At 36.8% G+C, this 57671-nt stretch carries 50 protein-coding genes, 1 riboswitch and 3 other annotated features (2 of these 54 running past the window's edge); of the genes, 6 read left to right on the top strand and 44 right to left on the bottom strand.

Annotated features, from left to right (window positions below; all coding sequences use genetic code 11):
- Positions 1 to 107 carry the 5' end (the start) of a succinate dehydrogenase cytochrome b558 subunit gene (locus AN964_RS07530; RefSeq protein ID WP_055739086.1) on the bottom strand. The gene continues 523 nt to the left of window position 1, outside the view, so 107 of the gene's 630 nt are visible here — the first part of the coding sequence; it begins with the start codon at positions 105 to 107; its stop codon lies off the left edge, out of view.
- A gap of 497 nt (positions 108 to 604) precedes the next feature.
- On the opposite strand from AN964_RS07530, the gene AN964_RS07525 reads away from it, so the two are divergent.
- Entirely contained in the window at positions 605 to 1069 is a 465-nt protein-coding gene (locus tag AN964_RS07525; RefSeq protein ID WP_437177098.1) for a YslB family protein, read from the top strand.
- A gap of 59 nt (positions 1070 to 1128) precedes the next feature.
- Here the strand turns inward: AN964_RS07525 and AN964_RS07520 are convergent, their stop codons facing one another.
- The 13 genes from AN964_RS07520 to AN964_RS07460 all read right to left on the bottom strand — a co-directional run bounded on the left by AN964_RS07520 (position 1129) and on the right by AN964_RS07460 (position 19206).
- Positions 1129 to 2358, bottom strand: coding sequence for an aspartate kinase (locus tag AN964_RS07520; protein ID WP_055741172.1), 1230 nt, complete (start codon positions 2356 to 2358; stop codon positions 1129 to 1131).
- 129 nt (positions 2359 to 2487) lie between these two features.
- Positions 2488 to 2668: riboswitch (Lysine riboswitch) on the bottom strand.
- A 65-nt stretch (positions 2669 to 2733) separates the two neighbouring features.
- On the bottom strand, positions 2734 to 4506 hold the full coding sequence (uvrC, locus tag AN964_RS07515) for an excinuclease ABC subunit UvrC (protein WP_055739085.1): 1773 nt from the start codon (positions 4504 to 4506) through the stop codon (positions 2734 to 2736).
- A gap of 167 nt (positions 4507 to 4673) precedes the next feature.
- Entirely contained in the window at positions 4674 to 4988 is a 315-nt protein-coding gene (gene trxA / locus AN964_RS07510; protein WP_055739084.1) for a thioredoxin, read from the bottom strand.
- Between the two features lie 120 nt (positions 4989 to 5108).
- On the bottom strand, positions 5109 to 7310 hold the full coding sequence (locus tag AN964_RS07505) for a heavy metal translocating P-type ATPase (RefSeq protein WP_055739083.1): 2202 nt from the start codon (positions 7308 to 7310) through the stop codon (positions 5109 to 5111).
- Between the two features lie 394 nt (positions 7311 to 7704).
- Positions 7705 to 8685 (bottom strand): electron transfer flavoprotein subunit alpha/FixB family protein, encoded by a 981-nt coding sequence (locus tag AN964_RS07500; protein ID WP_055739082.1) that lies wholly within the window; start codon positions 8683 to 8685, stop codon positions 7705 to 7707.
- A gap of 229 nt (positions 8686 to 8914) precedes the next feature.
- The gene (locus AN964_RS07495) at positions 8915 to 9688 is read right to left on the bottom strand and encodes an electron transfer flavoprotein subunit beta/FixA family protein (RefSeq protein WP_055739081.1); all 774 of its coding nucleotides are present in this window, start codon (positions 9686 to 9688) and stop codon (positions 8915 to 8917) included.
- A gap of 158 nt (positions 9689 to 9846) precedes the next feature.
- Entirely contained in the window at positions 9847 to 10620 is a 774-nt protein-coding gene (locus AN964_RS07490; RefSeq protein ID WP_055739080.1) for an enoyl-CoA hydratase, read from the bottom strand.
- A 154-nt stretch (positions 10621 to 10774) separates the two neighbouring features.
- Positions 10775 to 11356 (bottom strand): fatty acid metabolism transcriptional regulator FadR, encoded by a 582-nt coding sequence (gene fadR, locus AN964_RS07485; RefSeq protein WP_055739079.1) that lies wholly within the window; start codon positions 11354 to 11356, stop codon positions 10775 to 10777.
- 221 nt (positions 11357 to 11577) lie between these two features.
- Positions 11578 to 13281, bottom strand: a complete 1704-nt coding sequence (locus AN964_RS07480) for a long-chain-fatty-acid--CoA ligase (protein ID WP_055739078.1) — start codon at positions 13279 to 13281, stop codon at positions 11578 to 11580.
- 566 nt (positions 13282 to 13847) lie between these two features.
- Entirely contained in the window at positions 13848 to 14255 is a 408-nt protein-coding gene (locus AN964_RS07475) for a DUF350 domain-containing protein (RefSeq protein ID WP_055739077.1), read from the bottom strand.
- A 218-nt stretch (positions 14256 to 14473) separates the two neighbouring features.
- Entirely contained in the window at positions 14474 to 16828 is a 2355-nt protein-coding gene (locus tag AN964_RS07470) for an endonuclease MutS2 (RefSeq protein WP_055739076.1), read from the bottom strand.
- A gap of 17 nt (positions 16829 to 16845) precedes the next feature.
- On the bottom strand, positions 16846 to 18567 hold the full coding sequence (gene polX / locus AN964_RS07465; RefSeq protein ID WP_055739075.1) for a DNA polymerase/3'-5' exonuclease PolX: 1722 nt from the start codon (positions 18565 to 18567) through the stop codon (positions 16846 to 16848).
- Between the two features lie 99 nt (positions 18568 to 18666).
- Positions 18667 to 19206, bottom strand: a complete 540-nt coding sequence (locus tag AN964_RS07460; protein ID WP_055739074.1) for a CvpA family protein — start codon at positions 19204 to 19206, stop codon at positions 18667 to 18669.
- Between the two features lie 180 nt (positions 19207 to 19386).
- On the opposite strand from AN964_RS07460, the gene rnhC reads away from it, so the two are divergent.
- Positions 19387 to 20313: a ribonuclease HIII gene (rnhC, locus tag AN964_RS07455; RefSeq protein ID WP_055739073.1), complete on the top strand. Its 927-nt coding sequence runs from the start codon at positions 19387 to 19389 to the stop codon at positions 20311 to 20313.
- A gap of 461 nt (positions 20314 to 20774) precedes the next feature.
- Here the strand turns inward: rnhC and fdhD are convergent, their stop codons facing one another.
- Entirely contained in the window at positions 20775 to 21578 is an 804-nt protein-coding gene (gene fdhD, locus AN964_RS07450; RefSeq protein ID WP_055739072.1) for a formate dehydrogenase accessory sulfurtransferase FdhD, read from the bottom strand.
- A 191-nt stretch (positions 21579 to 21769) separates the two neighbouring features.
- On the opposite strand from fdhD, the gene AN964_RS07445 reads away from it, so the two are divergent.
- Positions 21770 to 22414, top strand: a complete 645-nt coding sequence (locus tag AN964_RS07445; RefSeq protein ID WP_055739071.1) for a Bax inhibitor-1/YccA family protein — start codon at positions 21770 to 21772, stop codon at positions 22412 to 22414.
- A 42-nt stretch (positions 22415 to 22456) separates the two neighbouring features.
- Here the strand turns inward: AN964_RS07445 and pheT are convergent, their stop codons facing one another.
- The 3 genes from pheT to AN964_RS07430 form a co-directional block, all read right to left on the bottom strand.
- On the bottom strand, positions 22457 to 24871 hold the full coding sequence (gene pheT, locus AN964_RS07440) for a phenylalanine--tRNA ligase subunit beta (RefSeq protein WP_055739070.1): 2415 nt from the start codon (positions 24869 to 24871) through the stop codon (positions 22457 to 22459).
- 17 nt (positions 24872 to 24888) lie between these two features.
- Positions 24889 to 25926, bottom strand: a complete 1038-nt coding sequence (pheS, locus tag AN964_RS07435; protein ID WP_055739069.1) for a phenylalanine--tRNA ligase subunit alpha — start codon at positions 25924 to 25926, stop codon at positions 24889 to 24891.
- A gap of 43 nt (positions 25927 to 25969) precedes the next feature.
- Positions 25970 to 26203, bottom strand: a binding site (T-box leader).
- A 91-nt stretch (positions 26204 to 26294) separates the two neighbouring features.
- Positions 26295 to 27050, bottom strand: coding sequence for a TrmH family RNA methyltransferase (locus tag AN964_RS07430; RefSeq protein ID WP_055739068.1), 756 nt, complete (start codon positions 27048 to 27050; stop codon positions 26295 to 26297).
- Positions 27051 to 27162: 112 nt separating this feature from the next.
- On the opposite strand from AN964_RS07430, the gene sspI reads away from it, so the two are divergent.
- On the top strand, positions 27163 to 27372 hold the full coding sequence (sspI, locus tag AN964_RS07425) for a small acid-soluble spore protein SspI (protein ID WP_055739067.1): 210 nt from the start codon (positions 27163 to 27165) through the stop codon (positions 27370 to 27372).
- 243 nt (positions 27373 to 27615) lie between these two features.
- On the opposite strand, the gene AN964_RS07420 is transcribed toward sspI, so the two are convergent.
- Positions 27616 to 28701: a M42 family metallopeptidase gene (locus tag AN964_RS07420; protein ID WP_055739066.1), complete on the bottom strand. Its 1086-nt coding sequence runs from the start codon at positions 28699 to 28701 to the stop codon at positions 27616 to 27618.
- Positions 28702 to 29099: 398 nt separating this feature from the next.
- On the opposite strand from AN964_RS07420, the gene AN964_RS07415 reads away from it, so the two are divergent.
- Complete coding sequence (locus AN964_RS07415; protein ID WP_055739065.1) at positions 29100 to 29282, top strand: hypothetical protein; 183 nt, start codon at positions 29100 to 29102, stop codon at positions 29280 to 29282.
- A gap of 42 nt (positions 29283 to 29324) precedes the next feature.
- On the opposite strand, the gene AN964_RS07410 is transcribed toward AN964_RS07415, so the two are convergent.
- The 21 genes from AN964_RS07410 to citZ form a co-directional block, all read right to left on the bottom strand.
- The gene (locus AN964_RS07410; protein ID WP_055739064.1) at positions 29325 to 29897 is read right to left on the bottom strand and encodes a TVP38/TMEM64 family protein; all 573 of its coding nucleotides are present in this window, start codon (positions 29895 to 29897) and stop codon (positions 29325 to 29327) included.
- 78 nt (positions 29898 to 29975) lie between these two features.
- Positions 29976 to 30245 carry a DUF1294 domain-containing protein gene (locus AN964_RS07405; protein WP_235950780.1) on the bottom strand — a complete coding sequence of 90 codons (270 nt, stop codon included), beginning with the start codon at positions 30243 to 30245 and terminating at the stop codon, positions 29976 to 29978.
- A gap of 66 nt (positions 30246 to 30311) precedes the next feature.
- Positions 30312 to 30671: a 50S ribosomal protein L20 gene (rplT, locus tag AN964_RS07400; protein ID WP_055739062.1), complete on the bottom strand. Its 360-nt coding sequence runs from the start codon at positions 30669 to 30671 to the stop codon at positions 30312 to 30314.
- Positions 30672 to 30702: 31 nt separating this feature from the next.
- Positions 30703 to 30900 (bottom strand): 50S ribosomal protein L35, encoded by a 198-nt coding sequence (gene rpmI, locus AN964_RS07395; RefSeq protein ID WP_055739061.1) that lies wholly within the window; start codon positions 30898 to 30900, stop codon positions 30703 to 30705.
- Between the two features lie 21 nt (positions 30901 to 30921).
- Positions 30922 to 31425: a translation initiation factor IF-3 gene (gene infC, locus AN964_RS07390; RefSeq protein WP_126647797.1), complete on the bottom strand. Its 504-nt coding sequence runs from the start codon at positions 31423 to 31425 to the stop codon at positions 30922 to 30924.
- 175 nt (positions 31426 to 31600) lie between these two features.
- Positions 31601 to 31738, bottom strand: a sequence feature (ribosomal protein L20 leader region).
- 136 nt (positions 31739 to 31874) lie between these two features.
- The gene (thrS, locus tag AN964_RS07385; protein ID WP_055739059.1) at positions 31875 to 33803 is read right to left on the bottom strand and encodes a threonine--tRNA ligase; all 1929 of its coding nucleotides are present in this window, start codon (positions 33801 to 33803) and stop codon (positions 31875 to 31877) included.
- Between the two features lie 50 nt (positions 33804 to 33853).
- Positions 33854 to 34091, bottom strand: a binding site (T-box leader).
- Between the two features lie 74 nt (positions 34092 to 34165).
- A complete protein-coding gene (locus AN964_RS07380) occupies positions 34166 to 35023 on the bottom strand; it encodes a putative sporulation protein YtxC (RefSeq protein WP_055739058.1) in 858 nt (285 codons plus the stop codon).
- A 109-nt stretch (positions 35024 to 35132) separates the two neighbouring features.
- Positions 35133 to 36068 carry a primosomal protein DnaI gene (dnaI, locus tag AN964_RS07375; RefSeq protein ID WP_055739057.1) on the bottom strand — a complete coding sequence of 312 codons (936 nt, stop codon included), beginning with the start codon at positions 36066 to 36068 and terminating at the stop codon, positions 35133 to 35135.
- Between the two features lie 12 nt (positions 36069 to 36080).
- Entirely contained in the window at positions 36081 to 37478 is a 1398-nt protein-coding gene (locus tag AN964_RS07370; protein WP_055739056.1) for a replication initiation and membrane attachment family protein, read from the bottom strand.
- An 89-nt stretch (positions 37479 to 37567) separates the two neighbouring features.
- Positions 37568 to 38026 carry a transcriptional regulator NrdR gene (gene nrdR, locus AN964_RS07365; protein ID WP_055739055.1) on the bottom strand — a complete coding sequence of 153 codons (459 nt, stop codon included), beginning with the start codon at positions 38024 to 38026 and terminating at the stop codon, positions 37568 to 37570.
- A gap of 123 nt (positions 38027 to 38149) precedes the next feature.
- On the bottom strand, positions 38150 to 38530 hold the full coding sequence (gene speD / locus AN964_RS07360; protein WP_055739054.1) for an adenosylmethionine decarboxylase: 381 nt from the start codon (positions 38528 to 38530) through the stop codon (positions 38150 to 38152).
- A gap of 323 nt (positions 38531 to 38853) precedes the next feature.
- Positions 38854 to 39885, bottom strand: a complete 1032-nt coding sequence (locus AN964_RS07355) for a glyceraldehyde-3-phosphate dehydrogenase (protein WP_055739053.1) — start codon at positions 39883 to 39885, stop codon at positions 38854 to 38856.
- 300 nt (positions 39886 to 40185) lie between these two features.
- The gene (gene ltrA, locus AN964_RS07350; protein WP_055737770.1) at positions 40186 to 41445 is read right to left on the bottom strand and encodes a group II intron reverse transcriptase/maturase; all 1260 of its coding nucleotides are present in this window, start codon (positions 41443 to 41445) and stop codon (positions 40186 to 40188) included.
- Between the two features lie 595 nt (positions 41446 to 42040).
- Positions 42041 to 42643, bottom strand: coding sequence for a dephospho-CoA kinase (gene coaE, locus AN964_RS07345; RefSeq protein WP_055741171.1), 603 nt, complete (start codon positions 42641 to 42643; stop codon positions 42041 to 42043).
- A gap of 14 nt (positions 42644 to 42657) precedes the next feature.
- Entirely contained in the window at positions 42658 to 43290 is a 633-nt protein-coding gene (gene ytaF, locus AN964_RS07340) for a sporulation membrane protein YtaF (protein ID WP_055739052.1), read from the bottom strand.
- Positions 43291 to 43403: 113 nt separating this feature from the next.
- Positions 43404 to 44240, bottom strand: coding sequence for a DNA-formamidopyrimidine glycosylase (gene mutM, locus AN964_RS07335; RefSeq protein ID WP_055739051.1), 837 nt, complete (start codon positions 44238 to 44240; stop codon positions 43404 to 43406).
- A gap of 28 nt (positions 44241 to 44268) precedes the next feature.
- Positions 44269 to 46902 carry a DNA polymerase I gene (gene polA, locus AN964_RS07330; RefSeq protein WP_055739050.1) on the bottom strand — a complete coding sequence of 878 codons (2634 nt, stop codon included), beginning with the start codon at positions 46900 to 46902 and terminating at the stop codon, positions 44269 to 44271.
- 136 nt (positions 46903 to 47038) lie between these two features.
- Positions 47039 to 47515: a MaoC/PaaZ C-terminal domain-containing protein gene (locus tag AN964_RS07325; RefSeq protein ID WP_055739049.1), complete on the bottom strand. Its 477-nt coding sequence runs from the start codon at positions 47513 to 47515 to the stop codon at positions 47039 to 47041.
- A gap of 161 nt (positions 47516 to 47676) precedes the next feature.
- Positions 47677 to 48615 (bottom strand): malate dehydrogenase, encoded by a 939-nt coding sequence (gene mdh, locus AN964_RS07320; protein WP_055739048.1) that lies wholly within the window; start codon positions 48613 to 48615, stop codon positions 47677 to 47679.
- Between the two features lie 122 nt (positions 48616 to 48737).
- Positions 48738 to 50009 carry an NADP-dependent isocitrate dehydrogenase gene (icd, locus tag AN964_RS07315; RefSeq protein WP_055739047.1) on the bottom strand — a complete coding sequence of 424 codons (1272 nt, stop codon included), beginning with the start codon at positions 50007 to 50009 and terminating at the stop codon, positions 48738 to 48740.
- Between the two features lie 223 nt (positions 50010 to 50232).
- Positions 50233 to 51348 (bottom strand): citrate synthase, encoded by a 1116-nt coding sequence (gene citZ / locus AN964_RS07310; protein ID WP_055739046.1) that lies wholly within the window; start codon positions 51346 to 51348, stop codon positions 50233 to 50235.
- Between the two features lie 763 nt (positions 51349 to 52111).
- On the opposite strand from citZ, the gene ytvI reads away from it, so the two are divergent.
- On the top strand, positions 52112 to 53242 hold the full coding sequence (gene ytvI, locus AN964_RS07305) for a sporulation integral membrane protein YtvI (RefSeq protein ID WP_055739045.1): 1131 nt from the start codon (positions 52112 to 52114) through the stop codon (positions 53240 to 53242).
- 36 nt (positions 53243 to 53278) lie between these two features.
- Here the strand turns inward: ytvI and pyk are convergent, their stop codons facing one another.
- From pyk to accD, 4 genes are all read right to left on the bottom strand, one after another.
- A complete protein-coding gene (pyk, locus tag AN964_RS07300; protein WP_055739044.1) occupies positions 53279 to 55039 on the bottom strand; it encodes a pyruvate kinase in 1761 nt (586 codons plus the stop codon).
- Positions 55040 to 55056: 17 nt separating this feature from the next.
- Complete coding sequence (gene pfkA / locus AN964_RS07295) at positions 55057 to 56016, bottom strand: 6-phosphofructokinase (protein ID WP_055739043.1); 960 nt, start codon at positions 56014 to 56016, stop codon at positions 55057 to 55059.
- 426 nt (positions 56017 to 56442) lie between these two features.
- On the bottom strand, positions 56443 to 57420 hold the full coding sequence (gene accA / locus AN964_RS07290) for an acetyl-CoA carboxylase carboxyl transferase subunit alpha (RefSeq protein ID WP_055739042.1): 978 nt from the start codon (positions 57418 to 57420) through the stop codon (positions 56443 to 56445).
- On the bottom strand, positions 57414 to 57671 hold the end of the coding sequence (gene accD, locus AN964_RS07285; protein ID WP_055739041.1) for an acetyl-CoA carboxylase, carboxyltransferase subunit beta. Its footprint extends 612 nt past the window's final position; the window shows 258 of its 870 coding nt (coding positions 613-870); its start codon lies beyond the right edge, outside the window; its stop codon occupies positions 57414 to 57416. Before accD ends, accA begins: the two co-directional genes overlap by 7 nt.

Below are 57671 nucleotides of genomic sequence, written 5' to 3'. Positions count from 1 at the left end.
GTTGCAAAATGGTTCACTACTAAGTGGACAACCAAGAAGGCACCAATTGGAATGACACCAAGCAATGAATGTAATCTGCGGTTTAAAAATTCACGATTTCCGGCCACAATTTACCCCCCTTAGATTAGAGCGTGCATAGCAAAACATGCTAATTAAAATATAGCATTTTTATTTTTCCTTACTATGCATCAAATTTTATGCTTTTATGTGACATACCCATTTTACTCCCCCTTAGATTAAGCGTCAAGGAAACGTATACAGAAAATAGTCGAAAGATGTCCATAATGTTTGACCTTTTTGCACATATAATTTTATGAATGTTTCATTAAATCTGAATAACAAAATGCAATATTTGGTTACGATTTTGTAAAATTTTTTTATCAAACTGACCTCTATTTTTGTATATAATATCCTTATGGTAAAACGTTTTTGCATTAATTGTTGCTTTCGTCATTATTTATAAATCGTAACATGGCTTGGTGTCGGGGCGTCTTTTCTTATAGATTTTTCCATTTTTTAACTTAATTACGGTTGTAACCAAGACCTTTCGTATACAAAAGCAACAAAGTTTAAGAAAAGAGCCTTATAGAAAGAGGGGAATAACTTGAGAGCGTCATTACAAATTGAAGAAGATAGCATGGAGAATACCGAACAGCTTACAATCCCTGCCTTTGGCTATGAACTAATCAGAGAAGTGTTAATACCTGAATTACTTGGAAAGGAAACACCTGAAATCTTATATTGGGCAGGAAAGCATCTTGCAAGAAAGTTTCCTTTAGTATCAATGGATGAAGTTATTTCTTTTTTCGAAGAAGCAGGTTGGGGTTATTTACAAATCCTGAAACAAGATAAGCATGGCATGGAATTAGAAATCACAAGCCCGCTTATTACAAGACAATTGAAATTAAAAACAGACGGATGTTATAAACTTGAAGCCGGGTTTTTAGCGGAACAAATTCAAACACAAAAAAAAGTAAGAACAGAAGCCTATGAAGAGGTCATGAAAAAAACGCAGGTCATTCGTATAATTCTTCGTTGGGATATAAAGGATACTATTATGAATGGGTAATTTCGAATTCAAAAAAAAAAAAGCCTGATATAGGCTTTTTTTTCTGGGCAATTTTTTTATTATACTTGTTGCTCCACCACATCTAATCCAAATGCTGTATGAAGAAGTTGAGCTGCTTTTACCATATAAGATTCTTCCAAAACAGTAGAAACTTTAATTTCAGATGTACTCACCATTCTTATTTGAATTTCATTCTTTGTTAAACAATCAAACATTTTTGCTGCAACACCTGGATTTGAAATCATCCCCGAGCCCACAATCGAAACCTTTGCAAGTCCGGATTCATATTCAAAATGATCAAAGCATAGTTCGTCTTGTTTCGACTCTAATAATTGAATAGTATCCCGTAAATCTTCGTGCTTGATTGTGAAAGACAGATATGGATTTTCTCCATCTGTTTGGTTTTGAATAATAATATCTACATTAATATTTTTGTTTGCGAGTGTCGTAAAAATACCAGATAGATTTGTTAATTTATCTTTCAAACCGAAAACTGTTATTCTTGTGATTTCATCTTCAAAAGCAACTCCGCGTACAATTAAGCTTTTTTCCACCTGAACTTCCTCCTCAATAAACGTTCCATCTTCATTAACCATGCTTGAACACACTTCCAATGGCACATTGTAATTTTTAGCAAACTCTACTGCCCTGGAATGTAGCACACCTGCTCCCAAATTGGAGAGTTCCAACATTTCATCGTACGAAATAGCACCAAGCTTTCTTGCAGTAGGAATATAACGAGGGTCAGAAGTAAAAACACCCGTCACATCGGTGTAAATCATACATTTATCAGCATGAAGTGCAGCTGCTAATGCTACCGCAGTTGTATCAGATCCACCCCTGCCAAGTGTGGTAATTTCGTTATTTTCACTAACCCCTTGAAAACCTGCTACAACAATGATGCGATTTGCAATCAGGTGGTGCCTAATATTTGTTTGATCAATGTTTAATATCCTTGCGTTACTATGTACATTTTCCGTTAGTATTCCAGCCTGCCATCCGGTCAATGAAACAGCTTCAAACCCCGCTTCCGCTAACGCTATAGATAATAATGAAATGGTCACTTGCTCTCCAGTTGATAAAAGCATATCCATTTCACGCTTGCTTGGGTAAGGAGAGAGTTCCTTAGCAAGTGAAACAAGCTGATCCGTTGTTTTTCCCATTGCTGATACAACGACAACCACATCATTTCCTTTCTTTTTTTCCGCTATAACTCTTTTTGCCGTATTTTTAATTCTTTCAATCGTTCCGACAGATGTTCCGCCAAATTTTTGTACAACTAGCCCCAATCTTTTCGCCCGCTTTCCAATTATTATCTGTGCCATTCTAATTGCTTTCTTCGCAGAACTAAAAAAGAGCAATGAGAAAGATATCTCATTGCTCTAGTGAATACGTAAAAAATAATACGACAATCACAACCGCGAGATAGCTCTCCAAGATGCTCACACATCTTGACAATCCTGCATTTATTCAATGCAGAACCAGCAGAAACTGAAATGAGCCAATTTCCACTTCGGCAAAACTTCCTTTCATAGCTTTTCATTGAAACTCATTCTTCTCCAAGCTCTTACTAATAAGTTTTGCTCCTCTATCACTTTTATTATGAAGGTGATAAATGATTTAATTTTTTAAAATTATATCACAACCATTATTTTTTGACTATACTAACTTTCTAGTCTTTCTTTCAAAATTTCCGCTACATTATGTGGAATTCCAAGTTCAATAAATTCTTCCAAAGGAGCTTCCTTCATTTTCTTAATAGACCCAAAATGGCGAAGCAGCAATTTTTTTCGTTTTTCCCCGATTCCAGGGATATCATCCAGTGATGATTGAAAAGCAGATTTCCCTCTTAGCTGACGGTGGAAGGTAATAGCAAATCTATGGACTTCATCCTGAATTCTTTGCAGCAAGTAAAATTCTTGGCTGTTTCTTCCTAATGGCACGATTTCCAGCGGGTTTCCGTACAACAGCTGTGAGGTTCGATGCTTTTCATCCTTTGCTAAGCCAGCAACAGGTATATCAAGACCCAGTTCATTTTCTAAAATATCCTTTGCTGCATCTATTTGTCCTTTTCCTCCATCAATAATAATTAAATCAGCTAAAGGCAGGCCTTCCTTTAAAACTCTGGTATATCTTCTTCTAATTACTTCACGCATAGACTCATAATCATCAGGTCCTTTAACGGTTTTAATTTTATACTTTCGATACTCTTTCTTTTCCGGTCTGCCATCAATAAAGACAATCATTGCTGATACAGGATCTGTCCCTTGTATATTGGAATTATCAAATGCCTCGATGCGATGAGGTGTATAAATACCCATTTCTCTCCCTAATGACTCGACTGCCTTAATGGTTCTATCTTCATCTTTTTCTATCAAGGCAAATTTCTCTTTTAAGGCAATAGCCGCATTTTTTTCTGCTAATTTTACTAAATCTTTTTTCGGCCCAATTTTTGGCTGTATCGTTTTCACCTCTAGCAATTGCTCTGCAAGCTCTTTATCCACTTCTTTAGGAATTAAAATTTCCTTCGGTTTAAAATGATTCGGAAGTAGATAAAACTGTCCGATAAATGTTAAAAATTCTTCTTCTGGCTCATCATAGGTTGGAAACAGCGAAACATCCCTTTCAATTAGTTTCCCTTGCCTGATAAAAAAGACCTGAACACACATCCAGCCTTTATCTACTGAATAACCAAATACATCTCTATCTGTAAAATCGGTCATCGTTATTTTTTGTTTTTCCATGGTTGTTTCTATATGGGTAATTTGATCACGATACTCTTTCGCTCTTTCAAATTCTAGATTTTCGGCGGCCTGCTCCATTTTTTTCGTTAATTCCACTTTTATTTCCCGATATCCGCCGTTTAGAAATCTACTAATATCATCGACCATTTTTTGATAGGTTTCTTCCTTCACTTCATTTACACATGGTGCCAGACACTGCCCCAAATGGTAATATAAGCAAACACGGTCCGGAAGTGTGGTGCATTTTCGTAATGGATAAATTCTGTCCAATAATTTTTTCGTTTCATTGGCTGCCTGTACATTTGGATATGGGCCAAAATATTTTCCCTTATCCTTTTTTACTTTCCTGGTAGTAATTAAACGGGGATGTCGTTCATTGGTTAATTTAATGTATGGATAACTTTTATCATCTTTTAACATGACATTATATTTTGGATCATGTTTTTTGATAAGATTTATTTCAAGTAATAATGCTTCTATATTCGAAGAGGTAACAATATATTCAAAATCCTCAATTTCATTTACTAGTCTTTGCGTTTTTCCATCGTGCGATCCCGTAAAGTAAGATCTTACCCGATTTTTTAGGATTTTAGCTTTTCCGACATAAATAATGGTTCCTTGTCGATCTTTCATTAAATAGCAGCCTGGCTGATCAGGAAGGAGGGAAAGTTTATTTTTAATCATTTCATTCATTTCTTTCACCTTTCAAAAAATCCGAGTCACAAGACTCGGATTTCCTTTTAAATAATAAGAAAGTATATGTTTTTTTAACATATAACATAATTCTTAAATTTAGTCATTGTCTAGCTACAGCGCCTATCAGCTAGCGGATACGGCAAGACACTTTCGCTTTTCTTTCATCAAGCATGTTTATTGATAAACTCAACTAATGCTTCTTTCGGTTGATAACCGATTACTTTATCTACTTCTTGTCCGTCCTTCATAAGAATGAGAGTCGGAATGCTCATTACACCATATTTACTTGCAGTTTCTTGATTTTCATCAACATCTAATTTGGCGATTTTTACTTTATCACCAAGTTCTGCATCCACTTCTTCCAATACAGGTGCAATCATTTTACAAGGTCCGCACCAAGTTGCCCAAAAATCTACTAATACTAAACCTTCGCTGGTTTCAGCAGCAAAGTTTGCATCTGTTACATGTGAAATTGCCATAATCACTTGCCTCCTAATTTTAACGTTAATGAAAGTATATCATCCTAATGATAATCATGCTAATGAAAAGTTTCAATTAATAAATTTCCCTTGATTCACACCCTTATTCACATGCAGAACTTAAATATTTTTCAAGCGTAAGGAGTTTAATACAACAGAGACAGAGCTAAAGGCCATAGCTGCGCTTGCAAACCAAGGAGGTAATATCCCCATCATGGCTAGTGGAATACAAATTAAATTGTACATAAATGCCCATGCAAAATTTTGCTTAATATTGATCATGGTTTTTTTACTGATGCTAATAGCATCCGCTACCCTATTTAAATCACCGTTCATGATTGTAATATCGCCCGCTTCAATAGCAATATCGGTGCCGGTCCCTAACCCCACCCCAACATTCGCAACGGACAATGCCGGTGCATCATTAATTCCATCACCGACCATAATAATTCGATTTCCTGCCTTTTGATAATCTTTTATCCAATTTGCCTTACCTTGTGGAGAAACTTCTGATTTATAATGCTTAATACCGGTAATATTTGCAATACTCTTTGTCGTTATCGGATTGTCACCGGATAACATAACAATCTTTAAGCCCATCCCTTTTAAACGGGTAATTGCCTTCTTTGCTGTTTTTTTGATTTCATCTCTAACAGCTATAATCCCATGAATACGATTATCTATGGAAACCAGCATGACTGTTTTCCCTTCTCCCTCCATTTTTTTGAGGTGCTTATATACTGGATTAAGCTGCGTCTTTTGATGCTTTTCAAAATAATGGACACTGGCAACCTTTATTTTTCTATCCATTACAATTCCTTTTACACCATATCCAATCATTACTTCTGAGCTTGCAGCTGTAGGAATATCGTTGATCTTTTTTTCTATTGCATCTGCTATAGAATTACCTATTGGATGATTTACTCCCTTTTCGACAGAGCCGACAAGCTGCAGAAATAAATTTTGCTCCATATCTCTAACCAGGATATCTGTTACTTGCAGCTTTCCCTTCGTAATCGTACCCGTCTTATCCAGAACGACAATATTATTTTTACCTAGGAGTTCAATCATTTTTCCTTCTTTAAAAAGAATTCCAAGCTTGGCAGCACGTCCACTTCCGACCATAATAGACAATGGCGTTGCTAAACCCAACGCACAGGGACAGGAAATAATTAAAACTGCAATCATTTTCTCCATTGCTTCACTCATTACTCCGGGAGCTAAAATAAAATACCAAAGAAGAAATGTCACCATGCCCAGAATAAGGACAACAGGGACAAAAAAAGCTGTAAACCGGTCTGCAATATTTTGTATAGGAGGTTTGGAAAGCTGTGCTTCTTCTACAATGTCAATGATTTTTGATAACAGGGTCTCGGAATGTTTTTTTGTAGCTTTCAATGTGATTACATTTGATAAATTAATGGTTCCTGCATAAACAATTTTTCCTTTTTTCTTCTCAATCGGAATACTTTCTCCAGTTAACATGGATTCATTTACGGTTGTTAAACCACTCATAACTTGTCCATCAATAGGGATTTTTTCACCGGCCTTTACTATTACAACATCACCTGGATTAATATCCCCAATAGATTTTTTTATCTCTTTGCCGTTTAAAATAATAGTTGCTGAATTTGCTTTTAACTTATTTAATGAATGAATGGCATCCATTGTTTTTCTCTTTGTCTTTACCTCGATTAATTTACCAATCAAGACAAATGTAATAATCAAAACACTTGTTTCATAATGAAGATGGATAGGAGGAAGATCATGATCCATCTTAAATGAAAGAACTGTAAGATAATGGCTATAAAAATAGGCGGATGTTGTACTTATCACAACTAGTACATCCATTGTTGCTCCACGATTTTTAATGGCATTCCAAGCACCCTCGTAGAAAGGAAAGGCAATGATAAACTGAACAGGGGTTGCAAGCATTAGCTGAAACCATGGACTAAAAAACATTTGGGGCAATTCAATATTTATCCAGTTAGATTGAACAAACATTGTTAATACTAACGGTAAGGAAAATATAATCGATACAATTACCTTCCAAGTCAAGGAAGTAATTTCTTTATTATTCTCCTTATTAACATGTTTGTCTTTTTGATTTATTAGGGTTGGAATATATCCTAATTTTTTTATCCTTTCTAGGATGGTTTCATTTGAAATATAAGCCGAATCATATACAACCCTCCCTTTTTCTGTTGCTAAGTTAATATTTACATCAAAAATTCCTTCCAATTTCAAAACTGACTTTTCAATTCTTCCAGAACAAGCGCTACAATACATTCCATCGATATTTAGATGGATAGTTTCTATCATTTTTATCACCAGCTTCTACCTGATCATTATTACTACTAAGTTTATTAGAAACTTTTTTCAGCTAGAACTGGTGTGTTTAAAAGAACAAATGCGAAAAGCGCCTTGCCCGTCTGCGTATGGATTTCGTAGTCGCTCACCTCGAGGTAAAGGAAACACAGTGAGATAGTTCACGAACAAGTGAACTTACATTTTCAACGAGTAAAATTTGAAATGTAATTTTACCTGATGTTGACTTATCGTAGGGAGGAGACGGAGAAATCCACTAGCCGATATCTGCTTGCGCTAGACGTAGACAACTTTTCAAATAGTTATCCACAAGGTTCAATTTTATAAATTCCTAAGCAACAAAAAAAGTGTAGGATATATCCCTACACTTCGGTCTCCTATATTTAAATTATGATTGAGCAACTTTTAACTTTTTAAATTCTTCTGTAAGCATTGGAACGACTTCGAACAAATCGCCAACAATTCCGTAATCTGCCACTTTAAAGATATTTGCCTCAGGATCTTTATTAATAGCAACGATTACCTTTGAATTACTCATTCCAGCTAAATGCTGAATTGCACCTGAAATTCCGCAAGCAATATATAGATCTGGAGTAACTACTTTACCTGTTTGGCCTATTTGTAAGGAATAATCACAATAATCGGCATCACAAGCACCACGGGAAGCACCTACAGCACCACCAAGTACATCCGCAAGCTCTTTAAGCGGCTGAAAGCCCTCCGCACTTTTCACACCGCGTCCACCGGCGATGACTACTTTTGCTTCAGAAAGATCCACACCTTCGCTTGCTTTGCGAACTACTTCTTTAATGATGGTACGAAGATCCTTAATTTCGGCAGAAACAGAGCTTACATCCCCTGTTTTTCCTTCATCCTTTTGTAATGGACTAATATTATTTGGACGAATGGTAGCAAAAATGATTCCGTCTGTTACAATTTTCTTTTCGAAAGCCTTACCAGAGTAAATTGGGCGTGTAAATACTAGATTACCTCCTACTACCTCAACACTAGTAGCATCGGAGATTAAGCCAGTGTTAAGCTTACTCGCGATTTTTGGTGATAAATCTTTTCCAAGTGCAGTATGCCCAAATACAATGCCTTCCGGATTTTCATTATTTACGACCGTCAAAAATGCTTGCGAGTATCCGTCAGAGGAGTACTGCTTTAATTTTTCATCCTCTACCACCACTACTCGGTCCGCACCATATTGAATTAATTCATTAGCCAAGCTTGATACCGCTTCACCAACTAGTACACCGACAACCTCTCCGCCTTCAGCAACTGTCTTTCCAGCTGCAATGGCTTCAAATGAAACATTACGAAGTGATCCGTCACGAACCTCACCTAATACTAGAACTTTTCTTGCCATTAGAAAAAACCTCCCTGTATGTTCAGTACGGCTCTTTTCTTAATCGTTATGCTTTTTGTATTTAAAAATATTCAAAACTTCCTAATTCAGCATTAGAACAGGTATCCAAAGAAAAGATGCCCCAAATCTAATACATGTTAGGATTTTTAAAGAATACGAGAAACATCAACTTATTAGAAAAGAATCCTTAGTAATATATCGTCCAATTTTTCTAGTAAATGTATCTAAATCAAACTACTTTAGCTTCCTTATGAAGCAAGTTAACTAGCTCTTTCACTTGAGCATCTAAATCGCCTTCTAAGATTTTTCCAGCTTCCTTTTTAGGCGGTAAATAGACTTCAATTGTTTTTGTTTTCGCTTCCACGTCATCTTCTTCTAAATCTAAATCATCAATTTCAAGCTCTTCCAAAGGCTTTTTCTTTGCTTTCATAATTCCAGGCAAAGATGGGTAACGTGGCTCATTTAGGCCTTGTTGAGCCGTAACCAACAATGGTAATGATGTTTCAATGACTTCAGAGTCGCCTTCTACATCACGAACAACCGTTACTTTGTCACCATCGATCGTCAATTTTGTAATTGTGGTTACATATGGAATATTTAATAGGTCAGCAACCCGTGGGCCAACTTGACCTGAACTATTATCAATCGCTACATTTCCGCCAATAATCAAATCTGCTTCTTTATCCTTTAAAAACTCAGCTAAAATCTTAGCAGTCGTAAATTGGTCAGCGTAGTCTATATCATCCTCTATATTAATAAGGACAGCTTTGTCAGCACCCATTGCCAATGCAGTACGCAACTGTTTTTCCGCTTCTTCATTTCCTACAGTAACAACGGTCACTTCGCCGCCATGTGCATCGCGAACTTGAATTGCTTCCTCCACTGCATATTCATCATATGGGTTAATAATAAATTCAGCACCATCTTCATTAATTTGTCCACCCGAAAGAGTAATTTTTTCCTCTGTATCGAATGTTCTTTTTAAGAGTACAAAAATATTCATCCTAAACCCTCCTAGATTTAATAAGCTGCTTTCATATAATAAGATTTTCCTTTTCAAAATTATCCTATTTTAAGAAAAGAGCTTTCATAAACATTTTGTTAGTTTTAAAGATTGGGATAATTTCTTATATAATTTGGCATCTAAAGGGCCACTAAACGCTATTCTCCGGTAAAGTTTGGTTCCCGCTTTTCAATAAATGCGGCAATTCCTTCTTGCCCGTCCTTTGATTTAAAAACACGCCCAAATAGTTCTGATTCGCGTGCGACACCATTGTAGAAATTTTCTGTTTTTCCATAGTTTAATAGTTCAATAGCGGCACCAACCGATACCGGACTCTTCTTCGCAATTTTCAATGCTAGTTCTTTTGCCTTTGGCATTAAGTCCTCATCGGAATATGCATGATTGGCAAGTCCCCATTTCACTGCCTCTGCTCCGCTGATGGGTTCACTTGTAAATAACATCTCCATTGCTTTTGCCATGCCTACATACCGCGGCAACCTCTGTGTACCTGCAAATCCGGGAACTAGTCCTAATTGTAGTTCAGGTAATCCTAGCTTTGCCGATTCGGTTACAAGTCTGATATGGCAGGCCATCGCGAGTTCTAATCCACCGCCGAGTGCAGCACCATGAATGGCAGCAATAATTGGTTTTGGAAATCTTTCCATTCTTTCAAACAAGTCTTGCCCCTTTTTACCAAGCTTACCGAAGTCTTCTTCTGTTTTAATAGTGGTAAACTCTTTTATATCAGCCCCTGCTGAGAAAAAGCGCCCTTCACCATGCAGTAAGACGACTCGTATTTCTTTATTTGACTCAATCTCATCCAACACTTGTGAAAGCTCTTCCAAAAGTCCAGACGCAAGAGCGTTTGCTGGTGGTCTATGGATGGTTACATAAGCTAGATGATTCTCACTGGTTAATGTTAAAAATTCCAAACGCTTTCTCCTCCCTCTTTGTTGACCTTCGTGATTAACAAGGGGAAAGAAATCCCCCTACTAAAAGTAAGCCATATTTGTTTCATTCTGTCCACCAAATCTATTAAAGGTTTTTCTATTTTCGTACAATTTTATCACAGGCTTTTGCCCTTCCTTAGATGGAAACAGCTTTAATTAATAATTGATGAACAGACGGCGCTAATGCTACCAAGTCGAATTTCTCTTCATTCATTATCCATGTCGTAACAATTTCATCAACAGTGCCAAAAATCATTTGTCTCGAAACCCTAATATCCAAGTTCGGATCGAATTCACCCGTTTCCATTCCAAAGTGGAGAATTTCATCGACTAATTGAAAATATCCTTTTAAAACATCATTAATCTTTAGACGCAATTCTTTATTTGATTGGCGTAATTCTAACTGGGTAACGACAGCCATATTATGGTCTTCGGATAATATGTTAAAATGACTTTCGACCATTACTAACAGTTTCTCAGCTGCGGTCTCTTTCCCTGTTATTCCTTTTCTTATCTTTTCAATAAAGGACCCCATCTTTTCCTGAAACAATGATATTAATATATCTTCTTTATTTTTGAAATAAAGATAAATGGTCCCATCCGCAACACCAGCTTGCTTTGCAATTTTCGATACTTGGGCTTGGTGGTACCCATTTTCCGCTATTACAATGACAGCAGCATCTATTATTTGTTTGTATTTAGGTTTATTACTTTTCAAAACGTATGGTTTCCTCCATTCTAGGTGAGGGGTTAGATGTTGGATGGAAAAAACTAAGTATACCCAGTCATTTCCATTCAACTTAGGTATAATGAATATATATTCTTTTCAAAAATGAATGACTATTCATTCATAATCTTATCTTAATTTGAATTCATTTTAATGTCAAGAATATTCCACACAAAAACGAAGAGCCTTTTAATGGGCTCTGAAATTTTATTCTACCCTATTTCTTCTTGATCTTGCTGCTTTTTTCTTTCCTCGTCAATTAAAGTTCTTCGTAAAATTTTCCCAACTGCAGTTTTCGGCAATTCTTTTCTGAATTCATAAATTCTCGGAATCTTATAAGCTGCTAAATGTTTTCTTGTAAAAGCATTCAGATCAGATTCTGTTACATTTGCATTTTCTTTCAAAACAATATATGCCTTAACTGTTTCACCACGATAAGGATCAGGTATCCCGGCAACTACTGCTTCTTGAATATCAGGATGCTCATATAGCACTTCTTCCACTTCACGGGGATATATATTATAACCTCCAGCAATGATCATATCCTTTTTCCGGTCCACTACATAAAAATACCCTTCTTCATCCATATAGCCTAAATCACCCGTAAATAACCAGCCGTTCTTTAATACTTGTTCCGTTTCTTCCGGTCGGTTCCAATATCCTTTCATGACCTGTGGTCCTTTTACCGCAATTTCACCAATTTCTCCAGGAGGCAATATTTCACCTGTCTCTAATGAGAATATAGCAGAATCCGTATCAGGCCATGGGACGCCGATACTACCCTTCACTCTTTTTTTATCCCAAACAAAATTAGCATGTGTGACGGGTGAAGATTCTGTCAAACCGTAACCCTCAACAAGCTTCCCCCCTGTGACTTCTTCAAACCGCTCCTGAACATCTATCGGTAAAGGGGCAGAGCCACTTATACATGAATCAATCGAGGATAAATCATATTTTTTTATATCCGGATGATTTAATAATCCTATATAAATAGTTGGTGCACCAGGGAATAGTGTTGGACGTTGTTTTTGTATCGTTTTTAAAGTGGTTTCCGCATCGAATTTCGGCAAAAGCACCATTTTATATCCTTGCATAATGGATAAAATAAGAACTGCAGTCATACCATATACATGGAAAAATGGGAGCAATCCTAAAACAACTTCTTCGCCTTTCTTCGCTTTATAAATCCATGCATCACACATGGTCGCATTAGCTACTAAATTTTTATGTGTCAGCATCACGCCTTTTGGGAACCCGGTTGTTCCACCAGTATACTGGAGTAATGCGAGATCATTTTCAAAATCAAATTCAGGGTCAGCTTGCGGATCTTCTGCGGGTGTTTCAGCTATTATTCTTTTGAGCAAATGTTGATGTCCACTATGTTCAATTTTTACAACCATTCCTGTTTGTTTCTTCTGTATGAATGGATATACGATATTTTTTGGAAATGGCAAATAATCTTTGACAGCGGTTACAATAATGTCGTTTATACTAGTCTTTCCCATTATTTTTGTAACTCTTGGAAAAAGGATATCCAACGTAATAATCGCTTTTGCTTCTGAATCCTCCATTTGATATGCAAGCTCTCTTTCAGTATATAGAGGATTAGTTTGAACAACAACACCTCCTGCATAAAGCACACCAAAGTAGCTGATGACTGATTGTGGACCATTTGGCAGCATAATTGCCACCTTATCACCTTTTTTAATTCCTAACGTTCGCAAATAGCTAGCTAATTTTACAGATGATTCATATACCTCTTTGTATGTCAGTTCCTTCCCCATAAAATGTATGGCAATTTTGTCTGAATAAATTTCTGCTGCTTTTGTTAAATAAGCATGCACTGGTTTTTCTTCTAGTTGTAATGTCTTAGGGATTTCTTCAGGATAATGAGACAACCAAGGTTTATTTTCCATTTAACCCCTCCTAAAGGCAAACTAGACGTCAAAAAATTTAAACTACTCTTATTATTATAGTCTATTGCGGTAGGAGATACAATTTGAAAATCGAAAAAGTGAATGAATATTCATTCTTATTTATTTGTGGGGTATGCCGCCTTATGTGTACAGGTTCACTCTAAATAAAACCTGTACGCATAAGGCCAAAGATGTAAAAATACTAAAAAATCATTATTTCAGCCAAAGATTGATAATGTTGCTTTTTGAACCTTTTTGCTCTTTATGGCATATTAGATGAGTTATTACTGGCAATCGTCTTTTGAATCTTTATAAAGACCAGTGGGACTTGGTCTCTTCATCTAGTTGTCTTTTAAATCGTATAAAGGACATTCCCACTTTCGGAAAAAGACTCATAAGTTCACATTTTAAATTTCATAGTAATCCAGAACAAATAAATAACGATAAAAAAAGGATTGCCATCGGCAACCCTTACTTAATAATTAAATAAATAATTCCAAAAAGGATAAAACACCCACATAAAACGAATAGAATTTTTGCTAATTTCTCCATTATAAAAACTCCTCTTACGAAATACTGGCTCCAATCACAAAGGAGAGTCCAATCGATATCACCATGGATATGAATCCGACTGCACGATTGTCATTTTCAATTTCCACGTCAATTTTGAATTTAGGCGTCAAAAATTCATAAATAAAATATCCGATTAATAATAAAACAAATCCGTATACTCCCCATCCAACCATCATAAATAATGAATCATGATCGAGAATCGAATACCTGAAAATATTTGCGATACCAAAAATTTTTCCGCCTGTAGCCATTGCCACTGCAATGTTTCCTTTTTTGATTTCTTCCCAATTTTTATATTTCGTTACGATTTCAAAGATGGTCAAAAATACAATCATACATAAAATAACAACACTATAATAACCAGCCGTTTGAACAAAATGATTTTCCCAAAAATGATTCATGTAAACTAAATGCTCCTTCATATCAAGATTTAGAGGAGGAATGAACAAGGAGAGACAAGCAAGTCTTTGACTTGCTCCTTTATTGTCCAGCTTCAGCGCCTATAGGCTAGCGGATTTCTGTATCTTTTCCCAGGCGGTAAGGACATCAACACGGTGTCTGTTGGTTTCTCCTGCGACTACGAAATCCGTATGCTAGAGCTGCAGCATTTTGGCTTTTCTTATTTAAATTCTACAACTGTAATCCCGCTGCCGCCTTCCCCTGCCTCACCTAATCTTATACGTTTTACAGAGCGATGTTGTTTCAAATATTCTTGTACGCCTGATCTGAGTGCACCAGTACCTTTTCCATGAATGATAGAAACCCTCGGGTAGCCAGCTAAAAGTGCATCATCTATATACTTTTCTACTCTTAATAATGCATTTTCAAATCTTTCACCGCGGAGATCCAGCTCAAGACCAACATGATAATCTTTTCCCTTCACTGTTGCGAGTGGCTTCGGATTCACTTTCTTTTCAGATTGAACAAATTCCATATCCGATTCTTTTACTTTCATCTTCATAATTCCCATTTGAACTTGCCATTCATCATTCCCTATTTTTTCAAGGAGCTGCCCCTTCTGGTTAAAGCTTAGAACTTTTACCTCGTCTCCTGGGACTAATGTACGCTTATTCTTTGCAGGCTTTGCAATCGCTGATTTCTCAATAGACGGAACAGCTTGTTCCAACTTCTTACGGGCTTCTATTAGTTCATGTTCTTTTATGTCAGCATGATGATTTAAACGCATTTTACGTAAATCACGAATAACATCCTCTGCTTCTTCTTTGGCTTTTTCTACAATCTTCGCTGCTTTTAATTCAGCCTTTTCAAATAATGTATCTCGATTTTCATAAAACTCAATCATTTCTTTCTGTAAATCCTTATGAAGCTTTTCCGATTGCTTTAAGAAATCCTGCGCTTCTGCAAGTTCACGTTCTGCTTCTCTTTTGCTTTTTTCCAAGGCAGCGATCATATTTTCCACTTCATTGCTATCAGCACCAATATGGGCACGAGCAGATTTAATGATATTTTCCGTTAATCCAAGGCGTTTAGAGATTTCAAATGCGTTGCTTCGTCCGGGAACGCCAATTAATAATTTATACGTTGGGCTTAATGTTTCCACATCAAACTCGACACTGGCGTTAATGACACCTTCACGATTGTAGCCATATGCTTTTAATTCTGGGTAATGGGTAGTAGCTACAACTTTTGCTCCCCTTTGGTACACTTCATCCAAAATGGAGATGGCTAATGCCGCCCCCTCCTGCGGGTCCGTTCCTGCACCAAGTTCATCAAATAACACAAGTGATTCATGATCGACATATTTTAAAATATCAACAATATTCACCATATGGGAGGAAAACGTACTTAAGCTTTGTTCTATCGATTGTTCGTCCCCAATATCGGCAAAAACCTCTTGAAAAACGGCAACTTCAGAACCATCGAGTGCAGGTATCTGCAATCCTGACTGTGCCATTAAAGTACAAATACCAATCGTTTTTAAAGTAATGGTTTTACCACCTGTATTTGGACCTGTAATGACCATTGTGGAGTAATCTTTCCCTAAAGTAATGTCATTAGCGACAGCCTCATCAATTGGGAGTAATGGATGTCTCGCTTTATACAAGTGGATTACACCGTTATTGTTTACTTTCGGTTTTGTCGCTTTAATTGTTTTTCCGTACCGTGCTTTTGCAAAAATAAAATCAAGATCCCCTAAAATATCCACGATGAGAGTTAAGTCATTAGCTGCTTCTGCCACTTCAGCTGATAACTCCATTAAGATCCGTTCAATTTCCTGACTCTCCTTCATATGAATTTCTCTTAGTTGATTATTTAATTCCACAACGGATTGGGGTTCAATAAATAATGTTTGTCCAGATGATGACTGATCATGAACAATCCCGCCATAATTCGCTCGGTATTCTTGTTTAACCGGGATTACATAGCGATCATTACGAATCGTAACAATGGCATCAGATAACATTTTTGCTGCATTTCTGGATCGAATTAAACTTTCAAGCTTTTCACGAATTCTGCTTTCATTTGAGCGCAGCTGCTGGCGTATATGCCTTAATGTTTCACTTGCTGAATCTAAAATATCTCCATTTTCATCAATTGCTTGTTTAATTCTATGTTCGAGGGGTGTCAAAATTTCAATTTGAGCCGCTTTTTCCCCCAAAATAGGAATGTCTACTTCATTTTCTAACAGACCCTCGATAAATCGTTTCATATTACGCGATGCATAAATAGTACTAGCCGTCTGCATTAATTCAATAGGATTCAAAACGCCGCCAATGACTGCCCTTTTTACATGCGCTCGAATGTCATATATTCCACTTAACGGTGCATGCCCTCTTAAGCGCAATGCATTAGCGGCCTCATCTGTTTCTGCCTGTAATTGTAAAACTTCTTCATAGGAAGAGGATGGTTTTAAAGCTTGAATCCTCTCAGCCCCCAATGTAGAGGAAGCATGTTCCCCAAGTAATTCCTTGATTTTATTGAATTCTAATGTCTTTAATATTTTTTCTTGCATTCATTCAGCCTCCTGTCTTAGCTGTGATCGCGATTTAGAAATGCGATGAGCTCTTCCGGCTCTAATGTGTTTAATACTGTATTTTTTTCTATCCAGCCTTTTCGAGCAGTTCCAACACCTATATCCATATAATTTAAATTTTCTATATAATGTGCATCTGTATTAATGACTATTTTTACACCCTGTTCTTGTGCTTTTCTAACATACACGGGCATTAAGTCAAGCCTGTTAGGGTTTGCATTTAACTCCAGGACTGTATTCGTTTCCTTTGCCAGTTCAATTAATAAATCAATATCTACATCATATCCTAATCGCCTGCCAATTTTACGGCCTGTAGGATGAGCAATAATATCAACATGCGGATTCATTAAAGCAGTTTTCAAGCGTTCCATAATTTTTGTTTTGGACTGGGTGAAACTTGAATGAATCGAAGCAATGACGATATCCATCTCCGCTAAAATTTCATCATCAAAATCAAGTGTTCCATCCGGCAAAATATCCATTTCAATCCCTGATAAAATTAAAATATCATCATATTTTTCATTTAAACGCCTAATTTCTTCTTTCTGCTCACGAAGTCTTTCAACCGTAAGACCATTTGCTACTTTTAAATATTGTGAATGGTCTGTTATTGCCATATATTTATAACCTTTTTTACGGCAAGCTTCAATCATTTCCTCAATGGAAGCTGTACCATCGGACCAAGTTGTATGCATATGAAGATCGCCTTTAATATCCTGTAACGTAACCAGCTCGATATTGGAATGAAACTCCGTAACTTCTTTTCCATCTTCGCGGATTTCAGGAGGGATAAAAGGAAGTCCAAAGTGATGGAAAAATTCCTCCTCTGAATCAAACGTTAACATCTCCCCTGTTTCCTGATTCTCCACACCATATTCACTTATTTTTTCTCCACGTTCCTTTGCAAGCTGACGCATTTTCACATTATGATTTTTTGAACCTGTAAAGTGATGCAATGCAGTGGCAAACTGTTCAGGTGTCACAAGACGAAAGTCAATGTTGATATCATACGTATCCGAAATGGTAATCGATACTTTTGTATCTCCGCTTGCAATTGCTTCTGATGCTTCATTTAATCGAAGCAGCTGTTCTTTTACTAGCTTTGGATCTTTTGTAGCAATTACATAATCTAAATCTTTTAATGTTTCCTGTAACCTTCTGAGACTGCCAGCTTTCGAATATCTTTCAATCCCAATCATGTCCTGAAGGGCAGCCTCAATCATATCAATATATTTCAGCATAAAAGCAAGAGGGAAACGATCTGGCTTTGAACCAATGGAACTTATTGCTTCCAATATTTTTTCTTCTGTTTTTTTGCCAAACCCTTTTAAAGCTTGAACTTCCCCAGATTCACATGCATCTCTTAACGATTCCACATCTGTAACACCTAATTCTTGATACAGACGAGCTATTTTTTTCCCGCCAAGCCCTTGCAATTGTAATAGTGGAATAAGCCCTTTGGGAACTTCTTCTTGAAGCTCCTTTAACACGGTGGAGGTACCAGTTGAGATAAATTCCTCTATTACAGAGGCTGTGCCTTTCCCTATTCCGTTTAGAGCAGTAAAATCTTCAATTTCCGTTAAAACCCTCGGTTCAGCTGTTAAAGAAGCCGCCGCTTTCCGAAAAGCGGATATTTTAAAGGAATTTTCTCCTTTTAATTCTAAATAAATAGCGATTTGTTCAAGCAGTCGAATGACATCCTTTTTATCTACATTCATGAATTAACACCATCCCCATTCTAAATACCGGTTACCTATCTATACTATATACTAGCAAATAGCAGTATAAAAAGAAAAAACTCCTCTTAAAGAGAAGTTTTAGCCCACATAATCGAACCACCATTGTTTAACTTGATTGGACAAAATAGGTGTGTTTTTAATGATTCCTTCGGCTAAAAATGATTTGTCAATCCAATGCTGGATCATTTCAATTGGAACTAATGCCCCGATGTATAATACAATAAAGACAAATAAGTAAACTTCAATAAAGCCTAGAATACCGCCTGCCCAGACATTTAATTGCCTAATGACCGGAAATTTAGCTACAAAGTCGAGCATGGAACCAATAATATGTAAAATAATTTTTACGGCAAAAAAGATAATGGCAAAGGCAATCACTTTATAATAAGCTTGTTCAAGATTCATTCCGTCAAAAATCATTTTAAAGGAAGCATTCTCATTCAAGGTAGGATACGGGATCCAAAGCTTTAATTTGTCTGCAAAATCAGCATAGTACATATACGCAACGATAAAGGCAAAGATAAAGCCTGTCACGTGAATTAATTGGAGGATAAAGCCTCTTCTTAATCCGTTAAAAAAACCAATCACAAAGATTAATAGGATTACAATATCAACCATGTCAGTTTCATTCCTTTAGTGTATTCAAATTCAGATAAACTTTCGTTTTAATTGATTATGGCAAAAGGATTTTGCCGTATACTAAAATACTAAATAATATCATAACATGAACCAAGTAAATTTGGGAAGAATTGTCCACCTGTGTCGATAAGGGAAGAATTATTTATATGGAGGAACAAAATGTCTAATATCATTATTCAAGCGGCACCATCATTATTAGAGAAAATGAAAGTACATTATCAGCCATCACTTATGGATAAAATTCCACAAGGCGGAATTTTCGTAGCAAAAACGAATAACTGCACTATTACCGCATACCGTTCAGGAAAGGTCATGTTTCAAGGAAAAAATAATGAGGAGGAGGCAGCTAAGTGGGGAAATGTTGAACCCGCGAAACCATCTATTGCTTCAAAGGCAAAAACATCTGGCGCTGACCTTCCAGCAAATATCGCAAACATGTCTTTTATCGGCTCCGATGAGGTTGGAACAGGGGATTACTTTGGCCCGATTACCGTTGTAAGTGCATATGTAAGAAAAGAGCAAATTCCATTACTGAAAGAGCTTGGGGTTAAGGATTCAAAGGATTTAACGGACCCGCAAATAATGAAAATTGCAAAGGATCTACTTACAGTCATTCCTTATAGTTTATTAAAGCTGCAAAATGAAAAGTATAATCGATTGCAGGCATCAGGAATGTCTCAGGGGAAAATGAAGGCGATTTTACATAACCAGGCATTGATTCATTTATTAAAAAAAATATCACCTGAAGAGCCAGAAGGCATTCTTATTGACCAGTTTGTAGAGGCAAATACCTATTTCCGCCATATTCAAGGTCAAAAGGAAATATGCAAAAAGAATGTGTATTTCAGTACAAAAGGGGAAAGCATCCATATTGCTGTTGCCGCTGCTTCTATTTTAGCCAGATATGCATTTGTGAAGGCGATGGATGATTTAAGTGCCGAAGCCGGATTTACCCTTCCAAAAGGAGCAGGTCAGCAAGTCGATCAGGCTGCTGCAAAACTAATTAAGTTAAAAGGGGAAGCTTCCTTACATCATTTTACAAAAATGCATTTTGCCAATACGGAAAAGGCGAAAAAACTTGTGTAAATGTTTGTGAGTCAGTGTTCCCTTTCAAAGTTTTGAGGACACAGATTCCCTTATCTGTGACAAAACGGTCGGACTCCTTACTTTTGCGGACACACGTTCCGTTATTACAACAAAAAGCACCTGGTTTTAATAATATTTCATGAAATAACGGAATGTGTGTCCTCTAACAAGATGAAAGAAAGCTTTTTCATGGGAATAACGGAACCTATGTCCGGTAAAACGGGTTTTCAGCCATTAAAGGACACTAGTTCCCTTATCTGTGACAAAACGGCCGGATTCCTTACTTTTGCGGACACACGTTCCGTTATTTAGCTAAAATGCGATGATTTTCATATGTTTTTCGTCATATCAGCGGAACCTGTGTCCGCTAAACGCTTAAATAATGGTCATTTTATAAAAATAAAGGATTCTCTGTCCGCAAAAAATATACAAATAATATGCTATCTAAACGTTATTATTTATTACTCCCCTTTCTTACCTTCTATTATTCTTTCAGAATGAGAATAAATATTAAATTGATGGTTCCTAATAAAGCCCACGACTGTAATACCTAGATCATTCGCCAGTTCAATGGCCAATGTAGTTGGTGCCGATTTTGAAAGAACAATACCAATTCCCATTTTTGCAACTTTTAATAAAACTTCCGATGAAACCCTACCACTAAAAGAAATGATTTTATCGTTTCGCGGCAATTTTCCCTTTAGACAAATACCGTAAAGCTTATCAAGTGCATTGTGACGACCAATATCGGTTTGAATATAAAGAAGTTGGTCAGCAGTGCATAGCGCGGCATTATGAACTCCGCCGGTTTGCTGGAAATCAACGGATTGCTCTTGCATAAGCTTCATTAGACGAAAGCATTGCTCAATTGTGATCTGTATTTTGCTTAAAACAGTTCTCGCTGTTCTTGCATCATTATGAAAATAAAATTGCCTGCTTTTCCCGCAACAAGAACCGATAAATCGCTTTGAATAAAATTCCTTATTAATGGATTGCTTGACCTTCAAGCTAACATAAACTAGCCCCTTTCCCTCGTCGATTACCATAGATTCTATATCTTCGAAAGTACGTACCATCCCTTCTGAAGCTAAGAAGCCAATTACCAGCTCCTCTAAATTGGTTGGTGAACAGACCATTGTGGCAAACTCCTCATTATCGATAAAAATAGTTAGAGGATATTCAATGGCCACTTCGTCCTCCATATCAACAAAGGCATTTCCATCGTATTTAATCATTGGCATACTGTTCCTTACTCTGTTATCCATGTTTTCCCCTACTTTATATTACGTTAATAGTTTCTATTAGAATAGCAAATTTTCAGTAAATTGCAACAAGGATAGGGATACACTCGATTAAACAATAATCTCATTGTTGCCCGTCCCAATAATTTGTAGATTTAGCTTGTATAATTTATATGGTAAAATGAATAAAATGGTTATAAAGGAGATGAGTAAAAATGTACGATGTTTATACCTCAGTAAATAAGCGGGATCTCATGGGTTCAGTATTAAAAGCATTCGCCCTTTCACTATGCTTGGCTGTCATCGGAATGCTGATCGGAACCATGGTACCACCGGCATTGTTTATGCCATTAATGGTCGTTGAGTTCATCATGATTTTATCCGCTTTTCTTTTAAGAAAGAAAAAAAGCGTTGGATATGGATTTTTATTTGCCTTTGCGTTCATTTCAGGGATTACAACTTATCCGATAGTTGCCCATTACTTAGCAACTTCAGGAGCTAAAGTTGTTTTATCTGCGTTCACCGCAACTCTTGTTATATTTGCAGTAATGAGTTTTGTTGGCACGAAAACGAAAAAAGATTTATCGTTCTTAAGCGGGATTTTATTTACAGCTCTACTCGCATTAGTGGTAATAGGCTTGATTAATATCTTTTCACCGTTTTCCTCTACTGCACTCTTTGTTGCATCTATAATCGGAACAGTTGTCTTCTCTCTTTACATTATGTTCGACTTTAATCGCATGAAGCGCATGGAATTTACAGAAGAAGCAGTTCCGTTACTTGCACTTAACTTATTCTTAGACTTTATTAATTTGTTCTTAGAGTTGCTAAGGTTAATTGGGTTTATTAGCAGGGATTAATAGACAAAACGCAGAACCAATTCAAGGTTCTGCGTTTTTATTTTATCCTCTTAACTCTGCACCTGCTTTATCTTTCACCGCTGCAAGTACTTTATTATGTGCTTTTACAACCTCTTCATCCGTTAAAGTTCTTTCTGGATCCATATAAGTTAAAGAGAAGGCGATGGATTTTTTGCCTGGTTCCATATGTTCCCCTTCGTACAAGTCGAAAATGGATACGTTCTTCAATAATTTTCCGCCTGCATTCTCGATAATTTCTTTTACTTCACCAGCATTCACCTTACGATCTACCACTAAAGCGATATCACGTGTAATCGCTGGGAAGCGAGGAATAGCATTGTATTGAAGAGCTGGAACTGGATGATCAAAAACTGGTTTCATATTGATTTCGAATACATACGTTTCTTTTAAATCCAAGTCTTTTTGAACTTGTGGATGTACTTGGCCAACATAGCCAATTCCCTTACCGTCAAGAACAATCTCAGCTGTTCTTCCAGGATGCATCCCTTCCACAGCTGCTGCTTGATAAGTAATGGAATCACTAACACCAAGCTCTTCAAACAAGCCTTCAATAACACCCTTTGCCACGTAAAAATCAACTGGCTTTTTCTCGCCTTGCCATGGATGATTTAACCAAAGGCCTGTGATGGCTCCGGCTAAATGTTCATGCTCTTCAGGCTGTTCATTATCTGTAGTTTTTAGAAAGACAGATCCAATTTCGTATAATGCAATAGACTCGTTTTTACGAGCATTATTATATGACACTACTTCCAGTAGCTGTGGAACAATGCTTAAGCGTAAATAGCTTCTTTCTTCACTCATCGGCATCGCAAGGCGGATTGGATCACGCTTTTCTAAAGCAAATTGAGAAGATTTCTCTAAGCTTGTCAATGAATACGTAACCGCTTGGTTTAGTCCTGCACCCTCTAAAAATCTTTTTGTCGTGCGGCGTTTTCTTTGAATATCGCTTAACCCACCAGGAGTTGCAGCACCGGTTGGTAACGTTATTGGTAAATTATCATATCCGTAAAGTCTTGCAACTTCTTCGATTAAATCTTCTTGGATTGTAATATCGCCACGACGTGTTGGAACTGTAATGGTAAAGGTGTCATTGTCAACCTCGACGCCAAATTGCAAGCGATCGAAAATTTCCTTCACTTCTTGTTTTGTTATGAAAGTACCTAAGAAAGAATTAATTTTTTCAAGTGTAATGGAAACAACAGCAGGTTCCACTGTTAAAGAATTAACTTCAACTGTACCATCAAGAACTTCACCACCAGCATATTTAGCCATTAATTGGGCTGCTCTCTCTGCTGCTTCATGCACACGATTTGGATCAATGCCTTTTTCATAGCGTGCACTTGCTTCACTTCGTAAGCCATGATCTTTTGATGCATTTCTGATTGTTTGTGCATCAAAGTAAGCTGATTCAAGCAAGACTGTTGTTGTATCAGAAGTTACCTCTGAATTTGCTCCACCCATTACACCTGCCATCGCTACAGGTTCTTTTCCGTTAGTAATGACAAGATGATTTGCTTTCAATGTTCTTTCCGCATCATCAAGGGTAACGATTTTTTCTCCTTCATGTGCTAAGCGAACAACGATTTCTTTAGAACCAAGCTGTTCATAGTCAAATGCATGTAATGGCTGACCATACTCTAAAAGAATATAGTTTGTAATGTCTACTACATTGTTATGCGGACGAATGCCGGCAGACATTAATCTCGTCTGCATCCATAAAGGGGATGGACCAATTTTTACATTTTTAATCACTTTTGCTGTATAAAGCGGATTTGCTTCTTTCGCTTCTACTTTAACAGAAATATAATCGGACGCTTTTTCAGAAGAACGCTCATGATTAACGCTTGGAAGTTTTACTTCTTTCCCTAAAATAGCACCTGTTTCATAAGCAACACCAAGCATGCTTAAACAATCAGAACGGTTTGGTGTTAAGCCTAGCTCTAGCACTTCATCATCCAAATTTAATAATGCAAGGGCATCTGAGCCAACTTCCACATCATTTGGGAAAACAAAAATTCCTTCCGCATATTCCTTTGGAGCAAGCTTTCCGTCGATTCCAAGTTCTTTTAAGGAACAAATCATTCCATTTGATTCTTCCCCGCGTAATTTAGAACGTTTAATTTTAAAATTTCCCGGTAAGACGGCACCCGCTTTTGCAACGGCTACTTTTTGACCTTTTCCGACATTCGGTGCACCGCAAACGATTTGAACCGGTTCGCCTTCCCCTAAATCAACCTGGCAGACATTTAATTTATCGGCATTTGGGTGCCTTTCACATTCAAGAACATGCCCTACCACAACACCGCTTACACCCTTGCTCTTTTGTTCCACACCTTCAACCTCAATACCGCTGCGTGTAATTTTTTCCGCAAGGTCGTGTGCTTCAACTCCTGTTAAATCTACATATTCTTGCAGCCATTTATAAGAAACTAACATTTATATCCCTCCAACTTTTACTCAGTTACAGCAAATTGCTTTAAGAAACGAATATCATTTGTGTAGAAATGACGAATATCATCAATTCCGTACTTTAACATCGCGATACGTTCGGGTCCCATTCCAAAAGCAAATCCTGTATATTTTTTCGAGTCAAATCCAGCCATTTCAAGAACATTGGGATGAACCATTCCTGCTCCTAAAATTTCAATCCAACCAGTACCTTTACATACATTACAACCTTCTCCACCGCAAATCTTGCAGGTGATATCCATTTCAACTGATGGCTCTGTGAATGGGAAGAAGCTAGGGCGAAGGCGAATTTCACGATCTTCTCCGAACATTTTCTTAGCAAACACTTGTAACGTACCTTTTAAATCTCCCATTGTGATGTTTTCATCCACCACTAATCCTTCGATTTGCATGAATTGATGAGAGTGTGTGGCATCATCATTATCACGGCGATATACTTTACCAGGGCAAATAATTTTCACTGGTCCTTTGCCTTCATGCTTTTCCATAGTTCTTGCTTGCACAGGTGATGTATGAGTACGAAGCAGCAGTTCTTCTGTAATATAGAAGGAATCCTGCATATCACGTGCAGGGTGGCCTTTTGGCAGATTTAATGCCTCGAAGTTGTAGTAATCCTTTTCTACCTCTGGTCCTTCCGCCACTTTATAGCCCATCCCGATAAACAGATCTTCAATTTCCTCAATTACCTTTGTTAATGGATGATGGTTTCCAACTTTCACCGGACGGCCAGGGAGGGTGATGTCAATTGTTTCGGAAGCTAATTGTTTCTCAACTGCTGCCGCTTCTAATGCTTTTTGCTTCGTTTCGATTTTTTCACTGATGGCTTCTCTCACTTCATTTGCAAGAGCACCCATTTTAGGCCGTTCTTCAGCAGATAATTGCCCCATTCCTCTTAATACTTCGGTGATTGGTCCTTTTTTTCCTAGAAACGCAACACGAATATCATTAAGTGCTTTTAATTCTTCTGCTTGCTCGATTTTTTGTAAAGCCTCTGCTTGAAGCTCCTTTAATTTTTGCTCCATATTTTTTTCCTCCTTTGAAAAAATAAAAAAACCCCGTCTCCACAAAAGGGACGAGGTTATCATCGCGGTACCACCCTAATTAACATAATCATTTTTCTTATGTTCACTTAACTTTGATAACGGTTTTTCACCGATGCATCTTTACGTTTCAATAAACGGTCCCGATGCTGACTCCAGGGGTGAACTTCACTTAATTTTTCATAAAAATGCTTTCAGTCTTTGGCATTTTCTCCCTGCATGAATGTCATAAGCTACTTTTCCCTATCATTGTCTTTCAACTTCATTCAATTGTTTCTATTATAGTATTTTGTGAAATGATTTTCAAATGGATTTTGATATATTATGTCATTTTTTAAGTTAAGTGAGCTCTAATTTTTAAAATAATACATTAAAATGCCAGCAGCAACTGCAACATTAAGGGATTCACTCTTCCCGAAGATTGGGATGTACAGATTTTTATCTGTTAGAGATAACACTTCTTTCGATACACCATTTCCTTCATTACCCAGAATAAGGGCAAAGGACGGTTCCGGCTGCACTTCTTTATAAGGAATTCCATTTTCTAGAGCAGTACCGTAGATTGGAACATTTGCTGCTTTCAGTTTCGGAATCCATTCCTGTAAATTTCCAGACAAAAACTCTACATGGAAATGGCTTCCTTGAGCGGAGCGTAGAACCTTTGGATTATATATATCTGCAGTACCTTTTCCTAAAAGAATCATATCAATTCCTGCAGCATCTGCTGTTCGAATCATCGTACCTAGATTTCCTGGATCTTGCACACCATCAAGGAGTAAATAAGATTTCCCTGTTAAGTCCTTGGTTGTTGCATTTCTTATTTGACATATCGCAAAAATCCCTTGAGTTGTTTCGGTATCAGATATGATTCTGCTTATTTCCGGTGTAACTCTCGTTATTGATATATCACTTACGTCCCAGTATGCAGGTAAATCCGCTTCTTCACTAACAATGATTTCGATTATATCATCTCTATAATGTAAAGCTTCCTCCACTAAATGAAAGCCTTCAAGAATATAGGTATTTGTTTTTTCGCGTTCTTTTTTGGTTAATAGCTTTTTCCATTGTTTTATTTGCGGATTTTGTATAGATTGAATATATTTCACAAGACAATTCTCCTTATAATAGCTTGTCTACCATTATAACGTATTTTTCGTACATAGAAAATTTACTTAGTGTAATGATAAGAGAGAAAAGAATAAAAAGGAGTGTGTCTTCATGAATTTGAACCTGCGAAATGCAATTATTCACAATGTTTCTGGTAATACACAAGATCAATTGAAGGATACTATTGTAGATGCTATACAAAGAGGCGAAGAAAAACTGCTTCCAGGTTTAGGTGTTTTGTTTGAAGTAATCTGGAATCATGCGGATCAAAAGGAACAAGACATGATGCTGGAAACGTTAGAACAAGGGTTAAAACAGTAAGCAAAACATGTTGAATGTAAGCGGACATACGTTCCGTTATTTGTGAATAATATGGTGATTTCAGTTTTTTATCGGACACGGGTTCCGCTATCAAGCGAAAAAAGAGCTATTTTGGAGTGTATTACAGTAAATAACGGAACGTGTGTCCGCAAACATCTCCAAAATAGCACTTTTTATGTGAATAACGGAATCAGTGTCCGCATAATGCAAAAACGCATGGATTCCATGCGTTTCTTTGTGTATTTACTCGAAAGTAATTTTATTTACTGCATCTCTATCTAAGCGCTTGATCACTTCGGTAATCAACTTCACGGCATTTTCATAATCATCACGATGAAGCATCGCAGCATGTGAATGTATATATCGAGTTGCAATGGTAATCGCTAAGGAAGGTACACCATTTGCTGTCAAATGAATGGAACCTGCATCCGTTCCTCCACCAGGGATGGATTCATATTGATATGGAATATTTAATTCATCCGCAACACCAACCACAAAGTCACGTAGGCCTTTATGGGATACCATTGACGCATCATAAAGGATGATTTGCGGACCTTCCCCCATTTTACTCATTGCTTCTTTTTCAGAAAGTCCCGGTGTATCACCAGCGATACCTACGTCTACACCAAAACCGATATCCGGCTTAATTACATTTGCAGCTGTCTTAGCTCCGCGAAGTCCTACTTCTTCTTGAACATTTCCTACTCCATAAACTACGTTTGGATGATTTTCATTTTTCAAGTTTTTAAGAACATCGATGGCAATGGCACAGCCGATGCGGTTATCCCATGCTTTTGCTAATAGCATTTTTTCATTGTTCATGACAGTAAATTCGAAATACGGAACGACCATGTCCCCTGGCAAAACGCCCCACTCAAGTGCTTCTTCTTTGCTGGATGCGCCAATATCAATGAACATATCTTTGATTTCATATGGCTTTTTACGGACTTCAGGTGATAATACATGTGGCGGTTTAGAGCCGATAATACCTGTAATATCGCCTTTTCTTGTGACAATCGTTACTCGTTGAGCAAGCATGACTTGTGACCACCAACCGCCAACCGTTTGAAAACGAATAAAGCCTTTGTCATCAATTTTTGTCACCATGAAGCCTACCTCATCTAAATGGCCAGCTACCATGATCTTAGGACCATTTTCGTCGCCTACTTTTTTCGCAATTAAACTGCCTAAACCATCAGATGTCACTTCATCAGCAAATGGTTCTATGTATTTTTTCATTACATCGTGAACTTCACGTTCATTTCCTGGAATCCCTTTTGCATCTGTCAGGTCCTTCAGCATCGTTAATGTTTCATCTAATTTAGCCAATATTATGACCTCCGAATTAATAATATGTACCTATTCCATTATAATAGAAAAAGCGAAAATGTACAAAAATTCTGCTATTAATACCCTTCCTTCATTCACCTAATTTTTTGCTATATAGGCTTGTTGGACTTCTACCATGTTAAATATGAGATTCATCCCTAATTACAAAAAATTGCTTCTAATTTCGTTATTTTTAGCTTACCGGCTAGGTCATATACATGTAATGTAATTTAATTCAATCCTGATTGATAAAATAAAATGCACTCCGTCTGCAAATCCTTCTAAAATAATGTACCTTTTACAGGAATTTTGCTCCGAGATTGGGATAAAAACGAAACAAATCTCATTATAAATCGTAATGTAATAGATATCATTAAAAGAATAGGGGGATAATATACATGACCTTACTTGGCTTATTTCCATTTTTATTGTATAGTTTAATACCGCTAGTTATTATCATTATTTTACTTATTTGGGTACATGAAATTAAAATTAATTCCGGAAGACAAGTGGAACAAAATGAACAAATCATTAGATTGTTACACGACATTAATCATAATTCAAAAAATCCGCATATGTAGCCAAAAATAAAAAATGCCCTTTAATGGGCTATTTTTATGTTATCATGATGTACCGTTAAAAAATTCACGCCACTTCATGACAACCACTTTTTCTCTTAAAATATAAAACAATATCGAAAGAGCAAGCAAAATCATGATAATCATACCTGGTGTAAAACGGGAAATAAATTGCCCGAATACTGTGTAGAAAAAGACTAAAGGAAGATTTGTTATAATGGAGCCTCTCATGTACTCTCGAAAATTCGTGCTTCTTTCTATTAAACAAATCGTTAAAAGCTGATAGTGGATAAATGGTATGAGTCTTAAGATAGCGATTTGGCCAACCGTTAACTTTGCACGCTGCCCGAACCATTTTTGTTTAATTCTCACAAATTTTTCATAGGTGCGCGGCATTTTTTTAATCCAAAAATAACTGATAACAGACAGCAACAGTAACCCAATTAAAGAATAGATAATTCCGAGTAAGCTTCCAAACAGTATTCCTCCTGCCATGCACACAACCGCTACTGGTATAAACAAAAATTGCCTTAGTAAGTGAAATAAGATAAAGAGGAATGGGGCTAAAATGGCACTACTTTCAACAAATGAAAATAAGATCAATAGTTGATCATTCACATTCTCACCCGCCTTTGATGTTTTGTCTATGATGAAGAATCATACTTATACATATTGAACAAACCGGATGGTTATTACTCAAATATGCAAAATGAAGTAGAAAAGGACTAGATCCAGCAGTGCTAAAATCGGAAATCCCACTTTAAAATTTGGATGCTGCGTTTTATGGTGAAATATCTTCATTCCTATGGTCGTTCCACATGCTCCCCCAATAATGGCAATTTTCCAAAGCGTTCTTTCCGGGATTCTCCATTTATGTTTTCTTGCATAATTTTTATCTACTCCCATGATAATAATCCCAACTAAATTGATGATTATAAAATAACCAATGATAAATTTACTTAACAACCTTCTACCTCCTATTATGTAAAAAGCCATTCTCAAAATTCTTCGAGAATGGCTTTATAAATTTTCTTATTTAGAAAATTGAGCTTTAGCTTGGTTTGCAAGTTCTGCAAATGCTTTTTCATCATGGATAGCAAGATCAGAAAGCATTTTGCGGTTTACTTCGATACCAGCAAGCTTAAGTCCGTGCATTAAACGGCTGTAAGAAAGACCGTTAATACGTGCAGCTGCATTGATACGAGTAATCCATAGCTTACGGAAGTCGCGTTTTTTCTGACGACGGTCACGATAAGCATACATATAGGATTTCATTACTTGTTGGTTTGCAACTTTAAATAATGTATGTTTTGAACCGAAATAACCTTTTGCTAGTTTAAGAACTTTTTTACGACGTCTGCGGGTAACTGTTCCGCCTTTTACACGTGGCATAATATTTCCCTCCTATTTCAATTACGAACGATTAAATATTAGAAAGCATGTGACGAATGCGTCTGAAATCACCTTTAGAAACTACAGTTGATTTACGTAGCTTACGTTTTTGTTTTACTGTTTTATTGGCAAACATATGGCTTCTGTAAGCATGAGAACGTTTAAGTTTGCCAGAACCTGTTCTCTTAAAACGCTTTGCTGAGCCACGGTGAGTTTTCATTTTTGGCATAGGATTTTCCTCCTCATAACATTACTTTTCAGTTTTTGGTGCAAGAACTAAAAACATACTGCGTCCGTCCATTTTTGGCTTTGATTCCACTGTACTTACCTCAGCACAAGCTTCGGCGAAACGATCAAGAACTCGCTGACCAATTTCTTTATGTGTAATCGCACGGCCTTTGAAACGAATGCTTGCTTTTACTTTATCTCCCTTTTCAAGAAACTTAAGGGCATTGCGAAGCTTTGTATTAAAATCATGTTCTTCAATGGTAGGGCTCAAACGAACCTCTTTAATACTGATGACTTTTTGATTTTTACGTGCTTCTTTTTCTTTCTTTTGCTGTTCAAAACGATATTTACCGTAGTCCATAATACGAGCTACTGGCGGTTTTGCATTTGGCGCAACTAGAACAAGGTCAAGGTTTACCCTCGAAGCAATTTCAATTGCCTCATTACGGGACTTAACACCTAGCTGTTCTCCGTTTTGACCAATTAGACGCACTTCACGTGCACGAATGCCATCATTAACCATCATATCTTTGCTAATAGTTAGCCACCTCCAAGGTTTAATCGAGCAATCAGAAATCTATGATTACAAAAGAGTAACTATAGCTCGTCTTTTGCTTCCTGGAAGCCAAGGCAAGCTTAGAATAAATGGTTTGGGTTAAGAATTTCGCCGTCATTGGAACTTTATAATGCTAGGTTTCATAACAAAATAAAAAGTGCGGGAAAGACGACCCGCACTTACATTCACGTATGAATAGTTTTTGAATGTGATGAATTTCGAAACCTGCCAACTGCAATATAAGCGTCAATCAGGCGAGAAGCGGGTGCTCCTTCTTTTCCTCAAACTAATATTCAATTTACCTTAGATAATATATCATATAATTATAATCGATGTCAAATGGCTTGTTGCTATTTTTATTATATTTAAAACAACATCATTTATATTATCAAAGTTTTAATTATGGTGCAATGAAATTTTTATTTTTTCTCTTGAACTTCTGCTTTTAAGTTTTCCATAAATTGTGCAAATGGGATTGTTTCTGATTTTTGTTCCCCATATTTACGAACATTAACAGCATTGTCTTTTACTTCATTATCCCCTACGACAAGCATGTATGGGATTTTTTGCATTTGTGCTTCACGGATTTTATAACCCATTTTCTCATCGCGCAAATCTAATTCAACCCTAAATCCAGCTGCTTTAAGTTGTTCTTTAACTTGTTTAGCGTAATCAAGATGTACATCAGGTGAAACAGGGATGACAGTTGCTTGAACTGGAGCCAACCAAGTTGGGAACGCTCCTTTATATTCCTCAATTAGATAAGCAACAAAGCGTTCCATTGTAGATACAACACCACGGTGGATAACAACAGGGCGATGAGGCTTACCATCTTCACCTATATAGTTTAAATCAAATCTTTCAGGAAGTAAGAAATCAAGCTGCACTGTTGATAATGTTTCATCTTTTCCTAATGCAGTACGAACTTGCACATCTAGCTTCGGACCATAGAAGGCAGCTTCTCCTTCTGCTTCAAAATAATCTAGGCCTAAATCGTCCATTGCATCCTTTAACATAGATTGTGCTTTGTTCCACATTTCATCATCATCAAAATATTTTTCCTTATCTTCCGGATCACGATAAGAAAGTCGGAAGGAATAATCAGTAATATTAAAGTCTTTGTATACTTCAATAATTAATTCCACTACTCGTTTAAATTCATCGCGAATTTGATCTGGACGAACAAATATATGGGCATCATTTAAAGTCATCCCGCGTACCCTTTGAAGCCCTGATAAAGCACCAGACATTTCATAGCGATGCATCGTTCCTAGCTCTGCAATTCTGATTGGCAATTCACGATAGCTGTGGATGCCATTTTTGAATACCATCATATGATGAGGACAGTTCATCGGGCGAAGAACAAGCTCTTCATTATCCATTTCCATTACGGGGAACATATCCTCGTGATAATGATCCCAATGTCCGCTAGTTTTATAAAGGTCCACGCTACCCATAATTGGTGTATAGACGTGGTCGTATCCTAGACTTACTTCCTTATCGACGATATAGCGTTCCACAACACGTCTAATGGTTGCACCTTTTGGCAGCCATAATGGCAAGCCTTGTCCAACTTTTTGAGATGTCATAAATAAACTTAATTCTTTCCCGATTTTACGGTGATCTCTTTCTTTAGCTTCTTCTAATAAACGAAGGTGTTCATCCAGTTCTTCTTTTTTGAAAAAGGCAGTTCCGTAAATACGTTGAAGCATTTTATTGTCGCTATTTCCGCGCCAATATGCCCCGGCGATACTTAGTAGTTTAAATTCTTTTATCTTTCCAGTTGAAGGAACATGTACCCCGCGGCAAAGATCAATGAATTCACCTTGTTCATACACGGTTACTTTTTCATCAGCAGGAATGGCATCAAGTAATTCTTGTTTATACTCATCACCTGCAAAAATTTCTTTCGCTTCGTCACGTGTAACTTCTTTTCGAATAATTTCTAAGTTTTCGTTTACAATTTTCTTCATTTCTTTTTCGATTTTCGGAAGATCTTCTGGTGTAATCGAAACATCGATATCCATATCATAATAGAAGCCGCCTTCGATAACTGGTCCAACTCCAAGTTTCACATTATCAAACAGACGTTTAACTGCTTGAGCCATTAAGTGTGCTGTACTGTGACGGAGGATTTCGAGTGCTTCCGGTTGATCTGGTGTAATAATCGCGATTGTTCCATCCTCATGGATAGGTGTGCGCAAATCAATCAACTTGTCATTTAGTTTTCCAGCTAATGCTTTTTTCTTTAAGCCAGGGCTAATGGATGCTGCGATGTCTTCTGTTGTTGTTCCGCCGGCAAATTCCTTAACTGCGCCATCTGGAAACGTAATTTTAATATCTGACATATATGTCCACTCCTTTATATGTATAAAAAATAAAAAAACTCGTCCCTACGGAAAGGGACGAGTATTATTTACACGTGGTTCCACCCTATTTTTCATTTCCAAAAAAACAAAAATGACTTAGGAAATTTTTAACGGAATGTACCCGTCAACTATTACTAGTTAAACATTTAACGTTCACAGCTGAAGTTTAGAGGTGGTAAGTATTCATTTCGTGATGGAAAGTTTTCACCATGCCTTTCCTCTCTGGAAACCGTAAAGGAATACCCTTGTCCTCATCATTACTTTTCATATGCTTTAATTCGTATGTACGTAATTATAGAAGTTTCTTTACGGAAAATCAAGAGTATGAAAATTATTTTTCCTTACCTATTAGCTGCCTTTCCCAAAAAGGCATTTTTTTCTTGCCAAAACTGGTCTTTTTTTGCGAGAAAGATCCTCTCTTCAAAAATGTTTTGAAGCGTCCGAATTAAACCATTATCAAATGAATCAGCATAAAGATAAATTTTTTTCGGAGCAATAGATAATAAAGGAGCAATTGTTACTGAATCAATGTAGATTGGATGATTGGTTAATAATCTGCGATCCATCAAATTCGAAATTTCACTTTTGGTCATTTCTTGATATTGTTCATTATAAAAAATACTGTATTGATCAAAATAAATTCTTACTACATCCAATTTTGCATCGCGATTTTGTAGATAATCACGGAGAGTCTGGATAAATACTTGGTATTCTTGCTCCATCTTATATTCATCAATAGCTAGTTCGACATATACAATAATTTGTTCATAGTATTCCTTCAACCTGAATTTCGTAAGAGAATCAAATGAAACGGTATCATGTTGCTCTAACAAAGCGGAGATGGCTTGACGAATCATTTCTGTTTCATTTATTCCGCCAATTATAGAAGTTAGTTCTGGTCTATCTCCATTAAACATGTCGATTACAATTTCTAAAATATTGTTTTGCTCCTCTTCTTCTTTATAGAAGAAATACTCTCTTAAGATATCTTTCACCCAATCGTTTCTTTTCTTTTGAATAATAAATTGTATAAATCCATCTTGAATATTTTCTAATGAAATCGTGGAGAGATCTATAGTTAAAAAATATTGTTTTTGATTTTGAAAGATTGTTTCATGGAACCATATTTCCTTATCGTTTTTAATAAAATATTCATGCAGCCATACTGCATCATCTAAATACTTGAAAATAAAATCCAACTTTAGCCCCCCTTGCTATGGAAAATTCCATGTTATATGTATATGGGGAGCATGGTTATTTTAGAAGTCGAGGATAAAAAAAGAAGGCCAAGCTTATTGCTATGGCCTTCTATATTCTTAAATTAGGTCCCTCCACTAAAATTGGGGTTGAAAGATACTTTATCCTTTCCATAATCCTTGCCGCCTTCATCTTTTCCTCTTCCCCTCGTTGTGAATAGGTAAGATGATGTTCAAGACCGGAATAATCGAAATTAGAAGTGAAAAAGGTTGGCAGATTTTCCTGCATTCTAAACTGTAAAATGGATCCTAGAATTTCATCACGTGTCCAGCTCGTCATAGCTTCCGCTCCAATATCATCCAGCATTAACACCGGAGCTTTCTTAACCATTTCCAACTTTTCATTTAACGTATGATCCCCTAATGATTGCTTCATTTCCCTGAAAAATTCCGGAACATAAACAAGGAGAGAGGAGACCTGTTTATTTTCCGCCAAATGGTTAGCAATAGCACCTAATAAATAGGACTTTCCAACTCCAAAGCTGCCATAAAGAAATAACCCTTTCATTTTTTTACCAGCCTCATACTCCACGACAAAACGTTCTGCAAATTCATACGCATTTAGTCGTCCTGCTGATTCCAAAGAGAATTCACCAAAAGACGCATGTAAAATATCCTTTGGAACATAAAGGCTCTGAATTAATTTTTCATTCTTCTTCCGTTCATCAAACATTCTTTTTTTCAGACAAGGACGGTATTTGATATCTATGCCGTTCCTCCCTAAAACAAGCTCTGGTTCATATCCTTGCATCATGTTCACACAACTCTCAAGGCTAGAACATTTTTGACAATCCCTCGTTTGCGAAATGAATTCATATAACTTCATTAAACTTTTTTCGACCATGGATGTTGTAATCTCACCTGTATGTTGAAGCAAAAATTCTCGAACAGCAGGATGGTTTAGGATTTCTTGCTTCATCTCACTGTAAGTTCGTTGAAAGTTGCTGTTATTAGATAATCTTCTTAATGTTTCATTAATATTCTCCATTCCATTCACCTCCTATTTTTTATATTTTTGTTGAATGGATTCAAGTCTGCGACGTTTTTCCTCTACAGATTCTGCTGTTTGATTTGATTTATTATTTTTAGGTTGTGTTTCATCTTTTTCCACAAACCATTCTGGAAGCTTTTCCGTACGAATTGGCTTTTTACGCGCATTCTTTTGCTCGCTTTTAGTATCAGCCCATTGCTGATATTGACGGTGCTCATTTTTTGCTAATTCCATCGCTTCTTTTACTGTTTTCACCTTTTTCCTTGTCCAATGAGAAGCAATCTTTTCCATATAATTTTTCGTGAGTTTCATATCTGTTTTTAATAAAACATATTGAATTAATACATTGACAACGCCTGCTGAGAGCTGTTGTTGAAACATTATGTCTTCCACAGCCTGAAGGTCCGCTTTAGAAGGTTCCGCTCCATCCGAAATATCAATCAGCAGCTGTCGGGGAGATGTCGTTTCAAGATAATGAATAAGCTTTTCCTCACGTGTATCCCCTAATTCACTGCTAGTCCGGTCCTTTAATGGCTGAATACGATCCACTAGCTTCGGTAAATCATTCGCATGCTCCAGTTGGTACCAGTCCCGAGCTGCCTTCCTAAGGTCATCAATGTCAATATTTTGCTCAGCATTCAGTGCACTTAGAAAAATATTTTGCATATCAATTGCGTTAATGTGATATAAAAACGAAAGCTTATAAATTGCATCTCTTACTTGTGCCGTCATTACTTTTTGTGGAAGGATCAAACCTTTCAAACCTGATAAAAACAAGTCGAAATCAAAATCAACTTCTTCTATCTTAATTTCATTTGGACTTGTTCTAGTTTGAAATTGCAGATTTTCATTTATCTTACTTCCCTCATGTGCCTCTATGTCATGTAAAAAATGATCTTCACTTCCTGACATAAATACTTCTTGAAAGGAACGAGTAATATTTTGATACTCCGCTTTTTTTAAAGCAGGATCAGTAAACATATTCTTTAATCTTAAAAAATGTTGCCTGCCTAATTGTTTAAATAAAAAAACATTAAGTATTCCATCTGTGAAAAATTGTTCTGGGGACAACGGTGGTTGCAGTTCATATATAAATAATCTATCCTCATTCATATTTTTCACATATGTTTTTAACAAACCGATACCCTCTAATTTTAAGCGGGCATCATAAATATCCCGTAAATTTAACGATAAAAAGTTCATTAAATGGTAATGTGTCCATTCTTCAGACCATACTCGGCTCACTTCAATTTCATTCCATAAGGTCATATATAAACTATAACAATTAACCCCAATCAGTGGCTGATAAAGTAATGAGATCACTTTGCCGTCATATTCATGAAGCATTCCATTAGAGGAAACTTGATAACGATCCACAGGCTGTATCTCATTCCATAATTGTTTCATAAAAGCCACATCCTTGTTATTAATAATAAAAGCTCAAAAAGGATGAGGAAAATAATGAAAAAGACTAGAACGAAGAAACTCTAGCCTTTTTATTGTTCCTTTTTGATTAATTCCTTTAATTCTTCTAAAAAAACGTTTAAATCTTTAAATTGTCGATAGACAGATGCAAATCGAACATATGCTACTTCATCTACAGCTGCTAATTTGTCCATAACCAGTTCGCCGATTTTTTCCGAGTTTACTTCAGAGTATCCAAGATTTCGAAGCGACTTTTCAATTTCTAATGAAATTTTTTCTAATTCCGCTAGTGAAACTGGTCTTTTCTCACACGCTTTTATAAGTCCGCGCAATATTTTTTCACGGCTGAATTCCTCACGAATGCCTTCCTTTTTTACTACAATTAAAGGGGTTTCTTCCACTTTTTCAAAGGTCGTAAACCGATACAAGCATTCCTCACATTCACGCCTTCTTCTTATTGCACGTCCTTCATCAACGGGGCGAGAATCAATCACGCGTGTCCCATTATTTTGACAAGACGGACATTTCATTATATCAGCTCCGTTTATAAGTACATGATTACTTTCATCATATAAAAAAGATGATAAATTCACAAGAAAAATAATAAAAAACGAGATGTAGCATACACCTCGTTTTAACTTTTTTATCGATTTTTAAAGAGCAGTTACTTTTGATTGTTTAACTTGGACAGGACCCATTCCACGAGGTAATTCGATTGTTTCACGTGTCTCAGCGCCAAGTGATTCGGCAATATAGTCAGCGGCAATGTTTGGATTTAAATTACCGCATGTGTACACATCAATACTTGCATATCCATGCTCTGGAAAGCTATGAATAGTTAAATGAGATTCAGAAATAATAACTACTCCGCTTACTCCTTGTGGAGCAAATTTATGAAATGCTACCTCACGAATTTCAGCACCTGATTTCAATGCTGCATCTACGAATGTTCTTTCAATAAACTCCATGTTATTGAGTTTTTCAAAATCACAGCCCCATAATTCAGAAATTACATGACGACCCATTGTTTCCATCGATCGTTTCCCCCTTTAAAGAATTATTTTTACGATCAAAGAAAAATTCAAATGAATTTTCTCCTTAGCAACTACCACGGGGGAAAGTTAGTCCAAAGAGGTCCTAACCCTTTAAGTAGCTACAAATTATTCATTTTTTTTAATATGAAAAAAACATGATTTTCAAAGAAGTTCACGATTGATAGTATACTTTGTTTACGTCAATTTTGCAATATAAAATTTAAAATTTCAGGCTGCTATTTTACTTGGGTCTACTAATCTATTAAATACCTTCATAAATAAATAAAAAGCCTGCTGATTTTAATACCAGCAGGCCAGTTACCTCATCCAACCTTTACTTCCAAAGGCTTTATTAATTCATTTGCAACATGTTTCAATAAATCGACTACCCGGCAAGAGTACCCCCACTCATTATCATACCATGCCAAAACTTTCACTTTATTGCCGCCCATTACAATCGTAGATAAACCATCCACAATAGCGGAATGACTATTTGTATTAAAGTCAACGGAAACAAGCGGCTCCTCTGTAAAATCTAAAATTCCGTTTAATTCTTTGGAAGCAGCTGAAATAAATGCAGCATTTACTTCCTCCGCTGTCACATCTTTCTTTAAATCTACTACTAAATCGACTAATGAAACATTCGGAGTTGGAACTCTAAGCGCCATCCCGTGTAATTTTCCTTTTAAATGCGGGAGCACTAGAGCAAGTGCCTTTGCCGCACCAGTTGTAGTCGGGATAATGGATTGTCCGCAAGCCCTTGCGCGACGTAAATCCTTATGTGGATTATCAATGTTTTTCTGATCATTTGTGTATGCATGTACCGTTGTCATTAAGCCATTCTCAATCCCGAACTTCTCATCTAAAACCTTTACCACTGGAGCTAAACAATTTGTAGTACAGGAAGCATTAGAAATAATATCATGCTTACGAATATCTAATGCGCTTTCATTTACCCCCATCACAATTGTCACATCTTCATTTTTTCCTGGAGCTGTTAAAATTACTTTTTTTGCTCCAGCTTGAAGATGCAAAGCTGCTTTTTCACGAGAATTAAATTTTCCTGTAGCTTCAATTACGATATCTATATTAAGCTCCTTCCACGGAAGCTCCTCAGGATTACGATTATTTAATAATTGTACACGACGTCCATTTACGACGATTGCTTGATCTTCTGCAAATACTTCTGCATCAAATTTGCCATGATTTGTGTCATACTTTATTAAATGTGCTAATGTTTCCGCTGGATAACTAGCATTAATGGCTATAATATCGATATTTTTATCTAAAATTGCTTTTCTAAATACCATACGTCCTATACGTCCAAAGCCGTTAATTGCTACTTTTGCGTTCATAAATGATGTCCCCCTGAATAAATGTTATACTCGATTTACAATTAGTATAACATATTAATTCGATTATGCGATACTTTTTTTAATAAAAATGGCAGTTTTCGAACGGATTGTTGTTTTTAAATCCTAATATAGGCTTCGTTCCGGGGTATCTATTCTTAAAAAGGCTATTCATTCTTATCCCGAATTAGGTTTTCGTATACAAAAGCAATAAAGTTTAAGAAAAGAATCGAGTAGGAGGAGGTGACTAACCCCCGACCTCTCACACCACCGTACGTACGGTTCCGTATACGGCGGTTCCATTTATGTCTGACGTAGTTGAGAATATCTCACATAAAGACTCTTCAGCCCTCGCATCTCCCAATAGGAGTTTGTGAGGGTTTTCTGTAGGATTGGGCTTCTGGCTATTCTCCAATATTTCTTTCTAGAGTTTCCCCATTCGTATGCCTTCTCTTTTGGAATCCCTAATCCAATGAGTTTTCTTACTTTGGTTTTTGGTTTCTTCCATTCTTTCCATTGGCACATTCTGAGACGCCTTCTAATCCATTCGTCTAATTCTTTGAAAATAGTGGGTGTATCTGCTAATGCATAATATCCGCACCAGCCAATCAAATATTGATTCAGCTTCTCTATTCTATAATCCATTGGAATTGGTTTTGACCTTGAAGTTAATTCTCGTATCCGTTTCTTGACACGTTGAATACTTTGGTTTGACATCCGCACCTTCGGTTTCTTATGAAATGTGAAGCTAAAACCTAAAAACTTTCTTTTCCAAGGTCTGTCTACAGCTGACTTTTCTCGATTCACCTTTAGTTTTAGAGTAAATTCAATGAAAGTAGTAATCGAGTCCATTACTCGCTCTCCGGCTCTTCTCGATTTTACGTAGATATTACAATCATCTGCGTATCGGACAAACTTGTGCCCTCTCTTTTCTAACTCTTTGTCTAGTTCATCTAGAACGATATTGGAGAGTAAAGGACTTAATGGTCCACCTTGGGGCGTACCCTCCTCGGATTTCGTTATGACTCCATTAATCATAATGCCAGACTGTAGATACTTCCGAATTAGTGATAGGAGCGTTCTGTCTTGAATCCTTTTGGATAGAGTCCGCATTAATCTATCATGATTGACTTTATCAAAGAATTTCTCCAAGTCCATGTCGACTACCCATCGGTATCCCTCTTCGATATATTTCTTCGCTTGTCTAACACCGTCATGACCTCGTTTGTTTGGTCGAAAACCATAGCTCTGTGTTGAAAAAGTCGGGTCGAAGATAGGGGTTAAAATCTGAGTAATCGCCTGTTGGATGAAACGGTCTGTCACGGTTGGGATACCTAATAACCTTACTCCACCGTTCGGTTTTGGGATTTCAACCCGACGGACAGGAGAAGGTTGATAAGTACCCTCCATTAAGGATGTTTTAAGTGTATCCCACGTTTCGAGAATATGTCTTCGTAGGTCTTTTACGGACATATTGTCTACTCCATGACTTCCTTTGTTCTTTTCTACTCGCTTTAATGCCAGTAAAAGATTTTCCCGTGACAGCATTCGTTCCATTAACATTGAGATTTATCCTTTCTACGTGAACAATACATTCTCATTAAGTGGGTTCTTTACTAAGCCCTCCCGAAGTCCCCCATGGAATTCACCATTTCTTCCTTTCAGGTAGGTTCCGTAAGAATTTTCTGCTTTCATACATAAAGAACCGTTTGCCGAGTGTTTGTTCTCCTAAAATGGTTCAGTCCTTCCTTGATTCTCTCGAGCAAACCAAGTACTACGACTTCGGCTGACTTCTGATTGTTCAGCTATCCATTACTAGATAGGTTACCAAGTGTACTTGGCGTATCAACCAGACCTCCCCGGGTAAGAGTGCAATCTTTCCTTCCATCTATCTGCTTCATTTACTTTGTATCACCTTCGGCAGAAAGGACTTTGTTTTGTATTGCAAACTCATCCAATGATACCTAGCCTTGTATGAAGTTCGTGTTCCTCAGACCGGAAGTTTGCCGCTCGCTTCCTTCAGATTCCGCGTCACCACGGACACCCTTGCGTTAAGCTAACTGCTACTTCTGCCTTCACAGTTCGGGACTTTCACCCTAGAGACTACACCCATGCCGGGCGCACAACAAAAAACCACCATATTTAGAAATATGATGGTTTAAGGAGTCATTTCCCAGCTATTTATTAACCTATTTAACTGTTTTTCTGTTTCTGTAATATTTCCATTATTATCAATAACAGCATCTGCTAATGGAATTTTATCTTTAAGAGGCATCTGAGCGGAAATCCTTGCTTTTGCCTCCGCTTCTGAAAAGTGATTTCGTTCCATTAATCTTTTTAACTGAATCTGTTCATCTACATAAACAAGTATGGTTTTCTCCACCATGTAGGTTAACTTGCTTTCAAACAGTAGCGGAATATCTAGAATCACTGTATTCTTCCCAGATAAAAGCGCTTCTTCCTTTTTAGCATTCATATACTTTCTAACGGCTGGATGTACAATGCTATTAAGTAGTAATCTTTTTTCTTCCTGGTTAAATACAATGGCCCCTAACTTCCCTCTATTAATGGTTAAATCCTCCTGAAGGATTTCTTCTCCAAATTCTTTTACGATTGCAAGATATGCTTCTTCTCCAATATTAACGACTTCTCTAGCTGCAATATCCGCATCAATGATTGTGAAACCTTTTTCTCTTAACATATTCGATATCGTACTTTTTCCGCTTGCAATTCCACCCGTTAATCCAATGATCCTAGCCATGATAATTGTTCCTTTCAAAATTTCAAAATTCCTATCAATATGAGTAATATCCCGGGTAAAAAGGAAACCTTTTGCATCCAATTTAAATGTGAAAACACTTTACCTAACCGAATTCCGACAGAAACTAGTATCAAACTCATCATGGCAACGATTAAGCTTAAGCTAATTGGAGAGTAACCCAACATGGCTGCACCTATTCCCGCACCAAATGCGTCCAGAGACAGGGCTACCCCAAGCATAAACGCCTCAATTCCTGTAATGGTTCCTGATTGATCAAAATCGGCACTAGTTGGTTTCTTCAAAATTTGGATGACAAATCCTAAAGAGCGAATTTCAAGTTTTAGCACTACCTTTTCTTGTGGTTCACTTACCTCTTTTTCTGATCGAAAAAATTGAAATAACACCCATCCTCCAATAGCAATTAAGATGATACCACCAAATCGATTCCCAAATTCTGGTGACATGAATTTTTGAAGAATATTCCCAAACAGCATTGCAATAAACAATGATAACCCGGAACATAGGGCAATAATGAGAATAGATTTATTGGGGATGCGCAATTTTCTTAATCCGTATGTGAATCCTGTACTGAAGTTATCTAGACTGACGGCAAATGCCAATAAAAATAGTGATAACTGAAAGCCCATTTTTATGCCCCTTCCTGTTGTCACATCACTAAAGATAGTATATGGAAGGGGCATGCCCAAGGTTCATATGTGATCCGGTAGATCAAACTTGATAATATTCGACATAAGGTTGCTTATTTCTTTTTTAATCGTTGACATTTAGGACAGATATGAGTTCCTCTTCCAGCAGTTACTTGCTTTTCGATAGGAGTCCCGCATTTTTTACATGGTTCTCCTTTTCTCCCATAGACAAAGTGCTGGAGCTGAAACATGCCAATTTGCCCTTGTGTATTGACATACGTTCTAACGGTACTGCCACCTTTTTCAACTGCTTCCTTTAATGTGGCAATAATTTCTTGATGAAGCTTGTCTATCTCCTTTGTTGTTAAGGACGGTGCTTTTCGCTCAGGATGTATCCCTGAACGAAATAAGGCTTCGTCCACATATATATTTCCTAATCCGGTCAAAACGGTTTGATCTAAAAGAACCGATTTAATATTTCGTTCTGTTTTACTTAATCTTTTCCTTAAATAACTGCTTGTAAACTCATCCGAAAATGGCTCAGGACCTAGCTGTGATAATGGAAGGGAAGAAAATTCCTCCCCTTTTTTAAATAAATGCATCGTGCCGAATTTACGGACATCCGTATAGCGTAGTTCTGTTCCGTCTGTGAATTGAAAAATAACATGTGTATGTTTATCGACTGGTTCCGCTTTTTGAAACATACCGTAGCGGCCTTCCATACGCAAATGGGAGACAAGGGCAAAATCATTCGTATAAAAGATTAAAAACTTTCCTTTGCGGTCAATACTTTTAAATGTTTGCCCTTTTAAAGCATCCATAAATTGTTCTTTTTCTTCAGGTTTTTTTATGATTTTCGGCCAATGAACAATCACATTTTCAATTGTTTTTCCGATAACTAATTCTTTTAGCGTCCTTCTGATTGTTTCAACTTCAGGTAATTCTGGCACTTAATTTCACCTCATATTTCCACGCTGTCTATTTTGCATCAAACCATGTTGCCCCATATGAATAATCAACCTTTAACGGGACATCGAGGGAAAGTGCATTTTCCATGACTTCCGGTACGATTCGTTCTAGAATCTCCAGTTCTTCTTGGGGCGCTTCAAAAATCAATTCATCGTGAACCTGTATCAATAAACGTGATTTTAAATTTTCCTTTTTTAATCTAGCAGCCATATCAATCATCGCTTTTTTGATAATATCCGCCGCACTTCCTTGAATAGGAGTGTTCATAGCAGTACGTTCTGCAAAGCTTCGAATATTAAAATTACGGCTTGTAATCTCAGGAATATATCGTCTTCTATTTAATAAAGTGGTGACAAATCCTTTTTGTTTTGCATCTTGCACGATATCTTCCATATAATTTTTTACACCTGGATAGCTCTTAAAATAACGTTCAATAAACCCGGCTGCTTCTTTTCTAGTAATTCCTAGATTTTGTGAAAGACCATAGTCACTTATGCCATATACAATTCCAAAATTAACAGCCTTTGCTTGTCTTCTCATGTTAGAGGTTACTTCATCTGCGGAAACATGAAATACATCCATTGCCGTTTTAGTATGAATATCCATGTCCTCATTAAATGCTTGGATTAGCTTTTCATCACCAGCAATATGCGCTAAGACGCGCAGCTCCACCTGTGAATAATCCGCTGAAAAGATAAACCAGCCTTCTTCTGAAGGTACAAATGCCTGTCTAATCTTTCTTCCTTCTTCAAGACGAATCGGAATATTTTGCAAGTTCGGGTCAATTGAACTCAAACGCCCTGTCTGTGCGAGTACTTGATTAAAACGAGTATGGACCTTTCCGTCTTGTCCATTGATTACTTTCAATAATCCTTCAATATAGGTCGATTGTAATTTCCCCAGTTGGCGATACTGAAGAATTTCTTTTACAATCTCATGCTCAGACTCAAGTTTTTCCAATACATCCGCAGATGTGGAATAACCCGTTTTTGTCTTTTTTAAAGCAGGTAATCCAAGCTTTTCAAATAAAATAACCCCTAATTGTTTTGGTGAATTAATATTAAATTGTTCACCTGCTAAATCATGAATATTTTTTTCTATTTCATTTAGGCGCTCCGCAATTTCCTTGCCCATTTCTTCAAGTCGATTCTTGTCAACCTTAATTCCGGTTGATTCCATCTCAGCTAAAATGAAGGACAGTGGCAGCTCCAGATTTTCATATAAGGAAAGTTGTTCATTTTTTTCAAGCTCTTTCATACGTGAATCAACTAATTTGGATATTCCCAATACCTTTCGTACTACATGATCTGCAACTAACTCTTCTTCAGGTATTTTTCGTTTTGCACCCTTCCCGTATACTTCTTCATCCGTTTGTACATTTGTATATCCATGTAATTTTGCAACGGAAGTAAAATCATCGGCATTTTCTGATGGATTCAAAAGGTAGGAAACAATTAATAAATCAAATTCTATTCCCTTCAGATCTATTCCATGCTTCTTCAATGCAACAATTAATTTTTTACCGTCATATACGTTCTTTATTTTTGTTTCATCTTCTGCCCATTTCTTGAACACTGCAGACGTTAAGGCGATGGAAGCGGGCAAATAGTAAAGACCTTTATCATTGCTTAAACCGAATCCGATTATGTCCCCAGTATGATAATTTTCGTCCAGCATCTCTAGATATAATGAATTTTCTTCGGAAAAAATATCTTCTGTAATGCTATCGACTTTGGTAAACTTAATTTCCTCCATAGGTTCAGACAAATCACTGATAACACTTGCATCCATTTTTTCTAATAGAGAATTAAATCCAAGCTCTTTAAATAGGCCGACTAATTTCTCTGTTTCTCCTTGGCGGTACTCTGTATCCTGTAAGGAAACAGTAACAGGAGCTTCCCTGAAAATCGTAGCGAGTTCTTTACTCATAAGTGCTTGTTCTTTATTTGTTTCAAGCTTTTCCTTTAGTTTATTCCCACTTACTTGATCAATAGATTCAAGTAAGTTTTCTAGTGTGTTAAATTCCTTCAATAATTTGATAGCGGTTTTTTCCCCAACACCGGGAACACCCGGAATATTATCAGATGTATCTCCCATTAGACCCTTCATATCAATTATCTGTAAAGGGGATAATCCGTATTTTTCTTGAATATGATCCGGTGTGTATGCTTCGATTTCAGAAATTCCCTTTTTCGTAATACAAACCGTAGTTTTTTCAGAGCTTAATTGTGTTAAGTCCTTATCACCGGAAATTACTTTTACTTCAAAGCCTTCTTGTTCAGCTTGTTTGGATAGTGTACCGATGATATCGTCTGCTTCATAGTTTTCCAATTCATATCTTTTTATCCCATAAGCATCCAAAAGTTCTCGAATAAACGGAAATTGCTCTGACAATTCAGGAGGAGTTTTTTGACGAGTCCCTTTATATTCTTTAAAGGTATTATGTCTGAAGGTTGTTTTACCCGCATCAAATGCTACTAAGATATGTGTAGGATTTTCTTCTTCTAAAATCTTCATCAGCATCGTTGTAAACCCATATACAGCATTTGTATGTATTCCCTTTTCATTATTTAAAAGCGGCAATGCAAAAAAAGCACGGTATGCAATACTATTGCCATCAATCAGAATCACTTTCTTGGTCAAAATAATACCTCCTCAAATATAATAACACTGTATTCTCTATGCTTATTCTAACATGGTCAACTCTAAAGGGAAAATATCAACGATTTTCTTAGAAAACAAAATAAGCCAGCATAGATGCTGACTGTACTATGTATCATTAAAAATTCTCCAACGCACTACCATTAAACATTTCCAACCGATGCGGCGGACAAACATCTATTTTACCGGTAATCACCGTTTCATTCTCTTCATTTGTTGCTGTCACTTTAATAGTAATCATATGTTGCTTTTGGTTGACGATAATAATTTCGAATAAAAAATGAACCGAGGCATAATGATATACTGGCTTTTTAAATTCGATATTTTGCGAGAGTATGTGTGAACCTGGTCCCGGTAAATATTTCGAAATAGCAGAAGTAATCATTCCTGTCAGCATGATAGCTGGTACAATTGGCTTTTCAAATGGTGTCTGAGAAGCATAGTCATGCTGTATAAATAATGGGTTTGCGTCATCAGTCAAGCCTAAATATAGCAGAAGATCTTTATCCTCTATTTTTTCAGTTAGCGTTAATTTTTCTCCAACCGAAATTTCATCTATTTTTCTGCCAAGCTTTCTTTTCTTCCCTAATAACATAAATAGCGCCTCCAATTACTGTAAACGGTTTCATTTTGTTATTTATAAAAGATTGAAAAATCACTATTATCTGTATTTGTTTATAGTACCATTTAATATAAAAAGGGTCAAACCGTTTAATTGTTTGACCCTTTTAATCTACCTCTTATTAAAAATGTTCATTAAGCTAAAACATTCATTACATTGCGAACAGATTCAGCTGATTTATCTAACGCAGCTTTTTCATCTGCAGTTAATTCTAATTCGATTACTTTTTCAATTCCGTTTCCACCAAGAATGGTTGGCACACCTAAGTAGATTCCATCATATCCATACTCACCTTCGAGATATGCGATGGATGGTAATACACGGCGTTGATCCTTCACAAGAGCCTCTACCATTTCTACTAAGGATGCTGCAGGTGCGTAATATGCACTGCCATTTCCTAATAGATTAACGATTTCGCCTCCGCCTTTACGAGTGCGTTCAACAATTTTCTCTAACCGATCCTTCGGAATTAATGTTTCCAAAGGAATTCCTCCTGCATAAGAGTAGCGAACTAAAGGAACCATGTCATCACCATGACCACCTAATACGAAGCCGGTTACATCTTTAACAGATAGGTTCAATTCTTGTGCAACAAATGTACGGAAGCGAGCAGTATCAAGCACACCCGACTGACCAATTACACGATTTTTAGGGAAACCAGATTCTTTAAACACAGTATATGTCATTGCATCTACAGGATTGGTTAAGACAATGATGTAGCAGTTTGGAGAATATTTTACTATTTCCTTTGTAACACTTTTCATTACTTTTTGATTTGTTTGTACTAGGTCATCACGGCTCATGCCAGGTTTACGTGCAATACCAGCTGTAATAACTACCACGTCAGAATCTTTTGTGTCTACATAATCAGAAGTACCGATAATGTTTGCATCAAATCCTTGAACGGGAGCAGCTTCCAACATATCAAGCGCTTTCCCTTTTGTTGGATTTTCAGCTTGAGGAATGTCAACCAGTACAATATCACCAAGTTCTTTTTGCGCTAATAAGAATGCAGTAGTAGCTCCGGTAAAACCAGCACCAATTACGGAAATTTTCTTTCTTTTCATTGTCATATTAAAAATCTCCTTTATCAATGTAATGAAAAAATTGCCGGCTTTTAAGAATATATCCTACTAGCCGGCAATTTTCTTGTTGCCTGTGATCATGCCGAACCTATCTGTTTGGCTTATGAAAATCAGTCCATATTTTTGATTAATTCAGTTCCAAATTCAGAACATTTAACTTCTGTAGCACCATCCATTAGGCGTGCAAAGTCATATGTTACAACTTTAGAAGCAATTGTTTTTTCCATAGACTTTGTAATTAGGTTTGCTGCTTCATTCCATCCTAAATGTTCAAGCATAAGAACACCAGAAAGAATAACAGAAGATGGATTCACTTTATCTAACCCTGCATATTTAGGAGCTGTACCATGTGTAGCTTCAAAAATAGCATGTCCTGTTTCGTAGTTGATATTAGCTCCAGGTGCAATACCGATACCGCCAACTTGTGCAGCAAGTGCATCAGAAATATAGTCACCATTTAAGTTCATAGTTGCAACTACATCAAACTCACGAGGACGAGTTAAGATTTGTTGTAAGAAGATATCTGCAATAGAATCTTTTACAAGGATTTTGCCTGCAGCTAATGCTTCATCTTGAGCTTTGTTTGCAGCGTCTGTGCCTTGCTCTTCTTTAATTCGGTCATATTGTGCCCAAGTAAATACTTTATCACCGAATTCTTTTTCAGCTAGTTCATAGCCCCAATTTTTGAAAGCTCCTTCTGTAAACTTCATGATATTACCTTTATGTACAAGTGTTACAGATTTACGGCCTTCTTTAATCGCATAATTAATTGCAGCACGTACTAGGCGAGTTGTTCCTTCTTTAGAAACAGGCTTGATTCCGATACCTGAAGTTTCAGGGAAACGGATTTTATTAACTCCCATTTCATTTTTTAAGAATTCAATTACTTTCTTTACTTCAGGAGTGCCTTCTTTGTACTCAATACCAGCATAGATATCTTCTGTATTTTCACGGAAGATTACCATATCTGTATCTTCAGGACGTTTTACTGGAGAAGGAACACCTTCGAAATAACGTACTGGACGTAAACATACAAAAAGATCTAATTCTTGGCGCAACGCAACGTTTAAAGAACGAATACCGCCGCCTACTGGTGTTGTAAGAGGACCTTTGATTGCAATTAAATATTCGTTAATCACATCAAGTGTTTCAGATGGTAACCATTCGCCGGTTTTATTAAATGCCTTTTCCCCAGCATAAACTTCTTTCCACTCAATTTTGCGTTCACCTTTATAAGCTTTTTCCACTGCTGCATCCAATACTCTTTGGGATGCTGCCCAAATATCCGGACCTGTACCGTCTCCTTCGATAAATGGGATAATTGGATTATTAGGTGTTTTAAGTACACCATTTTCTACTGTGATTTTTTCACCTTGTGACATGTCTTTCCCTCCAATTCAGTATCAAAGGTTAGAAGTCTATGCTTCTAACCCATTATCTTCAATGTTAATTGAACCAATTTTTCATCTGTTTGTAAATATATATGGCTCTTTTCTTACACTTTGTTTTTTATTGGAAATTTTCATTCCCCACTTGCAAAAACGAAATCATTGAAAGTTTAAAACAAAGTATGAAAAAACTAGAGAACTAATCCACGTGAACGGATTAGCGATTTTCAATTGGTACGTAGGTTTGCATACCAGGTCCTGTATATTCTGCACGAGGACGGATTAAACGGTTATCAGAATATTGTTCTAAAATATGTGCTAACCATCCTGAAACACGACTCACTGCAAAGATTGGAGTAAATAAGTCATGATCAATTCCTAAGCTGTGGTATACAGAAGCAGAGTAGAAATCAACATTTGGCGGTAAGTGTTTTTCTGATGTAACAATGTCTTCAATTTTTGTAGACATTTCATAATATTGTGGTTCACCTGTAAGCTTTGTTAACTTTTCAGACATTGCTTTCAAATGTTTCGCACGTGGGTCGCCTTGACGGTATACACGATGGCCAAAGCCCATAATTTTTTCTTTATTAGCAAGTTTTTCGTGGATATAAGAATCAACATTTTCAACGGAGCCAATTTCAGTTAACATTTTCATTACTTGCTCATTCGCTCCACCATGAAGAGGTCCTTTTAACGCACCAATTGCTGCAGTTACTCCAGAATAAACATCAGATAGTGTTGCAACACAAACTCGTGCAGTAAATGTAGATGCATTCAATTCATGGTCAGCATGTAATACTAAAGCTTTATTAAATGCTTCAACAGCGATTTCTTCCGGTTCATTGCCAGTTAACATATAAAGGAAATTAGCTGCAAATCCTAAGTCTTTACGTGGTGCTACAGGCTCTAATCCTTTGCGCACACGAGCAAATGCAGCTACTAATGCAGGCATTTTTGCTTGCAGACGAATTGCTTTACGGTAATTAGCTGCCTCTTCCATTACATCCGCCTCTTCATCATATAATCCCAATGATGAAACAGCCGTGCGTAATGCTGCCATTGGATGAACCGATTGAATAGGATATGTTTTAAAGCTTGCAATTACCTCTTTAGGTAGTTCCATATTATCAGCAAGTTCTTGTTTTAATTCGGCTAATTCCGCTTTGTTAGGAAGTTTAAGATGCCATAGTAAGTAAATTACTTCTTCAAAGCTTGCGTTTTCAGCAAGATCATCAATGTTATAACCAACATATGTAAGGGTGTCATCAATGATAGAGCTGATGGAAGTTGTTGCTGCTACAACACCTTCAAGTCCACGAGTAGTTGTCATGACTTTCTCTCCTTTTATCATTTTTTAATATATTTGAGCTATAAAAATAAAATAAAATAAAGTAAATTATTGTACCCGGTTATTCCGGCCACCAAGCAATCGCTTAATATATGTAAGGCTCTTTTCTTCAACTATGCTGCTATGTATACGGAACTCTCATAAAACATCCTTGTATTAGTTAAAAATAAATAACTTTTTAAGAAAAGATGTCCCAAGTCTATGTCTACATTGGAATTTATACCAATGTACGAAGCAACAATTTATACGAAAACAGCCTTTATAAATGTGCAAGCGGTCACATACCTATTATAATATAATTTCAAATCTTGTCTATTTATAGGCTCAAATTTATTCGTTACATCCCATATTATAAACACTTATCAAACTTTTGTGAATGGTATTGGATTCAATCTGGTAAAGAATGTTTTTTTAGAAAAATGAAAAGGATTCTGTTTGTTAGGCTCTTTTCTTATACTTTATTGCTTTTATATACGAAAACACTTAGTAACAACCTTTTTCGGATTAAAAATAAACAAATTTGCTAAGAAAAGATGCCTCGAAGCCACTTTTTATTTGGATTTATAACAATGAAGTAAAGCTATAATTAATGAGAAAACAACTATTTGTTATGATTGCTCTATTCATGATATTCATTCATCTTTATTCAACGTTTTTCAGAATTTCATAGATTTTCATATATCTCTTTTTTTTACCAATATCAGCATGTAAAATAATAGTAATACCTACCTGAGGAGGGCTAAGTTTGAATCCTGAATATATATATAGAACAATACGTTTTTTTATCGTAATCGCTGTTGTTGTCGGGACAGTTACACTGTTTGTCTTGATTTCGAAGGTAACGTATCCATTCCTCATTGGAATCGTCATTGCTCTTTTTATTAACCCTCTTGTAAATTTCCTTGAAAAAAAAATCAGACTCCCAAGGGCAGTTGCGGTTATTATATCCATTATCTTCATCATAAGTGTGTTTATTGGATTAATTACTTTATTAATTACTGAAATAGTTGCTGGTGCAAATTATCTGGCGGACGTATTACCGGATCATGTGCAAACATTAGTCAACTATATTGAAGATTTTATAGCTTCCCAGGTAATTCCTCTCTATGACCAAGCTACAAGTTTGTTTAAAAGCCTAAATGCTGGACAACAAGATACAATCATGCAAAATATCCAATCTGCCGGACAAAAAATCGCTTCTAGTGCAGGTAATTTTCTTCAAAACTTTTTTCAAAAATTGCCAAGCTTAATTTCTTGGATTCCAAATGCAGCTACTGTTATGATTTTTTCATTGTTGGCTACGTTTTTCATCAGCAAAGATTGGTACCGATTGACAAAATACGGGAGAAAATTTTTGCCAGAAAAAGCACAAAAAAGCGGGCAAACAGTATTTAATGATTTAAAGAAAGCGCTTGTTGGATTCATTCGGGCACAGCTTACTTTAATATCCATTACTTTAGTGATTGTTCTAATCGGCCTTCTCATTTTAAGAGTAGACTATGCGATTACGATTGCATTGGTAAGCGGAATAGTCGATTTATTGCCATATTTAGGAACTGGTGTGGTTTTTATACCTTGGATCGTATATGAGGCGATTACGGGAAATATTACTCTTGCGGTCGGTCTTGGAGTTTTATATACAGTTGTCATTGTACAGAGACAATTTATGGAGCCAAAAATTCTTTCATCCAGTATTGGATTAAATCCTTTAGCCACACTAGTTGCATTATTTGTCGGATTTAAATTAGTTGGCTTTTTAGGCTTAATTCTTGGACCGGTCACATTAGTCATTATAACTACGCTAAATAGAGCAAATGTTTTTCGCGATGTATGGAATTTTATCATTGGCAAACCAAATACTGATATAAAAGAATAAAACCAAGGGGCAGCCCCTTGGTTTTTTTTTTATTTATTATAATACACTTGCATGGCCGTTATATATAACGCCTCTATGTGCGTCCACTGTAATCTCTTGACCATCTACTATTTTAGAAGTAGCATTTTCCACTCCTACAATAACTGGAATACCGAGATTTATTCCTACAACTGCCGCATGACTTGTCAAGCCGCCTTCTTCAACGATTAGAGCACTACATTTCTCAAGTACAGAAACCATTTCCCGATCAGTACCGATGGCGACTAATACGGATCCTTCTTTTACTTTTTCCTTCGCTTCTTTTGCATTTTTAGCTATAACCGCTTTCCCGTATCCTGACTTTCTGCCAATTCCTTGACCCTTCGCTACAATATCACCAACTACATGAACTTTCATTAGATTGGTTGTTCCTGCTTCTCCAACTGGAACTCCTGCAGTGATCACAACTAAATCGCCATGCTTCACTAAATTAGTATTTAAACTTTCTTGTACTGCTAGTTCAAGCATTTCATCAGTAGAATTTACTTTCTTGCCAACTTGAGGGTACACTCCCCATACTAATGATAATCTGCGTACGACATAATCATTGGAAGTCACTGCCACAATTGGTGCCTTAGGGCGGTATTTAGAGATCATCTTGGCAGTATATCCACTCTCTGTTGGAGTTATAATGGCTTTCAATTCTAAATTAAGCGCTGTATGGGCAACAGACTGGCAAATAGCATCTGTCATGTTATGGTCGCTGTTTTTACTCCGGTAAGATAAAATGTCACGATGGTCTAAAGCTTCTTCAGCATGTATCGCGATTTTATACATTGTTTTCACTGCTTCAACTGGATATAACCCTGCAGCCGTTTCTCCTGAAAGCATAATTGCATCTGTACCATCAAAAATCGCATTGGCAACGTCACTAGCTTCAGCCCTTGTTGGCCTTGGATTTCTCTGCATAGAATCCAGCATTTGTGTGGCTGTTATAACAGGTTTTCCAAGCTCATTGCACTTCTTAATTAATTCTTTTTGAACCAAAGGAACTGCTTCAGTTGGAATTTCTACCCCTAAATCACCGCGCGCTACCATTAAACCATCCGAAACATCTAAAATCTCATCGATGTTGTCAACACCTTCTTGATTCTCTATTTTAGGGATAATTTGAATATATTCAGCATTGTTTTCTTCTAATAATTTCCTAATCTCTAATACATCGGATGCACGACGAACAAAAGATGCTGCGATAAAGTCAATACCTTGTTCAATTCCGAACAGGATGTCCTTTGCATCTTTTTCAGTGATACCTGGTAAATTCACCGAAACCCCCGGTACATTTACCCCTTTTTTATTTTTTAATGTACCGCTGTTTAGTACATTTGTTTTTAGTTCTTTTTTGTCATGATCTATTTCCGTAACTTCTAATTCGATTAAACCATCATCCAATAAAATTTTTGATCCAACATGTACATCATCAATTAATCCTGTGTAAGAGATAGAAAACTTTTCTGGTGTTCCTAGGACTTGTGACATCGAAATAATTGTTTGTGTTCCCTCTTTTAATTCGATGGAGCCATTTTCCATATCATGTGTTCGAATTTCAGGTCCTTTTGTATCTAATAAAATTGCTACAGTTTTCTTTGTATTTGCAGATGCAGTGCGGATATTATTAATTCGTCTGCCATGCTCTTCATGATCACCATGTGAAAAATTTAATCGCGCTACATTCATCCCTGCATCAATCAATTTTTCCAGCATTTCAACGCTTTCGCTCGCTGGACCGATCGTACACACAATTTTTGTTTTCTTCATTGTCTTACCTCCGCAATTTATATAGATAATTCTTTTGAAAGTTTATACATATCGAAATTAAGCTCATGTTTTCTGCTTAAAGCTTCAATAATATCATAGTCCACAAGTTGATTTTTTTCGATGCCTACAGCTCTGCCGCCTTTTCCTTCCATTAAAAGTTCCACGGCTCTTGCTCCAAGTCTGCTTGCCAAAACTCTATCAGAAGCAGTCGGAGATCCACCACGCTGAATATGGCCAAGCACAGATACACGTGTTTCAATATTGGAAGCTTCCTTTAGTTCTTCTGCGAACTTATTCCCAGATGTAACACCTTCTGCCACAATAATAATACTATGCTTTTTACCACGCTCATTTCCTTTATTTAAACGTTCTACGATATCGTTCATATCATAGTTTTCTTCAGGAATTAAAATGGTTTCCGCACCGCCTGCAAGACCAGACCAAAGGGCAATATCTCCGGCATCTCTTCCCATTACTTCAATGATAAAAGTTCGTTCATGTGAGGAAGCAGTATCACGTATTTTATCAATTGCATCCAGTACGGTATTTAATGCAGTATCAAAACCGATTGTAAATTCTGTTCCCGGGATATCATTATCGATGGTTCCAGGTACTCCAACACATGGAAAGCCTTGCACTGTCAATGCTTTTGCACCTTGATAGGATCCATCTCCACCAATTACAACAAGACCCTCAATTCCATGCTTTTTGAGCTGTTCAATTCCTTTTTGCTGGCCTTCTTTTGTTTTAAACTCTTCACAGCGTGCCGAGTGAAGCATGGTTCCGCCACGATGTATAATATCTCCTACAGAACCTAACTCTAATTTCTCTATCTTTCCGTTTATTAGACCGCTATATCCATTGTAGATGCCCATCACTTCAAGATTATGATAAATTCCTTTTCTGACTACTGCACGTATAGCAGCATTCATCCCTGGTGCGTCTCCGCCGCTTGTTAACACTCCAATTCTTTTCATAGAAAACACCTCTTGTAAATAGGTTAATATGTAATAATCCTTTTTAGCTTGTTTAAAGCAAATACTTTCTATCCAAGTATCTTCTCTTATACAATCAATGAATATTTATAAAATACCACTATTTATCCTACTTCACAATGGATTTGATACAGAAAATAGAAAGCCAAAATAATAACAAAATTGAAAGCGATTTAATTAGAAAAGCGTAAGCGCCTTGCTCATCAGCGTACGGATTTCGGAGTCGCAGGCTCGAGATAAAGGAAACAAGGCGAGATTTTCCACGAGCCGATGTTGACTTATCGTAGGACTAAGACCTAGAAATCCGCTTGCCAATAGAAGCTGTAGCTAGACAAATATAGAAGCAATCGGATCTATAAACCGATTGCTTCACAAAAAATCTATTTCTAGTAGTAAATGATTATTTCACTATTTAGAGTTGACGAATTCCTTAACTTCCGTGAATTTACCCATTTTCCTAAACTTATCAAATCGATCTTGAATAAGCTCATCAGCACTTAATGCAAGCAATTGTTTCAACGAATTTTCTAATACCTTATCGATGGCAGCAGCTTGGGTAGTAATATCTTTATGAGCCCCACCCTTAACTTCAGGTATTAGCTCATCAATGACCCCAAGTTTCTTTAAATCAGGTGCAGTAATCTTCATGATATTTGCAGCTTTTTGAGCTTGTCCTGCATCCTTCCACAGCAATGCTGCAGCACTTTCAGGTGCAATAACGGAGAACCAAGAGTTCTCTAAAATATGAATATGATTTCCTACTCCAATTCCTAAAGCGCCACCGCTTGCACCTTCACCGATAACAATGCAAATAATCGGGACGCGAAAACCAGCCATTTCGAACAAATTGCGGGCGATGGATTCCGCTATGCCGCGTTCCTCGGCAGCTTTTCCAGGATATGCACCTTTAGTATCAATAAATGTAATAATAGGACGTTTAAACTTATCTGCCTGTTTCATTAATCTTAATGCCTTGCGATATCCTTCTGGATGCGGCATCCCGAAATTTCGCCGGATATTTTCTTTTGTATCCTTACCACGTTGCTGTCCAATGATAGTAACTGGCAGACCTTTGTATTTAGCAATTCCACCAACAATAGCTTCATCATCACCAAAAAGTCTGTCACCATGTATTTCGATAAAATCAGTGAACAGATGCGGAATATAGTCTAATGTGGTTGGTCTATTAGGATGGCGGGCAACTTGAACCCGATCCCACGGCTTCATATTTTCGTAAATATCTGTTTCAAGTTTACTTAAACGTGATTCTAGTTTCTCAATTTCAGATGATAAATCTACATCAGAGCTTTGAGTAAACTCTTTTAGTTCTTTAATTTTTTTTCGCAATTCTATTAGATGCTTCTCAAACTCGAGTTCATTTACCACTGTAATTCACCTACTTGCCCATGAATTTCAAGAACGGTTGTTATCGTTTCTTTTAATTCTTGTCTTTCGATAACAGCATCAAGTTGACCATGTTTTAATAAGAATTCTGCGGTTTGAAACTCTGCAGGTAATTCTTCACGGATTGTTTGTTCAATAATTCTTCTTCCTGCAAAACCGATTAACGCGCCAGGCTCTGAAAAATTATAATCACCTAATGACGCAAAACTCGCAGTTACGCCGCCGGTAGTTGG

Origin of the sequence: Heyndrickxia shackletonii, from assembly GCF_001420715.1 — a bacterium.
Taxonomy (GTDB): Bacteria; Bacillota; Bacilli; order Bacillales; family Bacillaceae_C; genus Margalitia; species Margalitia shackletonii.
Note: the sequence above shows the minus strand (reverse complement) of the source record. Positions and strands in the feature narration are given on the sequence as shown.

Coding starts and splice junctions, on each gene's coding strand:
- mdh (WP_055739048.1), bottom strand. CDS start 48,615: ATGACAATGAAAAGAAAGAAAATTTCCGTAATTGGTGCTGGTTTTACC.
- coaE (WP_055741171.1), bottom strand. CDS start 42,643: ATGGCTAGGATCATTGGATTAACGGGTGGAATTGCAAGCGGAAAAAGT.
- pyk (WP_055739044.1), bottom strand. CDS start 55,039: ATGAAGAAAACAAAAATTGTGTGTACGATCGGTCCAGCGAGCGAAAGC.
- polX (WP_055739075.1), bottom strand. CDS start 18,567: ATGAATGTAGATAAAAAGGATGTCATTCGACTGCTTGAACAAATCGCT.
- icd (WP_055739047.1), bottom strand. CDS start 50,009: ATGTCACAAGGTGAAAAAATCACAGTAGAAAATGGTGTACTTAAAACA.
- trxA (WP_055739084.1), bottom strand. CDS start 4,988: ATGGCAATTTCACATGTAACAGATGCAAACTTTGCTGCTGAAACCAGC.
- thrS (WP_055739059.1), bottom strand. CDS start 33,803: ATGTCAGATATTAAAATTACGTTTCCAGATGGCGCAGTTAAGGAATTT.
- pheS (WP_055739069.1), bottom strand. CDS start 25,926: ATGGAGCAAAAATTAAAGGAGCTTCAAGCAGAGGCTTTACAAAAAATC.
- AN964_RS07505 (WP_055739083.1), bottom strand. CDS start 7,310: ATGATAGAAACTATCCATCTAAATATCGATGGAATGTATTGTAGCGCT.
- AN964_RS07460 (WP_055739074.1), bottom strand. CDS start 19,206: ATGGTTGATATTGTAATCCTATTAATCTTTGTGATTGGTTTTTTTAAC.
- speD (WP_055739054.1), bottom strand. CDS start 38,530: ATGGAAACAATGGGTCGTCATGTAATTTCTGAATTATGGGGCTGTGAT.
- citZ (WP_055739046.1), bottom strand. CDS start 51,348: ATGACAACTACTCGTGGACTTGAAGGTGTTGTAGCAGCAACAACTTCC.
- infC (WP_126647797.1), bottom strand. CDS start 31,425: ATGATGGTTAATGATGGCATTCGTGCACGTGAAGTGCGTCTAATTGGT.
- AN964_RS07445 (WP_055739071.1), top strand. CDS start 21,770: ATGTACGATGTTTATACCTCAGTAAATAAGCGGGATCTCATGGGTTCA.
- AN964_RS07500 (WP_055739082.1), bottom strand. CDS start 8,685: ATGGCAAGAAAAGTTCTAGTATTAGGTGAGGTTCGTGACGGATCACTT.
- pheT (WP_055739070.1), bottom strand. CDS start 24,871: ATGTTAGTTTCTTATAAATGGCTGCAAGAATATGTAGATTTAACAGGA.
- rpmI (WP_055739061.1), bottom strand. CDS start 30,900: ATGCCAAAAATGAAAACTCACCGTGGCTCAGCAAAGCGTTTTAAGAGA.
- AN964_RS07495 (WP_055739081.1), bottom strand. CDS start 9,688: ATGAATATTTTTGTACTCTTAAAAAGAACATTCGATACAGAGGAAAAA.
- AN964_RS07325 (WP_055739049.1), bottom strand. CDS start 47,515: ATGTTATTAGGGAAGAAAAGAAAGCTTGGCAGAAAAATAGATGAAATT.
- ytaF (WP_055739052.1), bottom strand. CDS start 43,290: ATGGGCTTTCAGTTATCACTATTTTTATTGGCATTTGCCGTCAGTCTA.
- uvrC (WP_055739085.1), bottom strand. CDS start 4,506: ATGAATGAAATGATTAAAAATAAACTTTCCCTCCTTCCTGATCAGCCA.
- AN964_RS07355 (WP_055739053.1), bottom strand. CDS start 39,885: ATGAACGCAAAAGTAGCAATTAACGGCTTTGGACGTATAGGACGTATG.
- sspI (WP_055739067.1), top strand. CDS start 27,163: ATGAATTTGAACCTGCGAAATGCAATTATTCACAATGTTTCTGGTAAT.
- fdhD (WP_055739072.1), bottom strand. CDS start 21,578: ATGGATAACAGAGTAAGGAACAGTATGCCAATGATTAAATACGATGGA.
- nrdR (WP_055739055.1), bottom strand. CDS start 38,026: ATGAAATGTCCGTCTTGTCAAAATAATGGGACACGCGTGATTGATTCT.
- rnhC (WP_055739073.1), top strand. CDS start 19,387: ATGTCTAATATCATTATTCAAGCGGCACCATCATTATTAGAGAAAATG.
- AN964_RS07475 (WP_055739077.1), bottom strand. CDS start 14,255: ATGAATCATTTTTGGGAAAATCATTTTGTTCAAACGGCTGGTTATTAT.
- rplT (WP_055739062.1), bottom strand. CDS start 30,671: ATGCCACGTGTAAAAGGCGGAACAGTTACCCGCAGACGTCGTAAAAAA.
- AN964_RS07415 (WP_055739065.1), top strand. CDS start 29,100: ATGACCTTACTTGGCTTATTTCCATTTTTATTGTATAGTTTAATACCG.
- AN964_RS07470 (WP_055739076.1), bottom strand. CDS start 16,828: ATGCAAGAAAAAATATTAAAGACATTAGAATTCAATAAAATCAAGGAA.
- AN964_RS07480 (WP_055739078.1), bottom strand. CDS start 13,281: ATGGAAAATAAACCTTGGTTGTCTCATTATCCTGAAGAAATCCCTAAG.
- AN964_RS07370 (WP_055739056.1), bottom strand. CDS start 37,478: ATGAAACAATTATGGAATGAGATACAGCCTGTGGATCGTTATCAAGTT.
- pfkA (WP_055739043.1), bottom strand. CDS start 56,016: ATGAAAAGAATTGGAGTGTTAACAAGCGGCGGAGACGCACCAGGGATG.
- dnaI (WP_055739057.1), bottom strand. CDS start 36,068: ATGGAGAATATTAATGAAACATTAAGAAGATTATCTAATAACAGCAAC.
- ltrA (WP_055737770.1), bottom strand. CDS start 41,445: ATGTTAATGGAACGAATGCTGTCACGGGAAAATCTTTTACTGGCATTA.